The organism is Niveispirillum sp. (genome assembly GCF_052437035.1).
Taxonomy (GTDB): Bacteria; Pseudomonadota; Alphaproteobacteria; order Azospirillales; family Azospirillaceae; genus Niveispirillum.
In genome coordinates this window covers 1,005,929-1,061,903 of record NZ_JBQVOH010000001.1, presented here as the reverse complement: position 1 = coordinate 1,061,903, position 55,975 = coordinate 1,005,929, and the positions used below count along the sequence as shown (strand labels likewise).

The 55,975-nt window shown below is 63.6% G+C and carries 53 protein-coding genes and 2 pseudogenes (1 of these 55 only partly in view); 26 read left to right on the top strand and 29 right to left on the bottom strand.

The window, feature by feature from the left end; all coding sequences use genetic code 11:
• Both pdxA and rsmA read left to right on the top strand, forming a co-directional pair.
• Positions 1-904: the 3' portion of a 4-hydroxythreonine-4-phosphate dehydrogenase PdxA gene (gene pdxA / locus ACT6Q8_RS05075; protein WP_444734503.1), read on the top strand. 110 nt of this gene lie to the left of the window's left edge; 904 of the gene's 1,014 nt are visible here — the last part of the coding sequence; the start codon falls outside the window, past its left edge; its stop codon occupies positions 902-904.
• A 1-nt stretch (position 905) separates the two neighbouring features.
• Positions 906-1,748: a 16S rRNA (adenine(1518)-N(6)/adenine(1519)-N(6))-dimethyltransferase RsmA gene (gene rsmA / locus ACT6Q8_RS05070; RefSeq protein WP_054167486.1), complete on the top strand. Its 843-nt coding sequence runs from the start codon at positions 906-908 to the stop codon at positions 1,746-1,748.
• 34 nt (positions 1,749-1,782) lie between these two features.
• Here the strand turns inward: rsmA and ACT6Q8_RS05065 are convergent, their stop codons facing one another.
• Complete coding sequence (locus tag ACT6Q8_RS05065; protein ID WP_444734504.1) at positions 1,783-4,023, bottom strand: molybdopterin cofactor-binding domain-containing protein; 2,241 nt, start codon at positions 4,021-4,023, stop codon at positions 1,783-1,785.
• A 3-nt stretch (positions 4,024-4,026) separates the two neighbouring features.
• On the bottom strand, positions 4,027-4,485 hold the full coding sequence (locus ACT6Q8_RS05060) for a (2Fe-2S)-binding protein (RefSeq protein ID WP_054167485.1): 459 nt from the start codon (positions 4,483-4,485) through the stop codon (positions 4,027-4,029).
• A gap of 298 nt (positions 4,486-4,783) precedes the next feature.
• On the opposite strand from ACT6Q8_RS05060, the pseudogene ACT6Q8_RS05055 reads away from it, so the two are divergent.
• A pseudogene (locus tag ACT6Q8_RS05055) lies at positions 4,784-5,446 on the top strand (magnesium chelatase domain-containing protein); the annotation flags it as partial.
• 28 nt (positions 5,447-5,474) lie between these two features.
• Here the strand turns inward: ACT6Q8_RS05055 and ACT6Q8_RS05050 are convergent.
• Positions 5,475-7,535, bottom strand: coding sequence for a recombinase family protein (locus ACT6Q8_RS05050; RefSeq protein WP_444734505.1), 2,061 nt, complete (start codon positions 7,533-7,535; stop codon positions 5,475-5,477).
• A gap of 451 nt (positions 7,536-7,986) precedes the next feature.
• On the opposite strand from ACT6Q8_RS05050, the pseudogene ACT6Q8_RS05045 reads away from it, so the two are divergent.
• A pseudogene (locus ACT6Q8_RS05045) lies at positions 7,987-8,871 on the top strand (YifB family Mg chelatase-like AAA ATPase); the annotation flags it as partial.
• Between the two features lie 7 nt (positions 8,872-8,878).
• Here the strand turns inward: ACT6Q8_RS05045 and ACT6Q8_RS05040 are convergent.
• A complete protein-coding gene (locus ACT6Q8_RS05040; protein ID WP_444734506.1) occupies positions 8,879-9,595 on the bottom strand; it encodes a substrate-binding periplasmic protein in 717 nt (238 codons plus the stop codon).
• A gap of 189 nt (positions 9,596-9,784) precedes the next feature.
• Between ACT6Q8_RS05040 and ACT6Q8_RS05035 the strand changes: the two genes are divergently transcribed.
• On the top strand, positions 9,785-10,156 hold the full coding sequence (locus ACT6Q8_RS05035; protein ID WP_054167483.1) for a VOC family protein: 372 nt from the start codon (positions 9,785-9,787) through the stop codon (positions 10,154-10,156).
• Here ACT6Q8_RS05035 and ACT6Q8_RS05030 read toward each other — a convergent pair.
• Positions 10,153-10,461 carry a hypothetical protein gene (locus ACT6Q8_RS05030; protein ID WP_054167482.1) on the bottom strand — a complete coding sequence of 103 codons (309 nt, stop codon included), beginning with the start codon at positions 10,459-10,461 and terminating at the stop codon, positions 10,153-10,155. The genes ACT6Q8_RS05035 and ACT6Q8_RS05030 overlap by 4 nt on opposite strands.
• A 175-nt stretch (positions 10,462-10,636) precedes the next feature.
• On the opposite strand from ACT6Q8_RS05030, the gene ACT6Q8_RS05025 reads away from it, so the two are divergent.
• Together ACT6Q8_RS05025 and ACT6Q8_RS05020 are read left to right on the top strand one after the other, a co-directional pair.
• Positions 10,637-11,512 carry a dienelactone hydrolase family protein gene (locus tag ACT6Q8_RS05025; protein WP_444734507.1) on the top strand — a complete coding sequence of 292 codons (876 nt, stop codon included), beginning with the start codon at positions 10,637-10,639 and terminating at the stop codon, positions 11,510-11,512.
• Positions 11,513-11,620: 108 nt separating this feature from the next.
• Positions 11,621-12,589, top strand: coding sequence for an aspartate carbamoyltransferase catalytic subunit (locus tag ACT6Q8_RS05020; protein WP_054167480.1), 969 nt, complete (start codon positions 11,621-11,623; stop codon positions 12,587-12,589).
• 6 nt (positions 12,590-12,595) lie between these two features.
• On the opposite strand, the gene ACT6Q8_RS05015 is transcribed toward ACT6Q8_RS05020, so the two are convergent.
• Entirely contained in the window at positions 12,596-12,796 is a 201-nt protein-coding gene (locus ACT6Q8_RS05015) for a hypothetical protein (protein ID WP_444734508.1), read from the bottom strand.
• A gap of 186 nt (positions 12,797-12,982) precedes the next feature.
• Between ACT6Q8_RS05015 and ACT6Q8_RS05010 the strand changes: the two genes are divergently transcribed.
• Positions 12,983-13,681 (top strand): 2OG-Fe(II) oxygenase, encoded by a 699-nt coding sequence (locus ACT6Q8_RS05010; RefSeq protein ID WP_444734509.1) that lies wholly within the window; start codon positions 12,983-12,985, stop codon positions 13,679-13,681.
• Between the two features lie 78 nt (positions 13,682-13,759).
• Positions 13,760-14,872: a hypothetical protein gene (locus ACT6Q8_RS05005; RefSeq protein WP_444734510.1), complete on the top strand. Its 1,113-nt coding sequence runs from the start codon at positions 13,760-13,762 to the stop codon at positions 14,870-14,872.
• A gap of 16 nt (positions 14,873-14,888) precedes the next feature.
• Here ACT6Q8_RS05005 and mnmA read toward each other — a convergent pair whose 3' ends face one another.
• On the bottom strand, positions 14,889-16,022 hold the full coding sequence (gene mnmA / locus ACT6Q8_RS05000; protein ID WP_444734511.1) for a tRNA 2-thiouridine(34) synthase MnmA: 1,134 nt from the start codon (positions 16,020-16,022) through the stop codon (positions 14,889-14,891).
• 131 nt (positions 16,023-16,153) lie between these two features.
• Between mnmA and ACT6Q8_RS04995 the strand changes: the two genes are divergently transcribed.
• From ACT6Q8_RS04995 to ACT6Q8_RS04980, 4 genes are read left to right on the top strand one after another with little or no spacing between them, the layout of a single operon-like run.
• A complete protein-coding gene (locus tag ACT6Q8_RS04995) occupies positions 16,154-17,110 on the top strand; it encodes an alpha/beta fold hydrolase (RefSeq protein ID WP_444734512.1) in 957 nt (318 codons plus the stop codon).
• Positions 17,076-17,522, top strand: coding sequence for a GFA family protein (locus tag ACT6Q8_RS04990; protein WP_444734513.1), 447 nt, complete (start codon positions 17,076-17,078; stop codon positions 17,520-17,522). Before ACT6Q8_RS04995 ends, ACT6Q8_RS04990 begins: the two co-directional genes overlap by 35 nt.
• 60 nt (positions 17,523-17,582) lie before the next feature.
• Positions 17,583-18,251 carry a MarR family winged helix-turn-helix transcriptional regulator gene (locus ACT6Q8_RS04985; protein WP_054167472.1) on the top strand — a complete coding sequence of 223 codons (669 nt, stop codon included), beginning with the start codon at positions 17,583-17,585 and terminating at the stop codon, positions 18,249-18,251.
• A complete protein-coding gene (locus ACT6Q8_RS04980; RefSeq protein WP_444734514.1) occupies positions 18,248-18,937 on the top strand; it encodes an MOSC domain-containing protein in 690 nt (229 codons plus the stop codon). Before ACT6Q8_RS04985 ends, ACT6Q8_RS04980 begins: the two co-directional genes overlap by 4 nt.
• Here ACT6Q8_RS04980 and ACT6Q8_RS04975 read toward each other — a convergent pair.
• The gene (locus ACT6Q8_RS04975) at positions 18,934-19,338 is read right to left on the bottom strand and encodes an acyl-CoA thioesterase (protein WP_444734515.1); all 405 of its coding nucleotides are present in this window, start codon (positions 19,336-19,338) and stop codon (positions 18,934-18,936) included. The genes ACT6Q8_RS04980 and ACT6Q8_RS04975 overlap by 4 nt on opposite strands.
• A gap of 99 nt (positions 19,339-19,437) precedes the next feature.
• Between ACT6Q8_RS04975 and parE the strand changes: the two genes are divergently transcribed.
• Positions 19,438-21,429: a DNA topoisomerase IV subunit B gene (parE, locus tag ACT6Q8_RS04970; protein ID WP_444734516.1), complete on the top strand. Its 1,992-nt coding sequence runs from the start codon at positions 19,438-19,440 to the stop codon at positions 21,427-21,429.
• Between the two features lie 38 nt (positions 21,430-21,467).
• Here the strand turns inward: parE and ACT6Q8_RS04965 are convergent, their stop codons facing one another.
• Positions 21,468-21,743, bottom strand: a complete 276-nt coding sequence (locus ACT6Q8_RS04965) for a succinate dehydrogenase assembly factor 2 (protein ID WP_054167469.1) — start codon at positions 21,741-21,743, stop codon at positions 21,468-21,470.
• Between the two features lie 94 nt (positions 21,744-21,837).
• Between ACT6Q8_RS04965 and recG the strand changes: the two genes are divergently transcribed.
• Positions 21,838-23,919, top strand: coding sequence for an ATP-dependent DNA helicase RecG (gene recG, locus ACT6Q8_RS04960; RefSeq protein ID WP_444734517.1), 2,082 nt, complete (start codon positions 21,838-21,840; stop codon positions 23,917-23,919).
• Positions 23,920-23,924: 5 nt separating this feature from the next.
• On the opposite strand, the gene ACT6Q8_RS04955 is transcribed toward recG, so the two are convergent.
• From ACT6Q8_RS04955 to ACT6Q8_RS04945, 3 genes are all read right to left on the bottom strand, one after another.
• Complete coding sequence (locus ACT6Q8_RS04955) at positions 23,925-25,535, bottom strand: methyl-accepting chemotaxis protein (RefSeq protein WP_444734518.1); 1,611 nt, start codon at positions 25,533-25,535, stop codon at positions 23,925-23,927.
• 112 nt (positions 25,536-25,647) lie between these two features.
• The gene (locus ACT6Q8_RS04950) at positions 25,648-26,340 is read right to left on the bottom strand and encodes an ATP12 family chaperone protein (RefSeq protein ID WP_054167466.1); all 693 of its coding nucleotides are present in this window, start codon (positions 26,338-26,340) and stop codon (positions 25,648-25,650) included.
• A gap of 5 nt (positions 26,341-26,345) precedes the next feature.
• On the bottom strand, positions 26,346-27,017 hold the full coding sequence (locus ACT6Q8_RS04945) for an HAD-IA family hydrolase (protein ID WP_054167465.1): 672 nt from the start codon (positions 27,015-27,017) through the stop codon (positions 26,346-26,348).
• Between the two features lie 190 nt (positions 27,018-27,207).
• Here ACT6Q8_RS04945 and ACT6Q8_RS04940 point away from each other — a divergent pair, with 190 nt between their 5' ends.
• Positions 27,208-28,239, top strand: a complete 1,032-nt coding sequence (locus tag ACT6Q8_RS04940; RefSeq protein ID WP_444734519.1) for a BMP family ABC transporter substrate-binding protein — start codon at positions 27,208-27,210, stop codon at positions 28,237-28,239.
• 3 nt (positions 28,240-28,242) lie between these two features.
• On the opposite strand, the gene ACT6Q8_RS04935 is transcribed toward ACT6Q8_RS04940, so the two are convergent.
• Genes ACT6Q8_RS04935 through ACT6Q8_RS04925 form a run of 3 tightly spaced genes read right to left on the bottom strand, consistent with a single transcriptional unit; the run spans position 28,243 to position 30,529 of the window.
• Entirely contained in the window at positions 28,243-29,277 is a 1,035-nt protein-coding gene (locus ACT6Q8_RS04935; protein WP_054167463.1) for an RluA family pseudouridine synthase, read from the bottom strand.
• A complete protein-coding gene (crcB, locus tag ACT6Q8_RS04930) occupies positions 29,274-29,654 on the bottom strand; it encodes a fluoride efflux transporter CrcB (protein WP_444734520.1) in 381 nt (126 codons plus the stop codon). Before crcB ends, ACT6Q8_RS04935 begins: the two co-directional genes overlap by 4 nt.
• Positions 29,651-30,529: a hypothetical protein gene (locus tag ACT6Q8_RS04925; protein ID WP_444734521.1), complete on the bottom strand. Its 879-nt coding sequence runs from the start codon at positions 30,527-30,529 to the stop codon at positions 29,651-29,653. Before ACT6Q8_RS04925 ends, crcB begins: the two co-directional genes overlap by 4 nt.
• Before the next feature lie 69 nt (positions 30,530-30,598).
• Here ACT6Q8_RS04925 and ACT6Q8_RS04920 point away from each other — a divergent pair, with 69 nt between their 5' ends.
• Complete coding sequence (locus ACT6Q8_RS04920) at positions 30,599-31,078, top strand: glutathione peroxidase (protein WP_444734522.1); 480 nt, start codon at positions 30,599-30,601, stop codon at positions 31,076-31,078.
• Between the two features lie 4 nt (positions 31,079-31,082).
• Here the strand turns inward: ACT6Q8_RS04920 and dgt are convergent, their stop codons facing one another.
• Positions 31,083-32,408, bottom strand: coding sequence for a dGTP triphosphohydrolase (dgt, locus tag ACT6Q8_RS04915; RefSeq protein WP_444734523.1), 1,326 nt, complete (start codon positions 32,406-32,408; stop codon positions 31,083-31,085).
• 102 nt (positions 32,409-32,510) lie between these two features.
• On the opposite strand from dgt, the gene erpA reads away from it, so the two are divergent.
• The 4 genes from erpA (at position 32,511) to ACT6Q8_RS04895 (ending at position 36,845) form a co-directional block, all read left to right on the top strand.
• Positions 32,511-32,891 carry an iron-sulfur cluster insertion protein ErpA gene (gene erpA, locus ACT6Q8_RS04910; protein ID WP_444734524.1) on the top strand — a complete coding sequence of 127 codons (381 nt, stop codon included), beginning with the start codon at positions 32,511-32,513 and terminating at the stop codon, positions 32,889-32,891.
• A 12-nt stretch (positions 32,892-32,903) separates the two neighbouring features.
• The gene (gene xth / locus ACT6Q8_RS04905; protein WP_054167458.1) at positions 32,904-33,674 is read left to right on the top strand and encodes an exodeoxyribonuclease III; all 771 of its coding nucleotides are present in this window, start codon (positions 32,904-32,906) and stop codon (positions 33,672-33,674) included.
• Positions 33,675-33,758: 84 nt separating this feature from the next.
• A complete protein-coding gene (locus ACT6Q8_RS04900) occupies positions 33,759-35,711 on the top strand; it encodes a multicopper oxidase family protein (RefSeq protein WP_444734525.1) in 1,953 nt (650 codons plus the stop codon).
• A gap of 51 nt (positions 35,712-35,762) precedes the next feature.
• The gene (locus ACT6Q8_RS04895; RefSeq protein WP_444734526.1) at positions 35,763-36,845 is read left to right on the top strand and encodes an isoaspartyl peptidase/L-asparaginase family protein; all 1,083 of its coding nucleotides are present in this window, start codon (positions 35,763-35,765) and stop codon (positions 36,843-36,845) included.
• 9 nt (positions 36,846-36,854) lie between these two features.
• On the opposite strand, the gene ACT6Q8_RS04890 is transcribed toward ACT6Q8_RS04895, so the two are convergent.
• A complete protein-coding gene (locus tag ACT6Q8_RS04890; protein ID WP_054167456.1) occupies positions 36,855-37,700 on the bottom strand; it encodes a cell envelope integrity EipB family protein in 846 nt (281 codons plus the stop codon).
• A gap of 261 nt (positions 37,701-37,961) precedes the next feature.
• On the opposite strand from ACT6Q8_RS04890, the gene ACT6Q8_RS04885 reads away from it, so the two are divergent.
• Complete coding sequence (locus ACT6Q8_RS04885; RefSeq protein ID WP_444734527.1) at positions 37,962-38,726, top strand: GGDEF domain-containing protein; 765 nt, start codon at positions 37,962-37,964, stop codon at positions 38,724-38,726.
• A 3-nt stretch (positions 38,727-38,729) separates the two neighbouring features.
• Here ACT6Q8_RS04885 and ACT6Q8_RS04880 read toward each other — a convergent pair whose 3' ends face one another.
• The gene (locus ACT6Q8_RS04880) at positions 38,730-41,231 is read right to left on the bottom strand and encodes a ligase-associated DNA damage response DEXH box helicase (RefSeq protein WP_054167455.1); all 2,502 of its coding nucleotides are present in this window, start codon (positions 41,229-41,231) and stop codon (positions 38,730-38,732) included.
• A gap of 105 nt (positions 41,232-41,336) precedes the next feature.
• Between ACT6Q8_RS04880 and ACT6Q8_RS04875 the strand changes: the two genes are divergently transcribed.
• The gene (locus ACT6Q8_RS04875; protein ID WP_444734528.1) at positions 41,337-41,750 is read left to right on the top strand and encodes a GNAT family N-acetyltransferase; all 414 of its coding nucleotides are present in this window, start codon (positions 41,337-41,339) and stop codon (positions 41,748-41,750) included.
• Here ACT6Q8_RS04875 and ACT6Q8_RS04870 read toward each other — a convergent pair.
• Positions 41,734-42,708, bottom strand: a complete 975-nt coding sequence (locus ACT6Q8_RS04870; RefSeq protein WP_444734529.1) for a hypothetical protein — start codon at positions 42,706-42,708, stop codon at positions 41,734-41,736. The genes ACT6Q8_RS04875 and ACT6Q8_RS04870 overlap by 17 nt on opposite strands.
• Before the next feature lie 177 nt (positions 42,709-42,885).
• Between ACT6Q8_RS04870 and mazG the strand changes: the two genes are divergently transcribed.
• Together mazG and ACT6Q8_RS04860 are read left to right on the top strand one after the other, a co-directional pair.
• On the top strand, positions 42,886-43,695 hold the full coding sequence (mazG, locus tag ACT6Q8_RS04865; RefSeq protein ID WP_444734530.1) for a nucleoside triphosphate pyrophosphohydrolase: 810 nt from the start codon (positions 42,886-42,888) through the stop codon (positions 43,693-43,695).
• A gap of 19 nt (positions 43,696-43,714) precedes the next feature.
• Entirely contained in the window at positions 43,715-44,491 is a 777-nt protein-coding gene (locus ACT6Q8_RS04860; protein WP_444734531.1) for an SDR family NAD(P)-dependent oxidoreductase, read from the top strand.
• Between the two features lies 1 nt (position 44,492).
• Here ACT6Q8_RS04860 and ACT6Q8_RS04855 read toward each other — a convergent pair whose 3' ends face one another.
• The 10 genes from ACT6Q8_RS04855 to ACT6Q8_RS04810 all read right to left on the bottom strand — a co-directional run bounded on the left by ACT6Q8_RS04855 (position 44,493) and on the right by ACT6Q8_RS04810 (position 55,245).
• The gene (locus ACT6Q8_RS04855) at positions 44,493-45,299 is read right to left on the bottom strand and encodes an inositol monophosphatase family protein (RefSeq protein WP_444734532.1); all 807 of its coding nucleotides are present in this window, start codon (positions 45,297-45,299) and stop codon (positions 44,493-44,495) included.
• Entirely contained in the window at positions 45,296-46,615 is a 1,320-nt protein-coding gene (hflX, locus tag ACT6Q8_RS04850; RefSeq protein WP_054167449.1) for a GTPase HflX, read from the bottom strand. Before hflX ends, ACT6Q8_RS04855 begins: the two co-directional genes overlap by 4 nt.
• A gap of 1 nt (position 46,616) precedes the next feature.
• Positions 46,617-46,868, bottom strand: a complete 252-nt coding sequence (gene hfq / locus ACT6Q8_RS04845; protein WP_054167448.1) for an RNA chaperone Hfq — start codon at positions 46,866-46,868, stop codon at positions 46,617-46,619.
• Between the two features lie 86 nt (positions 46,869-46,954).
• Positions 46,955-47,668: an HAD family hydrolase gene (locus tag ACT6Q8_RS04840; protein ID WP_054167447.1), complete on the bottom strand. Its 714-nt coding sequence runs from the start codon at positions 47,666-47,668 to the stop codon at positions 46,955-46,957.
• Positions 47,665-48,534, bottom strand: a complete 870-nt coding sequence (locus tag ACT6Q8_RS04835) for a D-amino-acid transaminase (RefSeq protein WP_054167446.1) — start codon at positions 48,532-48,534, stop codon at positions 47,665-47,667. Before ACT6Q8_RS04835 ends, ACT6Q8_RS04840 begins: the two co-directional genes overlap by 4 nt.
• A gap of 140 nt (positions 48,535-48,674) precedes the next feature.
• On the bottom strand, positions 48,675-49,574 hold the full coding sequence (locus ACT6Q8_RS04830; RefSeq protein ID WP_444734533.1) for an acyl-CoA desaturase: 900 nt from the start codon (positions 49,572-49,574) through the stop codon (positions 48,675-48,677).
• A 114-nt stretch (positions 49,575-49,688) separates the two neighbouring features.
• A complete protein-coding gene (locus ACT6Q8_RS04825; RefSeq protein ID WP_444734534.1) occupies positions 49,689-50,012 on the bottom strand; it encodes a metalloregulator ArsR/SmtB family transcription factor in 324 nt (107 codons plus the stop codon).
• A gap of 102 nt (positions 50,013-50,114) precedes the next feature.
• Positions 50,115-51,491 carry a Trk system potassium transporter TrkA gene (gene trkA, locus ACT6Q8_RS04820; protein WP_054167444.1) on the bottom strand — a complete coding sequence of 459 codons (1,377 nt, stop codon included), beginning with the start codon at positions 51,489-51,491 and terminating at the stop codon, positions 50,115-50,117.
• A gap of 55 nt (positions 51,492-51,546) precedes the next feature.
• Positions 51,547-52,950, bottom strand: coding sequence for a nitrogen assimilation response regulator NtrX (gene ntrX, locus ACT6Q8_RS04815; RefSeq protein WP_444734535.1), 1,404 nt, complete (start codon positions 52,948-52,950; stop codon positions 51,547-51,549).
• Positions 52,951-52,956: 6 nt separating this feature from the next.
• Complete coding sequence (locus tag ACT6Q8_RS04810; protein WP_444734536.1) at positions 52,957-55,245, bottom strand: ATP-binding protein; 2,289 nt, start codon at positions 55,243-55,245, stop codon at positions 52,957-52,959.
• Positions 55,246-55,489: 244 nt separating this feature from the next.
• Here ACT6Q8_RS04810 and ACT6Q8_RS04805 point away from each other — a divergent pair.
• Positions 55,490-55,975: hypothetical protein (locus tag ACT6Q8_RS04805; RefSeq protein WP_444739349.1), on the top strand; the 486-nt coding region annotated here is incomplete at its 3' end.

Here is a 55,975-nt window from a genome sequence, read left to right as displayed (position 1 = left end):
GCTGGATGACCCCGACCGCATCACGGCGCTGGCATCAACGCTGGGCCTGGATGTGCCGGTCGCCATCGTCGATGAGGCGGGGCTGGATCGCGTCGCCGATCTGTTTGCCACGTCCCTTCCCGTGCTGCCCGTCCCCCTGCCCGCCCCCGTCACCTATGGCAATCCCGATCCGGCCAATGGATCGGCGGTGATTGCAGCGATTGACCGGGCCGTCGGGCTGGCGACAGAAGGACGGCTTTCAGGGGTTGTTACGAACCCGATCCAGAAAAGTGCGCTCTATGCCTGCGGCTTTCGCTGGCCGGGCCATACCGAATATCTGGCGCATCTGGCGGGGCTGCCCGATGACGGGACCGTCATGCTGCTGGAAGGCGGTGGCTTGCGCGTCGTGCTGGCCACCATTCATGTCGCGGTGAAGGATGTGGCCAAACATCTGACGTCGGATGCCATCCTGCACGTGGCCCGCGTCACAAATGCCGCCCTGAAAAGTGATTTCGGTATCGAAACACCCCGCCTGGCCGTTGCCGCCTTGAACCCGCATGCGGGCGAAGGTGGGGCCATGGGGCGGGAGGAGATCGAGGTGATCGCGCCCGCCGTCGCCACCTTGAAGGCTGACGGCATCAATGCCGCCGGTCCCTTCCCCGCCGACACCCTGTTCCATGCCGGCGCCCGTGCGCGGTATGACGCGGTTGTCTGCATGTATCACGACCAGGGTCTGATCCCGCTGAAGACGCTGGATTTCGACACGGGCGTGAATATCACGCTGGGCCTGCCCTTTGTCCGCACTTCGCCCGATCATGGCACGGCCCTGTCGCTGGCGGGCACGGGCCAAGCCAATGCCAGCAGCCTGATTGCGGCCTTGCATGCCGCCTCCCGCATCGCCGCCCGCCGGCAGAAGAGTGCTTGATATGAGTGATGGCCGCGACCTGTCCCACCTGCCGCCCCTGCGCGATGTCATCGCCACCCATGAACTGGCCGCCAAGAAGGCGTTTGGGCAGCATTTCCTGCTGGACCTCAACGTCACCCGCCGCATTGTGCGCGAGGCAGGCGATTTCACGGGCGTGAACATCGTGGAGGTCGGCCCTGGTCCCGGCGGCCTGACCCGCGCGCTGGTGGAAAGCCCCGCTGCCAGCATCACTGCCGTTGAACGCGACCCGCGCTTTGCCGTCGCCCTGGCCGACATCGTGGCCGCGTCGGCGGGGCGCATGCGGTTGATTGAGGCGGATGCCCTGACCGTGGACCCCGTCGATCTGGTCCCGGCCCCGCGCGCCGTCGTCTCCAACCTGCCCTATAATGTCGGCACACCGCTGCTGATCGGCTGGTTGAAGCAGATCGGGGAATATCGGTCCCTGACCTTGATGTTCCAGAAGGAAGTGGCCGACCGCATCGTGGCGGGCACGCGGACCCCGGCCTATGGCCGTCTGGCCGTGATGGCGCAGTGGGTGGCGCATTGCCGCAATCTCTATGATTTGCCGGCCCGCGCCTTCACCCCACCGCCCAAGGTGGACAGCGCCGTGGTCCACCTGACCCCGCGCGAACGGCCCGCCGATGATCCCGACTTCGCCACGATGGAGACGCTGGTGGCGGCGGCGTTCGGGCAACGGCGCAAGATGCTGCGCGCCAGCCTGAAATCCTTGATGAAGGAGCCGGAGCCGCTGTTGCTCTCCGTCGGCATTCCACCGACCGCGCGGGCGGAGGAGATCGACGTGGCCGGGTTCGTCGCCCTGGCCAAAGCCTGGAAGCCGAAATGAAAAGGGCCCCACGGTAGCGTGGGGCCCTTTCCTTTTAGACCACGCCCGCCTTGCTGAAAGGCAGGTCGTGCAGCTTCTGACCCGTGGCGCGGAAGACCGCGTTGGCAACCGCCGGGGCCGCCGTGGGCACGCCGGGCTCACCCACACCCGTGGGGCGGGCCGTGGATGCCACGATATGCACCTCAACCTCGGGCATGTCCGACAGGCGCATCGGCTCGTACCCGTCGAAATTGCTCTGATCGACCAGACCGTCCGTCAGGGTGATCTGGTCGCGCAGGGCATGACCGATGCCGAAGCCGGTGCCGCCTTCGATCTGGGCCTTGATAACGTTGGGATTCACGGGCACGCCGCAATCCACCGCCACGACGACACGATCAACCTTGATCTTGCCATCCTTGGACACCGTCACCTCGGCCACATGCGCGACAAAGCTGCTGAAGCTTTCATGGACGGCGACACCACGCGCCCGCTTCGACCCGTCCGCCGCCGGGGCCAGGGGCTTGGACCAGCCGGCCTTTTCCGCCGCCAGTTTCAGCACACCCGTCAGACGCGGATGGGCATCACCCAGCAGTTCCAGGCGGAAGGCCACCCCGTCCTTGCCGGCCGCCGCCGCCAGTTCCTCGATAAAAGCTTCCTTGGCATAGGCCGTGTGGGTGTGGCCCACGGACCGCCACCACAAGGTGGTAACCGGCGAAGCCATCTGATGGTAGTCGACGGACAGGTTCGGCACGGCATAGGCCATGTCCGAAGCACCTTCGACCGCTGTCGCATCGACGCCATCCTTGATCATCACCTGCGCAAAGGGCGTGTCGGCAATGAAGGACTGGGTCACGATGGCCTGTTCCCAGGCAATCAGCTTGCCGGCCTTGTCCAGCCCGCCCTTGACGCGATGGACGACCATGGGGCGATAACGGCCCCCCTGGATATCATCCTCACGCGTCCAGACCAGATGCACAGGCACCTTCTTGCCCTTTGCCGCCAGGGCCTTGGCGATCAGGGCAACCTCGGCGATATAGTCGGCAGTGGTGGTGGCGCGGCGGCCAAAGCTGCCGCCGGCCCAAAGCGTGTTGATCTTCACCTTGTCGGGCGTGGTGCCCAGGATGCCGGCCACGACCGGCTGTTCAATGCCCTGGAACTGCGACCCGGCCCAAATCTCCGCCCCGCCATCCGCCTTGATCTCCAGCGTGGCGTTCAGCGGCTCCATCGGGGCGTGAGCCAGATAGGGGAAGCTGTATTCCGCCTCGACCACCTTGGCGGCGGTCTTGAAGGCGGCACCTGTATCACCCTTGCGGGCGGCCTTCGTCCCCGGCTTCTTGGCCTGGGCGCGGTATTCGGCCAGCATCTGGTCAGTGCCACGCTTTTCGGCCTTGGCATCATCCCACTGGATAGACAGGGCTTCGCGGCCCTTGATGGCGGCCCAGGTATTCTTCGCCACCACCGCCACACCGACCGGCAGGGTCAGCACGTCGATGACGCCGGGAATCGCACGGGCAGCCTTGTCATCCACCGACTTGACCGTGCCCCCGAAACGCGGGCTGCGCGCCAGAACCGCCGTCACCTGATTGGGACGCCGGATATCCATGGCGAAGATGGCAGTGCCATTGGTCTTCGACACATGGTCCAGACGGTGCAGCGTCTCATTCCCGATCAGGCTGTACTGGCCGGGTTCCTTCAAGGTCACCTTGGCCGGGATCGGCTGCTTCGAGGCGGCTTCGGCCAGCTGACCAAAGGTGGCGGACTTACCCGATGCCTTGTGGCTGACGACACCCTTGACGACCGTGATCTGGTCAGCCGGCACCTTCCATTCAGCGGCGGCGGCGTTCACCAGCATGATGCGGGCGGCAGCACCGGCCATCCGCAGCTCATCCCAGCTGTTGGCAACGGCGGTGGAACCGCCCGTACCCTGGATACCGAAGAAATGGTTGCCATACAGCTTGCTGTCGGCGGGCGCATGCTCACCACGCATCTGCGACCAGTCGGCGTCCAGTTCCTCCGCCACAATGGTGGTGAGGCCGGTCATGATGCCCTGGCCCTTGTCCAGATGCTTGACCAGGACGGTGACGGTATTGTCCTTGGCCACGCGAACGAACAGGTTCGGGCGCGGGTCGGCGGGGCCGACAATGCCGGGGGCAGCGGACTCGGCCGCAAATGATCCCAGCGGGACGACCGCGCTGATGACCAGGGCGCCACCCGTGCCCTTCAGAAAGGCGCGGCGGCTGGGGGTGGGTTCGGCCACGTTGGACGCGGCCTGGCGCAGCAATTGACGCAGCATCATGGCTCAGGTCCTCGCCAGTTTGGCAGCCTGCTTCACGGCTGCCTTGATCCGCACATAGGTGGCGCAACGGCAGACATTGCCGTCCAGCGCCGCCTCAATATCGGCATCGGTGGGGTTCTGGTTCTCGGCGATCAGGGCCGTGGCGGCCATGACCTGACCCGATTGGCAGTAGCCGCACTGCACCACGTCCAGATCGGCCCAGGCCTTCTGCACGGCGGCAGCGGCCTTGCCGGACAGCCCCTCGATCGTGGTGATCTTGGCCCCCACGGCGGCAGAGGCCGGCAGCTGGCAGGAACGGGTCGGCTGACCATCCACATGCACGGTACAGGCGCCACACTGCGCAACGCCGCAGCCGAATTTGGTGCCCGTCATATTCAATTCATCACGAAGGACCCACAGAAGCGGCATGTCCTCCGGCACGTCCACTTCGCGGACCTTGCCGTTGATATCGAGGCTAATCATCGCTGACCCCAATCAAGAATGAAATCATCAGGCTCTCGCCAAGCCTGACATCGTGGGAGAGGATGATGGGCAAGGGCTTGGAAGTCTTCCAGATTTCGATCATTTCACGCCGATGGAAGCCTGTTTTGACCTGTATATCCAGTTACTTGGCACTAATCGTAATATCACAACAGATATAGCGATATGACTTTGCCGGCAACAACCGGGCCGGATCGGCGCGAAAGTCGGCAACCGGCTGCTTCCGCCTGCAAGTCTCATCATCTATACTAACCTGAACTTGTGTGCGGTGGGGGTGTGGGTGGCAGCGCGTGTATCGACGGTGGCCTTTCAAGGCATTGATGTGCTGGATATCGATGTTCAGGTGCAGATGACGGGCGGCCCCATCACGTTTCTGGTAGTGGGATTGCCGGATAAGGCCGTGGCGGAAAGCCGGGAACGCGTGCGCGGCGCGCTTCATGCCCTGGGCATTGCGTTGCCGGCACAGCGCCTGATGGTCAATCTGGCACCCGCAGATGTCATGAAGGAAGGATCGCATTTCGATCTGCCCATCGCGCTGGCCCTGCTGGTGATGATGGGTATCCTGCCGGATGACGCCATGGCGGGGTATCAGTCGCTGGGTGAACTGGGGCTGGACGGGTCCATCGCGCCGGTCGCCGGTGTCCTTCCTGCCGCCATCAATGCCCTGGCATCGGCCAAGGGCCTGATCTGTCCGGCGGCCAGCGGGGGGGAGGCGGCCTGGGCCGGCGATGGGCTGGACATTCTGGCGCCGCCATCGCTGCTGGCTTTGATCAATCATTTCAAGGGCACCCAGGTCCTGACCCGGCCCGAACCGAAGCTGCAGCAGGAACTGCCCGGCAGCGTGCGGGATCTTCGCGATGTGAAGGGACAGGAAACGGCCAAGCGCGTGCTGGAGGTGGCGGCCAGCGGCGGTCACAACATGCTGATGCTGGGGCCACCTGGTCGGGTCTCATGATGCCCACCTTTCTACGTCATTGAAGTTCCAAGGAAAACTGATCGGGGTCTGATGTTACCGGACGGCTTTGGGGGCGGAACGGGGACGGCAGTGTGGAGAGTTGATGTGCTGGGATCGCCCAAGGCCCCCCTTTGCAGGCCTGATAGCCCTGGATGGTCCCAGCGCTGATCAGGCGCAGGACTGTCATCTTGCTGACATTCAACCTGTCGGCGGCCTCCTCCAGCGTCAGCTCACCGCGCTCGGCCATTTCCCCCGGCCTGAATACTGCGATCCCATGATCGTTGCGATATCCACGGACACGAACCTCTGTCCATGTATTCCCTCTGCCGGTCCGTTTGCCGATCCGGTTCAAGATCGACGCAATGGCGGCATCGGGTTGCTGACGCGCCAGACGATGGATCAGGTCGCCCGTTTCAGGGTCGCCGATCCAGCGATGATGACCGGGCCGGTTCTTCGGCACGGTTAAACGGGTGTGATCACCGCCCGCCCAGTGAATGACCAGATTGATGCGTTCATTCTCAAGCTTGACGATGATTTCATGGATGGCGGTGCGCAAGATGCGCTTGCGGGTTTCCGCAGTCGCGGCTGGATGGTTCCAAGCGGCGTCCAGATCCCGGCCCAGAGCCATGAGATGTGCTTTCTCTTGCTCGGTGAGCGCACCAGCATCCTCGCCTGGCTGGCCAGTCAATTGATCTTCAAGTCGAGCGACATCGACGAGACGGTCATTCCAGCGCCGCTCCAGTTCCCCAGCGACGAGACGATTGCCGGGATCGACGGCATCATACTGACGCCGCGCAAGGTCAGCCTCGTAGCGCGCCTGGGCAAGGGCCAGTTCCAAATGCCGGTAGCGGTCGCTGACCTCAGTGCAAGAGCGCGCAACTGCTTCCAGGGCTGCCTCGATCCCAAGGGGTGCCAGGTGCCGGAGGACCTCCGCCGCCACCGCCGCATCCACCCGCAGCCCCCCGAATGAGATGCAGCGCTCGGTCCCATGGTTAAGATGGGCGCCACGACAGTTGTATCGGACGCAGAACCCCTCCGTGCCGCTATAGGAGACATGCAGCCGACGGCCGCAGTGGCCACAGCGCAGCAAACCTGGCAGCAGGGCGTCCCCACGGCGGACAGAACCGCGGGCCATCAGGCCCTTGCTATTGGCGTTGTCGGCGATCAGGCGCTGGTTCCTCTCGTATTCGGCCCACGAGATGTAACCCTCGTGATGATCCAGGATCAATACCTCCCAATCCGCCTGGTCCCGTCTAAACCCACGGACAACATGCTTGCGGCCCTGCGCCACCGTCACACGGCTACCAGTCCGGCCGAACGTGTAAGCCCCGCTATAGACGGGGTTAGCCAGCATTTTGCGCACCGTGTTGTAGACCGGCAGCTTCCAGATCGTTCGGCTGCCGAACTCGCTGTATTCCGTCGCCGGCAGCCGGATGTCCTCCTGCCGCAGCCAGAGGTGTAGTTGACGGACGCTCTGAAACTCGGCGAACTTCCGGAATACTAGGCCGATTGCCTCGCGCACGCGGAGGTCCGGATCCATGGCGATGCGATCGTGCCGGACCTTCACGTAACCTACAGCGACGTTTAGGAATAGTTCACCGCGCCGGGCCTTCTGGCGCAACGCCTCCAGCGAACGCTGGCGCAGGATGGAGAGTTCCATCTCGCTCATCGTGCCCTTCATGCCCAGTAATAGGCGGTCATTGGGATGGCGCGGATCGTAGATGCCGTCTTCGTCGGCAAGCAGGCAGCCAACCAGCCCGCAGAACTCCAACAGCGTGTGCCAGTCCCGGCCGTTGCGGGCGAGGCGTGAGGCCTCGACCGCCAGCACGATGCCGACACGCCCCTCACAGATGGCCACAAGTAGACGCTCGAACCCAGGGCGGGCAATGCCACCGCCCGATCGACCGAGATCGTCATCGATGACCTCTGCATCCTCCCAACCCAATTGGCGGGCCCGGCTGGTAAGGCCGTACTGCCGCCGACGGCTCTCATGATTGTGTAGCATCTGGTCCTGGGTCGACTGCCGAACGTAGATGTAGGCGCGCCGGGACAGATGATCAGGCGTGATCTTATTCATCGCCAACCTCTTGCGGAACCGGCGGCCGTACCACCTCCAATAGAAGCGTCGCCAGAAGCATGATCAGTTCCCGGCTCTCCTCCGGCGCCATTCGGCGCGCGGGCGCCGGTGGGGCCCCGAACAGGTCGTGTTGAACAGGACGTCTGTCTCTGGTCATGTCGCTCTCCGTCGCTCGTTTCCATGAGCGACGATAAGACGGCATCGATCTCCAGACGCAGGGTCCGTAACGCGACAAGGCTTAGGCGAGGCTGTTGTGCCATATCCAGGGCGGCTGCAGGCGGCGAACACATCCATTCCGGAATGTGCGTCATCGTCCCATCCGGCTGCTGAACCACCAGCATGACTACGCCGCGGAAACGATGGCGGCGCAAAACGCCGAGCCGCTCACCGTGCCGGGGGTGAAATCGGTAATAGACGGTAACCACATCGCCCTGTGAATGGGCAGTATGCGGTTGGATCACCGGGATCGGGCAAGTCCATGCTGGCCGCGCGCCTGCCGGGCCTGCTGCCGGGGCTGGACGCGGCAGAGGCGTTGGAAGTGTCGATGGTGCATTCCATCGCGGGCGGGCTGGAAGAGGGACGGTTGATCCGTACGCGGCCGTTTCGGGAGGTCCATCATTCCGCCACCCTGGCGGCCATGGTCGGCGGGGGCACGCGCGCCAAGCCGGGGGAGATCAGTCTGGCGCATCAAGGTGTGCTGTTCCTGGACGAATTGCCGGAATTCGCACGCGGCACGCTGGAGGCGCTGCGTCAGCCATTGGAAACGGGCCGCGCCACCATCAGCCGCGCCAACCACCATGTCACCTATCCGGCCCGGTTCCAACTGGTGGCGGCCATGAACCCCTGCCGCTGCGGACATCTGGATGACGCGTCCCTGGCCTGTGGCCGGGCACCGAAATGCGCGCTGGATTATCAGAGCAAGATCAGCGGGCCGCTGTTCGACCGTATCGACCTGCATATCGACGTACCGGCGGTCAGCGCATCCGACCTGTCACTGCCGCCCCCGCGTGAGGGCACGGCGGAGGTGGCGGCCCGCGTCGCCGCCGCGCGGGAGCGGCAGCGGGAACGGTACAAGGCCCTGCTCCAGCCCGGCCACCCGCCCGTCCGCACCAATGCCGAGGCGGATGGCGAACTGCTGGAAAAGGCAGCGGCACCCGATCCGCAGGGACGCAGCCTGCTGACTGAGGCGGCGGAGCGGCTGAAACTGTCGGCGCGTGGGTATCACCGCGTGCTGCGCGTGGCCCGCACCCTGGCCGACATGGATAATGCCGATCAGGTGCGCCGCATCCATGTGGCGGAAGCCCTGTCCTATCGCCGGGTGGCGCCGGGCCGGTAGGTTCAGATCAACGGGGCCGTGCAGGCGCGCCCAGATAGGCGCGATATTCAGGGGCCACATCCTGGGGTAGACGGATGGAGGCGGATGCGATCTTCAATTCCGCCTCACTGATGCTGCCGCTACGCGATACCCCGACAGTAATGTTGAAGCGCGCCACACTGCCCTTGATGGCAACCTCGCGCATGCCTTTCGCGAAATAGCGGAACGTGTATTCGGAGATGATGCCATAGGAGACGCGGCCATGCTGGACCAGACGGAAGACGTTCTCCTCCGACCGGACATCGCGCCGTGACACAGCCCCGCTGTCGAAACCCTGGCGCATCCGGTCGCCATATTCATAGCCGATGACGGTCGCCACCTCCGCCGGCAGGGAACATTGATCACAGATGCTGGGTGCCCCCTGTGCCGCGATGAAGACATTGTCAGCGGTGTAGAGGCGGCGACCGAACCAGAGATCGTCTGGATAAGCGTACCAGCCAGGGGCGACATGGCAGACCATATCCACCTCCCCCGCCCGCACCAGTTCAGGCAACCGTTTGGGCGGGGCCAGCCGCACCGTCGCAGCATGGCCCAGCCGTTCGGCCACCTTGCGGCACAGATCAATGGCCAGCCCCTTCGCCTCTCCCCCATCCTCATCCAAGATCAGGTAGGGGGGCGGCAGACTGTCGGAAACAACGAGGCGCAGGGGTGCAGCAGCCACTGCGGCGGCAGGAAGCGCAATCATAAGAAGAATGATAAATTCACAAACAAGCCAAAAGCGTGTAGCGCTCCCCATTGCCATGCGCTTATTCATCCATCTTCTTCGATCAGCCCGCTTAGGATGTATGATTGTTCGTGCCTGATGCCAAGGCTTGTTGAGGGGCCACCCCCTGTGCGACCCTCGAAAGAGACGACCCCGGCAATGGAGAGCGCAATGGCGACGGTTTTGGGGATTGGTGGTCTGTTTATCAAGGCATCCGACCCGGCAGCCATGGGCGATTGGTACCGAAGGGTGCTGGGAATCGACTGGGGTGATTTTGGGGCCATGTTTCCCCATCCCGACCGGGGCTTCACCTTGCTCAGCGGGTTCAAGGCGACCAGCAGCTATTTCGATCCCAGCCCCCTGCCCTTCATGGTGAACCTGATCGTCGATGATCTGGACGGGGTGCTGGAAAAGGCGTTGGCGGCGGGGGTAGAACCACTGGGCCGCGACGATAGCGACCCCAATGGCCGCTTCGCCTGGCTGATTGATCCCTGGGGATTGAAGATCGAGTTGTGGGAAGCGCCGGCGAAGGCGGGGGATTAAACCCGCTTGCCGCCCGGTCTGCCTATATGGCGCGGGTCGGTATAGGCCTTGGCGGCGGCTTCGGGCTTTTTCAGGTTTTCCATGAGGGCCATGGCGAAACGCCCGCCATCATTGCGCGATTGCAGGAAACTGGCCACGACATCGCGCGCCGCATCCTTGTCATAGGGCACTTGATCGGGCGGCAGGGTGCGCGCCGCGTCCGCCGCTTCGGCGGCCTTCTGGGCGCGGGCCAGAACATCGGGATCGATGCGCCGCCGGATGGTGCGGATCTGGCGCAGCAGTTCGGCTTTCGCGTCGCTGGACATTGCTGTTGGCCCCGGATTGATCATGGGGCACAGGATGCGCGCAAGGGCCTGTGGCTGCAAGGGGCATTGAAAACACGCGCGAAATCGTCAGGACCGGCCCGCAAAGGGTTGCGCCCCCGCCACCTTGCCCTATCTTGGGCTGCCAGTGCCGGGATAGATACGGGAGAGAAACCCCATGGACCGCGTTGACGCCGAAGCCCAGTGCCTGTTGTCCCCCATTAACCCCACCTTGTCGCGACGGATGTTCGCCATGACGACGCTGGCGGGCGGTTTCGCCCTGTCCACCCTGCCCGTTTCAGCGCAGACCATCACCACCCCGACAGATGGGCTGGTCGCGGGTGAGGTGTCGATCCCCGTGGAGGGCGGCAGCCTTCCCGCCTATCGCGCCAAACCGGCGGGCAAGGGCCCGTTCCCCATCGTGATGGTGGTGCAGGAAATCTTCGGCGTGCATGAGCATATCAAGGATGTCTGCCGCCGCTTTGCCAAGGAAGGCTATCTGGCGGTCGCGACCGAACTGTTCGCACGCCAGGGCAACGCCGCCTCCTTCACCGATACCGGCGCCCTGATCCGCGAACTGGTCAACAAGGTGCCGGATGCGCAGGTGATGGCCGACCTGGATGCGACATCCGCCTGGGCGGCCCAAGATGGCGGCGATATTTCCCGGCTGGGCATTACCGGCTTCTGCTGGGGTGGGCGCACCACCTGGCTTTATGCTGCACATAACCCGAAGCTGAAGGCCGGTGTCGCCTGGTATGGTCGGCTGACCAGTGCGCCGACGGCGCTGCAGCCCATGGTGCCGGTCAATCTGGTCCAGAAGATGAATGCACCGGTCCTGGGCCTTTATGGCGGCAAGGATGGCGGCATCCCGATGGCGGATGTTGAACGGATGCAGAAGGCGCTGGCCGCGGTCAGTTCGCGCAGCACCTTCCATGTCTATCCGGAGGCGCCCCACGCCTTCCACGCCGATTATCGGCCCAGCTACCGCCCCGACGATGCCAAGGACGGGTGGAAGCGCTGTCTGGAATGGTTCCGCGCAAACGGCGTTGCATGAACCCCGCCGGGATCATGCCCGACCGGTTTTTCTGACGCTTGCAGCATCGGGGGCGGGGCAGCATAGTCCCGCCCCGCCGATCCACGACGTCAGCAGAAAGCCCGCTCCATGGCCGTCCATCCGCATGATATCGACGCCCGCGCCGAGACGTTCGCCCATCGCCACCTGCTTGGGATCGAGGGGTTGACGGCGCCGGAGATCAATCTGCTGCTGGATACCGCCGACCGCTACGTGGAGCAGAATCGCGGTGAGAACCGGGTAACGAACAAGCTGGCCGGCAAGACCATCGTCAACCTGTTTTTCGAAAACTCCACCCGCACCCGCACCAGCTTCGAACTGGCGGCCCGCCGCCTGGGTGCCGATGCCATCAACATGTCGGTCGATGGCAGTTCGGTGAAGAAGGGCGAGACCCTGATCGATACCGCCCTGACGCTCAATGCCATGCATCTGGACGCGCTGGTGGTGCGGCATCAGGAATCGGGTGCGCCGAAGCTGCTGGCCAGCAAGGTCAACTGCGCCGTCATCAATGCCGGCGACGGGCAGCATGAGCATCCGACCCAGGCGCTGCTGGACGCGCTGACCATTCGCCGCCGCCTTGGCACGCTGAAGGGCCTGACGGTCGCCATATGTGGCGACATCCTGCATAGCCGCGTGGCCCGGTCCAACATCCACCTGCTGAACATCATGGGCGCTAATGTCCGCGTGGTGGCCCCGCCCACCCTGCTGCCCGGTGCCGTGGACCGGATGGGGGTGGAGGTGCATCACTCCATGGCCACCGGGTTGAGGGATGCCGACATCGTCATGATGCTGCGGTTGCAGCTGGAGCGCATGCAGGGCCAGTTCCTGCCCAGCCAGCGGGAATATTTCCGCTTCTTCGGCCTGGATTACGAAAAGCTGTCGGTGGCCAAGCCCGGCGCCCTGATCATGCATCCAGGCCCCATGAACCGCGGCGTGGAGATCGACAGCCTGGTGGCCGACGATATCCACCGGTCGGTAATCCTGCAGCAGGTGGAATTGGGGGTGGCCGTGCGTATGGCCTGCCTGGACCTGCTGACCGCGGCACCAAAGGCCGCGTAAGCGGAATCAGCCCCAGTCCCAGACACCGGGTTGACGCCGACGCAGGCTTTCCATCTTTGCCGGCGGCTGCGGGTTGGTGCCGACGCCATCCACAGGCCGCGATGGCCGATACATCTTGTCCCCAATGCGGGGCAGCATACGGAACGGGCTTCCCGTGAAATCGGACGGCTTCGGCAGCGGCCGTTCCGCGATGTCGCATTGATCCATGGCATCCTCCCGTGAACAGGCGGCACATTAGAACATTTCAAGAACATTTACAAGTCGGCTTCGGGATCAAATCGCAGACATGGGTATGTTCCCGGCACGCAGCCATTCCACCGCAAGGATCAGAATGCGTCCTGAACGGACGTGATCCATGCTGTCCCAATTACTTTGGTAAGGGATGGGGAAGCGATGTCACGCCTGGATGCATATGACTGGCCGTTGCTCAGCAATGACCTGAACAGCCAGGGCAGTACCGTCCTGCAAGGGTTGCTGACAGCAGACGAATGCGCACGGATTTCCGGGATGTACCCGGATGAAAGCCATTTCCGCAGTCACGTCGTCATGGCCCGGCACGGATTCGGGCGGGGGGAATATCGGTATTTCCGCTATCCGCTGCCCGATCTGGTGCAGGCCATGCGGACGGCGCTGTATCCGCGTCTGGCCCCCATTGCCAATGACTGGAACGCCCGCCTGGGCCGGGAGCGTTGTTATCCGGCGATGCATGCCGACTATCTGGCGCAATGCCATGCGGCGGAACAGAAGCGCCCCACGCCGCTCCTGCTGCAATATGGTCCCGGCGACTATAACTGCCTGCATCAGGACCTGTATGGCGATCTGGTCTTCCCGTTGCAGGTGGCGGTTCTGCTGTCCGAGCCGGGGCGGGATTTCACGGGCGGCGAATTCGTCCTGACTGAACAGCGGCCGCGCATGCAAAGCCGGGTGGAGGTTGTCCCCCTGCGCCAGGGGGATGCCGTGATCTTCGCCGTGAATGAGCGGCCCGTGCAAGGCACGCGCGGCCCCTATCGGGTTGCCCTGCGCCACGGGGTCAGCCGTATTCGCAGCGGTCACCGCCACACGCTGGGCATCATCTTTCACGACGCGCGATAAGACCTCCCCCTCTCCACCTCTTCCAATGAAGCGTTGATATGATACAAACATCACTCAACCCTTTATTGAGGTGGTTATATGTCCAACCAGCGAATTCCCACCAGCACGCTTCTCGCCGCCGCGCAGTCAGATGGGGCTGTACAGGTCCCCTTGATCTACATCCCCCTCGGTGACAGCGCCAAGATCGGTATCAATGTGGCCGTATCGGTCCCTGGCTGGAACAATGATCAGCCGGTCGTCCAGGTTTATGAATTCGACACGGGTGGTAAGGGCTTCTGGGTGGACTCCACCAACCTTCCGCTTTTGGAGGTGGAGCCGCTGGGATCAGTGGAAACACTTTATACCAGCGGTAATTTTTATGAGGGTACAGCGGCTCTGGCGACTGTGTCCTTTCCCGACGCCACAGTGCCGTCCGGGACCTCTGTACCCGCCATCACCGCCACTGTCGGGCTGGTCACCACCTTCAACCGCTATCCGCAGGGCTGTATGATCCAGTCCACAGATCCGCTGGTGGTGGTGAAACGGTCAAATGGCGAAACACAGACAGCCGTGCCGGACAAATTCCCGATTTTCACCAAGTGCTATGGCGATTTTGGCGCCTCACTGGATGCTACGGCCGGGTCGCCGTCACTGCTGTCCGTTCTGGCACAGTACGTGCCGGCATTGACGGGTAGCCAGGCGCTGCAAAGCGGGTTCATCGTATCGGTACCGACCAGCGCAAGTGATACGGGATATCTGATCCTGGGCATCGGCAGCGCGCTGTCCGCCCTATTCAAAACCGAAGTCGCCATGAACCCCAGCGGTAGCCCCGCTTACCCCTTAAACGGCGGCGGAAGCGTGCCGACCTTTTCGGAGCAGATCATCAATGCCGACGTTGCGGTCGGGACCTTGCCCCCACTGACAAGCCTGGGCATCTGCCTGGATACGGGCTGTCCGCAGGTGGTGATGCATGGCGGCACCACACTCACCATCGGACCAAATTATCCAGACAACTATGGCTCAGGTTCCCTGACGATCACCGTCGATGGCGGGACCGTACTTATGGATCCGGGAACTGATTACAATACCATGCCGAGCCCGACCACCAACCAGGGGCCGGGTTACATCAATACCGGCGTACAGAACTTCATGGCCTATCAGGTGATGTATAATCTCAGCACCGGGAAGCTCTACCTGTCCAGTGGTGGCTAAGACATCCGGGCGGCGGCTACTTCACGCCCGTACCGCTGATCCAGCCGCCGCCCAGCATGCGTTCGCCATCATAGAACACAGCCGCCTGTCCGGGCGAAATCCCGTACTGCGCGCCTTCCAGTTCGACAACCGCGTTGCCATCGCCATGCAGGACCAGAACCGCAGGTGCCGGGTTCTGCGCCGACCGCAGCTTCACCGAGACGGGCATGGGCACCCCGACCGCGTTGGGGCCCAGCCAGTTCAACTCGCGTACCATCACCTTGTCACGGGCCAGCGACGCGCGCGGACCCACTACCACCTGATTGGCCACAGGATCGACGCGCACGACATAAAGCGGATCGACATCGTCGCCCGCTTCGGTCTTGCGGCCACCGATGCCCAGGCCCTTGCGCTGACCCACCGTGTAATTGATCACGCCGTCATGCCGGCCCATAACGGTACCATCGACATGCACGATCTCCCCCGGCCGTACGGCACCGGGCCGCAGCTTTTCCACCACCTTGGCGTATCCGCCGGTGGGCACGAAGCAGATATCCTGGCTGTCGGGCTTGTCCGCCACGGCCAGACCCAGCGCATCGGCAATGGCGCGGGTTTCCGTCTTCGGTTTATCACCCAGCGGGAAGCGCAGGAAATCCAGCTGCTCCTGGGTGGTGGCGAACAGGAAATAGGACTGGTCGCGGTTATGGTCGGCCCCGCGCAGCATGGCGGCCCGGCCATCGACCAGTTCGCGCCTAGCATAATGGCCAGTGGCCATGCAATCGGCCCCCAGTTCGCGGGCCTGATCCAGCAGGTCCTTGAACTTGACCGCCTGGTTGCAGCGGACACAGGGGATGGGCGTCTCACCCTTCAAATAGGTATCGACGAAATCATCCATCACCGACTGCTTGAACCGGCTTTCGTAGTCCAGCACGTAATGGGGAATGTCGATCTGGTCGGCCACGCGGCGGGCATCATAGATGTCCTGGCCGGCGCAGCAAGCGCCCTTCTTGCCGACCGTCATTCCGTAATCATAGAGCTGCAGCGTGATGCCGACGACGTCGTAGCCTTCACGGCGCAGCATAGCCGCAGCCACAGAGCTATCGACGCCGCCGGACATGGCGACGACGACGCGGGTATCGGCCGGGGCCTTATCAATGCCAAGCGAGTTCATGCCCCCTATATAGCGGCAAACCGGGCCGGGACAATTGCGCATCCCTTGCGGGGCCGCCATACGCCAAGCGGCTGGTTATGTGCCGCCCCCTCATGTAAAACGCTTGTTTGAATAACCAAGGGGAAACGCGCATGCCCAGCATCAAGGCCAATGGCATCACCATCGCCTATCAGGATGAAGGACAGGGGCCGGCCCTTCTGCTCTGTCATGGCTGGCCGGAACTGGGGCATAGCTGGCGACATCAGGTGCCGGCACTGGTAGCCGCTGGCTACAGGGTAATCGTGCCGGACATGCGCGGCTTTGGCGGGACCGATGTACCGGACGCGGTGGAGGATTACACGATCCTGCATCTGGTGGGCGACATGGTCGGCCTGCTGGATGCGCTGAAGATCGAGAGCTGCACCATCATCGGCCATGATTGGGGCGCCCCCGTCGCCTGGCATGCCGCCCTGATGCGACCGGATCGGTTCCGGGCCGTGGCCGGTCTGGCCGTGCCCTGGTCGCCGCGCGGCCCCCATGGCAGCCTTGTCGGCATGGCCCGTGCCCAGGGCCTGAACCGGTTCTACATGGTCTGGTTTCAGGAACCGGGCGTGGCGGAGGCGGATCTGGAGCGGGATCCCTATGAAACCCACCGCCGCCTGCTGGTCGGTGCCTCGGGCGCGTCGGCAGCGGCAGGCAAGGGCTGGCCGCTGGTCATCCCGGATGGCAAGGGGCTGGTGGAAGCCTGCCCGCCGGTCGAGAGCCTGCCCGACTGGTTGAGCGAAGACGATTTGCAGACCTATGCCACAGAATATCGCCGAACCGGCCATCGCGGCGGCCTGAACTGGTACCGCAACCTGGACCGCAACTGGGCGCTGACGGCCCCCTGGCATGGCGCGCCGATCCGCGTGCCAGCCTGCTTCATTGCGGGTGCGTTGGACGGGGTGCTGCGCATGCCGGGGATGGACAAGGCGCTGCGCGCCATGGAGGGTATCACCTGCAGCGATTATCGCGGGACCACCCTGATCGACGGGGCCGGGCACTGGGTGCAGCAGGAAGCGCCAGAGGCGGTGAATGAGGCGCTTCGGCAATTCCTTGCCGGCCTATGATGGGAATAATATGACGGAAAATCAAATTCTTGCCGGCCAATGTTACTGTGGCGGTGTACGATACAGGGTGGCCGATCTGTTTGAGTACGCGTTGAATTGCCACTGTTCCGGTTGTCGGCGCGCCACCGGCTCCGCTTTCAAGCCGTTCGCCGGGATCGCGGCGCGTCATCTCACCGTAACCCAGGGAGAGGTGAGGGTTTATGGCGATGCTCTGTGTCATGACGCGCATTGTCCTACCTGCGGCTCGCTGCTCTATTCCCTGGTCAGGGACGCTACCTTTGTGCATGTCGCCTTGGGAACCTTGACGGACACACCCAGTATCCGGCCCTCGGCCCATATCTTCGTCGCTTCCAAGGCGCCTTGGTACGATATCACGGACGATTTGCCTCAATATGAGGGACACATCCCCTGACCCCTTGCAGTAACGTCGGAGTCCGAATATACCCTGAGTGCAACCTTTGCGCGGGGCATCATGATCAATGACATGTTCGACCGGTTGAGCGAGCCGGCGGCGAACCGTCTGGCCGACGGGTTCGTTCGGGTGGCGGCGGCGTTGAAGGCCAATGACTGGCGCGATGCCACGCCCCACGGCCTGACGGCGACGCAGGCCCGCATCCTGACCCTGCTGCGTGACAATCCCGACGGTCTGCGCCCCGTCACCATTGCGGCCCGCATCGGGGTGAAGGCCCCAACGGCCAGCGAGGCGACGACCACCCTGATCCAGAAAGGTCTGGCAGCCCGTGTGGCCGCCCCCGATGACGGGCGCGGCAATCTGGTGCTGGCCACCCGCGCCGGTCTGGCCCTGGCCGACCGGTTCGGCGGGGGGCCAGTGTTCCTCATCGATGCGCTGGGCGATATGCCGGCGTCGGACCAACTGTCATTGCTGCGTCTGATGCTGCGCCTGATCCGCACGCTGCAACGGGCCGGCCATATCGCGCCCAGCAAAATGTGCTTGGATTGCAAATACTTCCAGCCGAATGTGAATCCGGGATCCGATCAACCGCACCATTGCCATTTCGTGGGCGCGCCGCTGGGTGACCGGCATCTGCGCCTGGATTGCCCCGAACAATCTCCCGCCCCCATTCCCGTCGCGAACGAGGTCTGGGCCGGCTTCCTGAATGATCGTGGAGAGGTGCGATGAGCATCATTCTGTCCCACCTGCTGACCGGCACGCCGCAGCCGCTGGGCGACAAGGCCGTGCCCAGTTCCATTGCCAGCCGTCGCCCCGTCACCGGTCCTGTGCGCGTCACCATGCTGGGGCTGACCGGCGATGCCGTGGGCGATACCAAGGTGCATGGCGGCCCGGACAAGGCCATCCATCTTTACCCGCACGATCACTATGCCGTCTGGGCCGCAGAGCAGCCGGCGATGGCGACACACCTGTCGCAAGCCGGGGCGTTTGGCGAAAACCTGTCGGTCGCGGGCCTGATGGAGGCGGATGTCTGCCTGGGCGATGTGGTGGCGCTGGGCACCGCCCGGTTGCAGATTGCGCAGTCGCGGCAGCCCTGCTGGAAACTGGGCGTGCGGTTCGGCCTGCCCACCCTGCCGCGTCTGGTGCAGAAGACGGGGCGTACCGGCTGGTACTACCGCGTGCTGGAGGAAGGCGAGGTCCAGGCCGGCGACGAATTGCGCCTGATCGACCGGCCAAACCCCGCCTGGACGCTGGCCCGCGCGCTCCGCACCCTTTATGTGGACACGTTGAACCGCGACGCCTTGGCCGAACTGTCCACCCTGCCCGGCGCCAGCGCGGGCCTGCAGCGTCTGGCCGCCAACCGGCTGGCCAATGCCGCCGTGGAGGATTGGGAGCGCCGGTTGGGGGGCAGTTAAACCGATACCGACCCTGGCACCACCGGACGCGGACGGCCATCCTTGCCCAGGGCGACATAGGTGAACACACCCTCCGTCACCTTATAGGCGGTGCCGTCATAGCGGCGGACCCAGACATCGACGCGCACCCGGATGGAGGTGTTGCCGATCCGCTCCACCTCTGTGTAGCAGTTCACCTCGTCGCCCACGGCGACGGGGCGGTGGAACTTCATGGCCTCCACGCCGATCGTCGCCACCGGCCCGCGCGCCACGCGCACGGCGGGCGCGGCCCCGGCCAAGTCCATCTGCGACATCACCCAGCCGCCGAACACCTGCCCGTTGCCGTTCAGATCGGCGGGCATGGCGAAGGTGCGCATGGAGGGCGCATCGCGGTCAAAATCCGGCATCCGTTCCTGGCTCATGCCCTGAAACTCCCTCTTTCATCAAAATGTAGGGGTCTATGTCATCGGGAGATACCGCATCTCCTTGAACAAGACCCCGACCCATTCCTATAATGGCGCATGAGCGACCTCTTCCAGAACTCCGCCGCCAAGCAAGACAGCTATTCCGCCCAGGACATCGAGGTCCTGGAGGGGCTGGAACCCGTTCGCCGCCGTCCCGGCATGTATATCGGCGGGACCGACGACCGTGCCCTACACCATCTGGTGGCCGAGATCTTGGACAACGCCATGGATGAGGCGGTGGCCGGCCATGCCAGCCGCATCGATCTGGACCTGTCCGCCGACGGAACGGTCACGGTGCGCGACAATGGCCGTGGCATCCCGACCGACGAGCATCCCAAATATCCCGGCAAGTCGGCGCTGGAAGTGATTTTCACCACACTGCATTCCGGCGGCAAGTTTTCCGGCAAGGTCTACGCGACCTCGGGCGGTTTGCATGGCGTCGGCTCGGCGGTGGTGAATGCCCTGTCCGACCGCCTGCATGTGGAGGTGGCGCGCGACCGGCAGCTGTTCACGCAGACATTCTCGCGCGGTTTGCCGCTGGGGCCGCTGACCCATGCGGGCGCGGTGCAGAATCGGCGCGGCACCACCGTCAGCTTCCATCCCGATGCCGAGATTTTTGGACCCGACGCGCATTTCAAGCCGGAACGGCTGTACCGGCTGTGCCGGTCCAAGGCCTATCTCTATCGCGGCGTGGAAATCCGCTGGTCCTGCGACACCGCCCTGATCAGCGCCGACAGCGGGGTGCCGGCGGCGGAGGTGCTGCATTTCCCCAATGGCCTGCTGGATTATCTGAACGGTACCCTGAAAAGCCGGACCACCGTCACCCCCTTGCCCTTTGCCGGACAGGCCGATTTCCCTGGCGATGCGGGCCGTGTGGAATGGGCCATTGCCTGGCCGGAGGATGATGAGGGCTTCAGCCACACCTATTGCAACACTATCCCCACCCCGTTGGGCGGCACGCATGAGGTAGGGCTGCGCGGTGCCCTGACCCGCGCCATCAAATCCTATGGCGAGATGTCGGGCAACAAGCGGGCCGCCACCATCACGGCGGATGATGTGATGGAAGGTGCCACAATCCTGCTTTCCGTCTTCATCCGCGACCCGCATTTCCAGGGCCAGACCAAGGAACGGCTGGTCAGCGCCGATGCGCAGAAGCTGACCGAAAGCGCCATCAAGGACCGGTTCGATCATTGGCTGTCCGGCTCACCCGACGCCGCCAAGACCCTGATTGAGCGGTTAATCGAGAAGGCGGAAGAGCGGGCGCGTAAAAAGGCGCAGAAGGAGATGGCGCGCAAGACGCCGACCCGCCGCCTGCGCCTGCCCGGCAAGCTGGCCGATTGTTCGCGCCAGAGTGCCGAGGATACCGAGATTTTCATCGTGGAGGGCGATTCGGCCGGCGGCTCCGCCAAGCAGGCCCGCCGCCGCGACACCCAGGCCATCCTGCCCCTGCGCGGCAAGATCCTGAACGTGGCCTCGGCCAGCGTCGACAAGCTGCGCGGCAATCAGGAACTGGCCGATCTGGCCCAGGCGCTGGGTTGCGGCACCGGCAAGGAATTCAGCGCCGACAAGCTGCGGTACGAGCGCGTCATCATCATGACCGACGCCGATGTCGACGGTGCCCACATCGCCTCGCTGCTGATGACCTTCTTCTATCGGGAGATGCCGGGCCTGATCCAGCAGGGCCACCTGTATCTGGCCCTGCCGCCGCTCTACCGTCTGGCCGGCGGCGGCAACACGCGTTATGCCCGCGACGATGCGCATAAGGACGAGTTGATGAAGACCGTCTTCAAGTCGGTCAAGGGCAAGGTGGAAATCAGCCGCTTCAAAGGCCTGGGCGAAATGCCGCCCGCGCAGTTGAAGGAAACCACCATGGACCCCTCCAAGCGCACCCTGCTGCGCGTCGTGGTCCCGGATCAGCGCGACCCGGACCAGAAGGACGATGTCGAAGAGACCAAGGCCCTGGTGGAAAGCCTGATGGGCCGCAAGCCGGAGCTGCGGTTCAAGTTCATCACTGAGAATGCGAAATTTGCGCAGGATTTGGATGTGTGACGGATGGGCTAAAGGTAGCCGCCACACACCCAAGCGCCTCACCCGTACCGGTGCGCCTTCAGCATGTCCATCAGCGCGTCGTCCCATTCCGGTGGCGTCGGTTCCTGGCCGGTGATCCAGTTATAGAGGTCGGGGTCGGACATTTCCAACAGCACCTCGAACCGGTCGACCATCGCCTCGTCCATCGTGGCGATATGTTTGCGGGCGAAGCTGCCCAGCAGCAGGTCCATTTCCTTGGTGCCGCGATGGTCGCTGCGGAAGATCAGGCGCTTGCGGCGGGGGGACAGGTCGGCGTCGGGAAGATCGATCATCATCTTGGTTCCGGTTTGATGCTGGGCTTTGATATAGAACCTGTGGGGCCGGCTGTCAGCCGTCCCCTGCCCCGTTCGTGTCAGATAGGGTCAGCCCTTGCGTCCCGCCATCCTGTTTCCCCTGTTCGCACCCGTGACTAGCCTGCCCGGCCTGGGTCCGCGCCTTGGCAAGCTGGCGGAAAAGCTGGCGGGCCCGCATGTGGTCGACCTGCTGTGGCATAAGCCCACGGGCGTGGTGGACCGTATCCAGGTGCCAAGCATTGCCGAAGCGCCCGACGGGCGGCATGTGGTGCTGACGGTGCGGGTGGATGGACACCTGCCCTCCCTGTCGCCCAGCCGCCCCTATCGCATCCGCTGCACCGACCATACGGGTGCGATGGATCTGGTCTATTTCCATATCAAGGGCGACTGGCTGGAGAACAAGCTGCCGGTGGGAACGAAGATCACCGTCTCCGGCAAGGCGGAGTATTATAATAATCACCTTCAGATCGCCCATCCCGACCATGCCGCCCCGGCGGATGAAGGCGCACCGCCATCGGCGACGGAACCGACATATCCGCTGACCGGCGGGCTGAACCCCAAGCCGCTGCGCACCGCCATCCAGGCAGCTCTGACCCGCGCGCCGGAACTGCCGGAATGGCAGGATGCGGCCTGGCTGAAGGCGCGGAACTGGCCCGATTGGCACGCCGCCCTGACCCGCCTGCACAACCCGGTGGATGAGGCGGATATCAACCCGCTGGGCCCGGTTCGCCAACGGTTGGCCTTTGATGAGCTGCTGGCCAACCAGTTGGCCCTGGTGCTGGTCCGCGCGCAGCAACGCAAGCTGACGGGACGGGTGACCAAGGGCGATGGGCGGCTGCGCGCCGCCGTCACGGCGGCACTGCCCTACCGCCTGACAGGGGCACAGGAACGGTCGCTGGCGGAGATTTTCGCCGACATGGAAGACCCGTCGCGCATGCTGCGCCTGTTGCAGGGCGATGTGGGCAGCGGCAAGACCATCGTCGCCCTGATGTGCATGCTGAACGCGGTGGAAACCGGCGCGCAGGCGGCCCTGATGGCGCCCACCGAAATCCTGGCGCGACAACATGTCGAAACCCTCACCCCCCTGTGCGCTGCCGCCGGCGTGCGCCTTGCCGTCCTGACAGGCCGCGACAAGGGCAAAGCGCGGGCCGCCCTTCTGGAACGGCTGGCGGCGGGGGAGATTGATATCCTGGTCGGGACCCACGCCCTGTTCCAGGAGGAGGTGGCCTTTGCCGATCTGGCGGTCGCCGTCATTGATGAACAGCATAAGTTCGGCGTGCATCAGCGCCTGCAACTGGCGGCCAAGGGGCGCGGGGTCGATACGCTGGTCATGACGGCCACCCCCATCCCCCGCACTCTGACCCTGACGGTCTATGGCGACATGGATGTGTCACGCCTGGATGAGAAGCCGCCGGGGCGGCAGCCGGTGAAGACGGTGGTCATGCATGCCGACCGTCTGGACGAGGTTGCGGGCGGCCTTGCCCGCGCCATCGCGTCGGGCCAGCGCATCTATTGGGTCTGCCCCTTGGTGGAGGAAAGCGAACAGGTTGACCTTGCCGCCGCCACGCACCGCCATGCCACCCTGGTGGAACGGCTGGGCGACCGTGTCGGCCTGATCCATGGCAAGATGAAGGGGCCGGACAAGGATGCCGTCATGGCAGCGTTTGCCGAAGGGCGCCTGGACGTTCTGGTCGCCACGACCGTGATCGAGGTGGGCGTGAATGTGCCCGAAGCGACCATCATGGTGATCGAACATGCCGAGCGTTTCGGTCTGGCGCAGCTGCACCAGCTGCGTGGCCGCGTCGGGCGTGGCACGGGGGCCAGCACCTGCCTGCTGCTCTACTACCAGCCGCTGGGTGACGTGGCGCGGCAGCGTCTGCAGGTGATGAAGGATACCGAGGACGGTTTCATCATCGCGGAGAAGGACCTGGAACTGCGTGGTGCCGGCGAAATGCTGGGCACCAAACAGTCGGGCATTCCCGAGTTCCGGCTGGCCGATGTCGCGGTGCATGGCGAATTGCTGGCCGTGGCCCGCGACGATGCTCGCCTGATCGTCAACCGCGACCCAGAACTGGAGTCCGACCGAGGCAAAGCCCTGCGCACCCTGCTCTACCTGTTCGAGCGGGATGCGGCCGTGAAATACCTGCGGTCGGGGTGAGCGCCTTAGAAGCCAGCCGCTTGCTGTGTTGCCGTCCCCGGCTCGTTCTGCAAGCGGTCCAGTTGTGCGACGACGCGTTCGGACGCTTCCTCCACCAGGGCGATTTCCTTCATGGCCCCGTCCAGGTCGCCGGCATTGAACAGTTCGACGGCGCGGATGCCATGTTCATGCACCGACTTGTGCGGCGCCTCCAGGCCCGCAAAGGCCGGGTGCCCGCGAAGGGGCAGTGAGCCGGCGCCATAGTACCATTTACCCAGACGGCAAGCGTCGTGGCGTGCCAGTTCGGCGGCGTTCAGCGTCTGCAAACCCACAACCATGTCGGCCAGCCGCTTCTTCCACATGATGTGGTCGACCTTGGCGATCTTCACGATCTTGTTGGGGATGTCCTGCTTCATCAGGTCGGATAGCTGCTTGCCCAGCAGCGATTCCACACCCTTGGTGGCATCGACATTGCGCATGATGGCCTGGCTGTTGCGCGCGGCCCGGCTGGCAATGTCGGTCACGCCCTGGGCCACTTCTTGCGCCGCCGCCGTCTGCTGGTGCAGGATGGCGGCGATTTCGGCCATGCGTTCGGTCGTGGTATCGACGCGGGTCGTCACATCATCGATCCGGGCCGAAACCTCGCGCATCTGGTCCTGCCCCGCGGCGACGGCGCGGGTGCCATCCTGCATCGACCCGACAATGGTGGCCATTTCCGCGCGCAGATGCGCCAGACGGGAACGGATATCCTCCGTCGCGCGACCTGTCTGGTTGGCAAGGCTTTTCACCTCCGACGCGACCACGGCAAAGCCCTTGCCGGCCTCGCCTGCGCGCGCCGCCTCGATGGTGGCGTTGAGCGCCAGGAGGTTGGTCTGGGCGGCAATCGCCTCGATGCTGGCCAGGATGTCCTGGATACGGTCGGACGCTTCGGACAGTTCGGACACACGCGACGCGCTCTGCGCCACCGCATCGGCAATGGCATCCATACCGCGCACGGCATTGGCAACCGCCTGACGCCCGCCTTCGGCCACGTCATGCGCCTCCGACGCCAGCCGGGCCACATCCTGGCTGCGGGCGGAGATTTCGTTGACGCCGGCGACGGTTTCTTCCGTCGCGGCGGCAATGGCCTGCGCCTGGCTGTCCACGGCCCGCAACTGCCCCACCATTTCTGCATTCGCAATAGAGGCATCATTGATGGCCGTGGCGACATCGACGGTGCGGTCCATCAGGCTGGCGATGAAGCCCGCCGTATCGGGCACTGAATGCCCGGCAGCGGTCTTGGCGGTGGCAACCGGTGACAGCAGCACCGACAGTGCCTCGGCCACAACCACGCCCAGCACCCGGACACCATCGACAGCCGCCGCCTGTTTCCAGCGGGAGGACGCGATCAGCGCTGCCGACAGATCGGCCTGTACCGCCGCAAAACCCGCCGCCAGCATGGCGGGAGACTTGCCCGAAGCCCGGAATGCGGCGGCCAGTTCCGCCTGTTTGTCCGCCGGCAAGCTGCCATCAATCAGGGAACGCAGGCTGGAAGCAGTTAATCCATCGATATCCAGGCGGCGCTGCAAAGCATTTACGGCGCCATCCACAGCATTGCCAATACGTGCGAATACTGCACGGACTTCATCATTCCGCATCCCAACCAGTCCCCCCAAGAACATACGTATCTTTGTTGGCGACAGCTTGTATCAGGTTTGGCGACAACTGGAAATGCCACCTGAAATTTTGCGCAATGCGGAATGAAATGCTTCAGCGCAGCAAATCAAGGAACCGGACAGTATGGGCCAGATCGGCGCGCTGCACCGCGCGGCGGTCGGCGGCTTCCCAATCCTCGCCCCATTTCTCGATCTGGTAATTCTCATCCAGCTGGGCCAGATCGAAGGCCTGTTCCGCATTGATATGGCGGTCGATCAGGGCCAGGGACACCAGCAGCGAACCTGTGATGCCGATGGTGTTCTGCAACGCCGTCAGGTGCCATTCATCCAACTGGTCCACGGCGGCGCGCAGGGCCTTCAACGCACCTTGTGGCTGCGGCCTGTGGATGATGCCGGTGGCGATCAGCAGGTGCGCGTCATAGCGGCGGGCCGCCCAGTCCAGCAGTGGGTTCCACAAGGTTGCCTGCCGTTCCACCAGTTCCGCTGGCTCGTCAGCGCGGTAACAGACCAGTTCGCTTTCGCCATAGACAGCGGATGCTTCGGCCACCGCCTCCAGACGGCCGCGCACGCCGTCGATGCTGGTGCTGGCCAACTGCGTCAGCGGCATGGTGGCGGGCTTCACCTCATCCCCCTGGGCGGCCCATTCGGCGGCAATCGCCTCGGCCAGGGCCTGGGTCGGCACCACCAACGGCAGCTTGGCAGGCGTGCGCACCGGCTTGCCATCCAGGGTCAGGGTGAAGCCACCTTCAGCGGCGATGGTTTCCACTTGGCGGTAAAAGCGCTTCATGATCCTCAATCCTTGACCAACAGGCCCGTCACCGCACCGGGGAGGGCCGAATATTCATGCACCAGAAGGTCCGCACCCGCCGCCAGCAGTTCCGCCCCCGCGTGATAGCCCCAGGACACGCCGATGGACCGGACGCGGGCGTTGCGGGCCATCAGGATGTCAAAGCTGGTATCCCCAATGACGACCGTATCCGCCGCCTCCGCCCCGCTTTCGGCCAGGGCCGCGAACACCATGTCGGGGCTGGGCTTTCCCGCCACCCGGTCGCTGGTCTGCAACGTAACGAAACGCGGCGCCAAGCCATGATGGGCCAGCGTGGCATCCAGACCGCGCCGGCTTTTGCCCGTGGCGATACCCAGAACGAACCCGGCCGCCTCCAGCGCGTCCAGCGCCGCCACCACACCATCGAACAACGGTTCCGGGTGGGTGCCGGCCAGGCGGTTGCGGTAGAAGGCGGCCTTGTACGCCTCTGATATGGCCTCATGCGCTTCGGCTGTCAGATCGGGTGATAGGGTGGCGACCGCCTGTACCAGCGGCAGGCCGACCACGCGCCGTACGTCGCGGGCCGGCGGCGGTACCAGGCCATGGTCTGCAAACCCCGCCTCCATGGCGGCGACGATGGCGTGCTGGCTGTCCACCAGGGTGCCGTCGCAATCGAACAGGGCAAGTCTCAGGGGCATAACATCTCAAGGCATCAGGTCGGGCCAACCCCTTGCTACCCCGCACCACCGCCGCTGTCGAGTGGGGGCGCGGCATGCATGGCATGCCGCAGGAATGAACCAAAGGGATAGGTGGTGCCGGCTGTCCATCGATATCAAACCCTGGATATAGATGGCATGATTACGCTCTAACCGGGAACCATACGTTCGAATGCGGCTGTTCTATGCATTGATGATTGTCCTTAGTTTCTTGCCCGCACCATTGGCGTGCGCTTCGGACGATTATGGCGTCATCTACAGCGGTCAGAAGGACGATCAGGTCTATAATTCGCTTGTCGTTTCCGCCACCGAACGGCTCGAGGCAGAAAAAGGCATCCGGTTTCGTCAGCGCGTGATCAACAGTGAACAGGACAGTGCAGAGGCCATCCGCGCCTTTGTGGATCGGGGCATCACCACCTTGCTGCTGGTCGGATATGTCCATGACAAGGCCCTGGTCCATCTGGCGCCCATCTATCCGCACGCACGCTTCACCATCATCGACAGTGCTGTTAAGGCGCCCAATGTCCGGTCCATCCGATTCCGGGAGCAGGAGGCGGGGTTCCTGGCCGGCATGGCGGCGGGCTTTGCCAGCAAGTCGGCGAAGCTGGCCTTCATCGGTGCCGTCGCGACGCCGCCGGTACAACGTTTTGGATGCGGCTTCGTGCAAGGCGCGCGGGAGACAGGTCGGCCGCTGTCGGTGATCACCCGCTACATGACCAAGGATATGGATGGGTTCCGCGACCGGCGTCTGGCACGGGTGGTTGCTGAAGAACTGATCAATGAGGGGGCGGATGTAGTGTTCCCTGCCGCCGGCGTAGCCAGCCGGGATGCGCTGCTGACGGCGGCACAGGCGGGACATATGGGCATCGGCGTGGATAGCGACCAGGAAACGCTGGCCCCTGGCCATATCGTCACCACCGCCCTGAAACGTGTCGATGTGGCCGTCTATGGTGCGCTGCGTGATCTTGTGGACGGACACTGGTCAGCCGGCAGCCAGGAACTGGGCATTGCCGATGGTGGCGTTGACTGGGTGCGTCAGGGAGCTGACCGCTTTCTGACCCCTGACCAGATACGTGCCATCGAAAACGCCAAGCATCGCATCAGAACCGGTCACCTGACCGTGCGTCAGACCGATGCTGTCTGCGAACAGCCGGAATTGCGGCTGGCGGCGCAGGACGCACCGCCAGCACATCACCTGCAATAAGGATCAGTCCAGCGCCGCGAACGGGTCTTCCTTCAGATTGGCGCTGAAACCGAAATAATCCCACGCCCCCCGCATATGGTCCGGCAAGGGCGCGGTCACGTCGATGGTGCCACCGCGCGGATGCGGGATGATGATACGGCGGGCATGCAGATGCATCTGCCGCTTCATGTCGGCCCCATCGATGAAGGCCTTCTGGCCTGCATATTTGCCATCGCCCAGGATGGGTGTGCCGATGGCGTTCATATGCACGCGCAGCTGATGCGTGCGGCCCGTGCGCGGCCACAGGGCCACGAAGGCCGCCTTGCGGTGGGCATGTTCCAGAACGGTGTAGTAGGATTGCGCACGCTGGCCGTTGCGTTCATCGATCATCATCCGCTCGCCCCCCGCCGACATTTCCTTGGCGATGGACAGGTCGATGCGGCCCTGATGCGGTTCCGGCACGCCGACCGTGATCGCCCAATAGATCTTGCGCGCATCGCGGCCCCGGAAACTTTCGGTCAGGCGCGTGGCGGCAAAGGCGTTGCGGGCCAGGACCAGACAGCCGCTGGTATCCTTGTCCAGACGGTGAACCAGCTTGGGCCGACCGGCCGCGTCGAATTTCAACAGGTCCAGCATGGCGTCCAGATGCTTGGCCTGTCCCGTCCCGCCCTGCACGGCCATGCCGGCAGGCTTGTCCAGTACGATGACGTCGGCATCGCGGTAAAGGACGCAGGCGCGCAGAGCCGCGACTTCCTTATCGCTGAACAGCGGCTTGGCCGACTTGGCCGCAGTCTCCTGCCCCTCTGCCGGGGCGGGTGCCGCATCTGGAAGGGGCGGGATGCGCACGGACTGGCCCGCCATCAGGCGGGTATTGGCGTCGGCGCGCTTGCCATCCACCCGCACCTGACCGGTGCGCAGCAGCTTTTGCAGCACGCCATGCCCCACTTGCGGGTAATGCCGTTTGAACCAGCGGTCCAGGCGGATATCGGCCTCATCCTCGGCCACCAGCTTTGTTTCGACGATCTTTGCGGGACCGCGCGCTTCACCGGCATCGCTCATGCCGTCACCATCCGTACCAGATAAAGCCCGGCGAACAACCCGCCGATGCCAACAATTAACGACGACAGCACATAGGCCGCCGCCACACCAATATCCCCCCGTTCCAGCATTACCGCCACATCCAGGGAGAAGGTGGAAAAGGTCGTGAACCCGCCCAGAATGCCGACCGTCAGAAAGGCGCGAACCTCCGCCGGTGGCGACCAGGCCTGGGCCATCAGGGCGACCAGCAATCCCATGACGAAGGAGCCAACGATATTCACCGTCAGCGTCGCCCAGGGAAAGCCCGTGCCGAACAGCCGACCGAACCACAGCCCTGTCAGATACCGCGCCACGGAGCCGAACGCACCACCGATTGCGACATAGAACACCATCTTCATGCGCCGACCCCGAATATCCAGCCCTCACGCCGGGCAATGTCGAGCGTCAGGCCGGCGGGGTTCCAGGCCGAAGCCTTGCCCGCCAGCCGCGACAGCCCGGCCGCCGTGATGATGGCATCCCCGATGTGATCGTCAAACTGTTCCGGCAGGTCGGACGACAGGGTGCATCCAAAATGCGCCACCGCATCGGCCATGGCCGCCCGCCCCGTGATCTTGCGCACGCCCCCCAGCGCCTGCTTGCGGAACAGGGTGGGGTAGATTTCCATCACCACGCTTTGCCCAGCGGCTGGCTGTTCCGCCGGCCAAACCGCCAGCCTGTCACCCGCCAATTCCCGCAGCCGCTTAAGGGTGCGCATGCCGGCCAGCGAGGCTTTGCCCACCTGCTTGGCCGCCGCCGCCAGCTTGAACAGCGACACGGGCGTGCCCGCCCCCGTCTCTGCCGCCACAACCTCCACCACCCGCCGCTTGGTGGAGCCATCGCCCCAATGCGTGGGCGTGGGGCCGGTGATCCAGAAGCTGGGGTGAAGGCGCGGGTCATGAACGGCGGCACCGGCGAAATCATCCTCGGCCCCATTACTGGCCTGATCGATTAGGTCCCAAAGGGCGAACATGTCGGCCACATCCGGCACACGGCCATCCAGATAGCCGACACCATCGACCCAGGGCATGGCGAATCCGAAATCAAACCCGGCCAGGATGCGGCGGCCCAACGCGATCTGTTCTGCGATCCAGTCGGCCACCTCCTGTCGTCGCCAATGGCGATCACGGGGCCAGACGGGGCGGACCACGCTGGACGGATCACAGGCGGCCACGGCCACCGCGCGGGCCGGCTGTGCGCCTGTCCAGTCGATGCCCACGAAAAGATCGAATTCCATCCCTGCCCCGCATTGCCAATTGCCCCCCGCCCGTCGCATCATCGCGCACAATCAACGGGGAGTGTGTCCATGACCAGCATCTATGACTTCAGCGCCAAGACACTCGATGCCAAGGATGTGTCACTGGGTGACTGGCGCGGCAAGGTCATGCTGATCGTGAACACCGCGTCGAAATGCGGTTTCACCTATCAGTATCAGGGTCTGGAGGCTCTGCACCGCGATTATGCGGCGCGCGGTCTGGCCGTCCTGGGCTTCCCCTGCAATCAGTTCGGCAAGCAGGAACCGGGCGACGCAGCGGAAATCGCCAATTTCTGCTCGCTCACCTATGACGTCACCTTCCCCATGTTCTCCAAGATCAACGTGAATGGCGACAATGCCCATCCGCTGTACAAATGGATAACCAAGGAAAAGCGAGGTTTTCTGGGCAGCAGCCGGATCAAATGGAACTTCACGAAGTTCCTGGTGGATCGGTCGGGCAAGGTGGTGGACCGGTTCGGGCCGACAACCAAGCCGGAAGCATTGAAGACGGCGATTGAGGGGTTGTTATAAGCCCTCACCCCGCGATCAACTGCGCCTGCCGGATGGCGAAGCGGTCGGTCATGCCGGCGATGTAATCCATCAGCGACCGGGTCCAGCCGGCCCGGTCATAGGGGATTTGCCGGATGCCCGGCACGGTTTCCAGCAATGAGGCGAAGCGGCGGGGCAGGTCGGCACCCGGCCCCGCCTTTTCACGCGCCAGCAGCGCCTCGGCATAGGCATCTAGCAAGGTGGTGACGGTGCGGGCGGCAATGATGTCGGTTTCGCAGCGCTGATGCCCGCGATAGATCTGGGTGTAGGAAACGTCGGAGATGTCCTTCAGCGCGTCGGTGCGTTCAATCATCTTCAGCAGCGGGCCGACCGGCTTGCCCTCCATGATGTCGGGCAGCTTGTCCAGGAAGGCGGCGGCCGCGTCGGTGACCAGCCGGTCGATGGCGCGGGCGCGCAGATAGATCAGGCGGCGATCCTCATCCTCGATCCCCTCATACTCCGCCCGGTCCCAATCGATCAGCGGTTCCAGCAGTTCCTCCGCATCGGCGAAGGACAGCATGCGCATCTTCACCGCATCCTCGATATCCACGATGGAGTAGCAGGCATCGTCCGCCGCCTCCACCAGATAGGCCAGCGGATGCCGGCACCACGCATCGCGCCCGATGGAGATCAGGCCCAGCTCACCCGCCACCTCTGCCATCAGGTCGGTTTCGCTGCCCAGGAAGCCATATTTACGCTTATGCGGGCGTTCCTCCCCGGCGAAGGCCGGGGCTGCCCAGGGATATTTGCCATAGGTACCCAGCGTGGCCGCCGTCAGTTGCAACCCGCCCTGCGCGCGCCAGCCCTGCAGGCGGGTCAGCACCCGGAAGCCCTGGGCGTTGCCTTCGAAGTTGGACAGTTCGGCGGCCTGCTGCCCATCCACGCCCGACAGGATTTCACGCCCCAGGGTGGTGCCTGCGAACCAGTCGGAAATCACATCCTCCCCCGTATGGGCAAAACACGGCGTGCCCAGGTCGTGAGCCAGCGCGCCCGCACCCACCACGTCGCCGATATCGGCGGCGCTGGCCGGCACGGCATCCTGGCCATAGCGGGCAATGATCTCCGCCCCCGCCCAACTGCCCAGCGACCGGCCCACCCGCGCCGCCTCCATCGAATGGGTCAGACGGGAACGCACATAATCCGACCCGCCGATGCCATGCACCTGCTGCTTGTCCGACAGGCGCCGGAAGCTGGTGGAAAAGGTGATGCGGTCGATATCGATCTCAAACGCGCTGCGATAGGGCAGTTCCGGGGCCAAACCGTCCTTGGCCAGACGCTTGCGGGACAACAGGGACTGCCAACGCATCATCATGCTATCTCCAGCGCATGCCATGCCCACCTTTGACGGACACGCCTTCGCCGCTTACATAGGGTGTAAGCGTTTGTCCAGTCGTTAGCAGACAGGAACCATTCAATGACGATCACATCGGCCAGTACCGGCGACGCCGGCACCCCGCCGCCCGGCCCCAAGGCCATGACCCTGTCCGACAGTGCCGCCCGCCGCATCACCAAGCTGGCGATGCTGGAGGGCAATCCCGACCAGATGCTGCGCCTGACCGTTTCGGGTGGCGGCTGCTCCGGCTTTCAGTACGGCTTCTCCTTCGACACGGTCACCAACGAGGATGACCATGTGTTCGCCAAGGACGCCGCCAAGCTGGTGGTGGATGATGTCTCGCTCGACCTGCTGGCCGGTGCCGAGCTGGATTTTGTCGAAGACCTGATGGGCAGCTATTTCAAGGTCGTCAATCCCAACGCCGCATCCTCCTGCGGCTGCGGCACGTCGTTTTCGGTTTGAGGGTAGCCCATCGTGAAGATCGCCACCTGGAACGTAAACTCCGCCAAGGCCCGTCTGGCCAATATCACCGAATGGCTGATTGAGGCGGCACCTGATGTGGTGCTGTTCCAGGAGATCAAATGCGAGACGGCGTCGTTCCCGGCGGCCTCGTTCGAGGAGTTGGGCTATCACGTCCATGCCGTGGGTCAGAAGGCCTATAACGGCGTAGCGATCCTGTCGAAATCGCCCGTCACCGACATCATCACCCGCCTGCCGGGAGAACCGGAGGATGAGCAGGCGCGCTATGTCGAGGGCACCATCGACGGGGTTCGCATCGCCAGCCTTTACCTGCCCAACGGCAATCCGGTGGGAACGGAGAAATACCCCTACAAGCTGCGCTGGATGGAACGTCTGCGCCTGCATGCGGCGGAGTTGCTGAAAAGCGGACAGCCCGTGGTGCTGGGCGGTGACTATAACGTCATCCCCGCCGCCGAAGATGTCTATGACCCCGTCGGCTGGCGCGAAGATGCGCTGTTCCGGCAGGAAACGCGGCTGAAGTTCCAGGAAATCCTGGCGCTGGGCTATACGGAGGCGTTTCGTACCCTGCATCCGGGCCTGGTTCCTGCCTACAGCTTCTGGGATTATCAGGCCGGCGCCTGGCCCCGGAACAATGGCCTGCGCATCGATCATTTCCTGCTGTCGCCGCAGGCCGCCGACCGCATCGTGGCGTGCGAGATCGACAAGGGGCCCCGCGCCAAGGAGAAGGCGTCGGATCACACGCCCGTGATCCTGACACTGGCTTAAGACCCGTATCGGTTGTATATAGCATACATCTGAAATCCTGTTATCCTGCCCTATGTGCGTCAAGAATCGGGGGGATAAAGGGTTATGCGGACAGTGTTGAAAGCGGGCGTTGCGGCCCTGTGCCTTGCCATGGCGGGGCCGGTCATGGCGGCGGAACTGGTCAATCCGCCTGACATGCGGCGCAACGCTGCCGGGCAATATGATCTGGAGGCTGTGACGGCCGAATACCGGCTGCCGCCCTTTACCCAGCGCATCACCAGCCGCAGCTTCATTTCCAAAGGTACCGGCAAGTGGGACGAGACGCGCAAGCTGCTGGTCGGCCCCACGCTGCGCGCCTCGCCGGGGGAAACAGTGCGCATCCGCATGACGAACCGCATGAAGGCATCGGCGGGTGACGGCGATTACTACCCGTTCAGCAACAGCCATGACAGCGACAAGCCGGCCCCCGACAGCACCAATGTCGATACGCTGCCTCATGGCTTTGACATTCTGAACCTGCACACGCACGGCCTGCATGTCACGCCGCTGGGCAACAGCGACAATGTGCTACTGAATATCCTGCCGGAAGGGGCGACCGCTGCCGATCTTCGCAAGGCCTGCCATTCGGAAACCGACAAGAACGTGGCGCACCGCCATGTCTGTGTCGAAGGCGCCTTCGATTATGAATACAAAATCCCGGAGCAGCATCCGGCGGGCACCTTTTGGTATCACCCGCACAAGCATGGCGCCGTCGCCATGCATCTGGGCAGCGGCATGGCCGGTGCCTTGATCATCGAGGATAAGAAGAACGGCATCGACAGTCTGGAGGCCGTGAAACAGGCCAAGGCCCTGAATGGCGAACGTGTCCTGGTGTTTCAGCAGATCGAATTCACGCGCAGCAACCCGCTGACGGACCCGGAGCCGCTTTATGCTGTAAACTGTCAGGCGGCCTATGGCCCACAGGTCTGCGGCCAGTTGGGCAATAAATCGCTGGAGAATTCGGCGGTGAATGCCAAGCTGTCGGTGAACGGGCAGATGGATGCCACCATCACCATGGCGCCGGGTGAGGCGATGCTGTGGCGCGTGATCAACACCACCATCCGCAACAACCTTCCGCTCTGCGTCCTGCCCCTGCCGGGCACCGGCGCGCCCGCCCCCGCACTTTATGCCCTGGCCGCCGATGGCGTGCCGATCAAGCGCCCCCTGCCGGCGGGCGCGCAGGACCTGCCTTTCAGGCTGGGTGCCCCCGTCTATGACCTGACCACGCCGACGGCAGGCACGGATGTCATCAATAACGAACTGAGCATCATGGCGCCGGGCCAGCGTCTGGACGTGATGGTTCAGGCGCCGGAGGCCGAGGGGCGTTACGCCCTGTTCCAGCCGAACCCCAACAATGCGCCGACGGCCACCACCGGCCTGTGCCAGGTGCCGCAACTGGACAGCAATAACCGCCTGCCATCGGATCAGGTGGTTCTCTATATCGACGTGAAGAAGCATAAGCGGAAGGTCAACACCGCCCTGCCCACCCAGACACAGTTGAACGCCCTCTACACGCCCGACGATGTGGCTAGCCGCACGGATGTGCCGGTGGGGCCGACGCAGGGGGTGGTGTTCGGCTTCACCAATTATGAATTCGCCCCCACGGCCATACAGGGCGCGTCCGTCGTGAATGGCCGGCCCTTCAACCTGGAGCGGGTGCAGCGTCGGCTGAAACTGGAGCAGACGGACCTGTGGGCGGTGCAGAGCGCCAGCGACACGCATATCTTCCACATCCATATCAACTCGTTCCAGATCACCCAGCGCGGGTCGGTCAAGTATGACTTCCCCATCTGGCGCGATACGGCCCTGATTAATTGCGCCACAGGTCCTGGCGGCTGCACCTTCCCCGCCGGCAACACGATCCAGCAATCGGGCGTTGCGGCGGGCGGAAGCGGCAATGGTGAGGTGCTGCAATTCGTCAGCCGCGCGCTGGATTTCACCGGCCCTATGGTCATGCACTGCCACAATGTGAACCACGAGGATAATGGCATGATGGAACTGATCGAACTGGTGAAGTGACCGGTGCGGCTGCTATCTCTCTACCCGCAAACCATTCCGGGGAGAGTGACCGTGCGCCGCAATCCGATCCGCCTTGCCACCCTGCTGCTGGGTTCCGCCTTGGCCCTGTCCGCCTGCGCCACGCAGAAGCAGGCGGCCGCCCCTGCCCGCCCCGCCTGGGCCCTGGCCATCCATGGCGGGGCCGGGGTGATGGACCGGGAAACCATGGGGCCGGAAACGGAGGCATCCTATCGCGCCGCCATGCATGCAGCATTGGACCGGGGGCGCGCGGTCCTGGAAAAGGGCGGAACGGCAATGGACGCCGTCGTCGCGGTGGTGCGCAGGCTGGAGGATGATCCGCAATTCAATGCCGGCAAGGGGGCGGTCTTCACCGCCGATGGCCGCAACGAACTGGATGCCGCCATCATGGACGGTGCCACGCTGAAGGCCGGTGCTGTCGCGGGCATCACTGGCACCAAAAATCCGATCACCCTGGCTCGCGCCGTCATGGAGAAATCACCCCATGTCATGCTGATTGGCGCCGGGGCAGAGAAGTTCGGGCAGCAGGCAGGCGTGGAACAGGCCGATGCTGCCTGGTTCTTCACCGAACGGCGCTGGCAGTCCCTGAAGAAGACGTTGAAGGAACGCGGCCTGCCCATCCCCGCCCGTCCGGCGGGAGTGGGCCCGGAACCTGTGCCGCTGGCCGCCGCTGATATGGCGTTTGAGGATCGTAAATACGGTACCGTGGGCGTGGTGGCGCTGGACACTGCCGGCCATGTCGCCGCCGGCACCTCCACCGGTGGCACCACCGCCAAGCTGTGGGGCCGGGTCGGCGACGTACCGATCATCGGGGCCGGAACCTATGCCAATGACAAATCCTGCGCCGTGTCAGCCACCGGCACGGGGGAATATTTCATCCGCCTGGGTGTGGCGCGCGCCATCTGTGATCTGGTTGAATTGAAGGGAATGAGCCTGCAAAAGGCTGCGGATGAGGTGATCCAGGCCCGCCTGACGGCATTGGGCGGCGATGGCGGCATCGTCGCCGTGACGCCCGATGGTCAGGTGGCCTGGTCCTTCAACACATCCGGCATGTACCGCGCCCGGCAGGTGGCGGGTGGCGAGCCGGTGGTCGGCATCTTCAAGGGAGAGCCCTGACGGGCAGTATCAGCAGGGCGGCTTGCCAGCCTTTTCCAGGGTCTCCAGCTCCATGGAGACCCGGAAATCGCCGTAATCGACCAGCATGGACCGGACCACGCCGTTTTCCTGCAAGACCATGCTGGTCTCGTAATCCGGCAGCGGTTCACCGGGATTGATGGGGAAGAAGGCCAGCGACACCTGCCACGCCTTCGCGGCCAGCAGATCGGCATCCTTCACCTTCATCACGGCGGGGGATCGCAGCTTGCCCACGATAGTGTTGACGGGGCTTGCCCCCTCCGCCTCCGCCCCGTCGAACACGGGCACGGAGAACAGATTTTCCGGTGATCCGGCCTGTGTCAGCACACGCAGCGTATGGGCCGTGGGGAACATTGTGCCGGGTTTCAGCGGCATCGACCGCGACTCCGGCTTGTCATAACGGACATTGCCGCCACCCTTCCCGTCCAGCGTGGCACCGCCGGACAGTTCCTCATCCACTTCGCCATTCACCAGCTTGCGGACATTGAAGCGATAGGCAGAACCGTCCTTCGCCTCCCACGTCGCGTAGTTGGTGATGAGGTTCATGTCTTCCCCTTCGGCATAGGAGAAGCGGACCTGGAACCGCTGATCGATGGTCCAGCCATCGCAGGCATCATTCCAGGAAAAGCTCATCTGCCCGTTCACATCGGTAATGCCGCTTTGCAGCCGCGCATGGTCCAGCTTCAGACGATATGTCGCCTTGTGCGGTGCGATATCGATGGCAGTGCGGGCAAAAGCCGGAACAGTACCGGCACTGCCCAGCAGCAGGGCCAGGGCAAAGGCGACGGCGGGGCGGGCGGTGCGGCGGGCGCGGGAAAGGGCGGTCACGTTGGGCATGGGCCTGGGTGATGGCTAAGGTGATCATCTTGCGCCCGCGAACGGTCCGCCGCAACGGGCATTCGCACGGCAGGAAGGATGAGGGGGCGACTGGGCAGCATTTGCCACACCGGCACCGGGGCCACCCGGCAAGAACTGCAGCGCGGCAGGAACGTGGCAGCCAAGGTCGAATTTCAACCCATTGTTTTTATGCGATTTTTCGAATGGCACACCCCTTGCTGATACCGGTGCGGAGTATCAGCCCATTCAGGGGAGTAGACTATGAGCCCGTTCGATAGTGTCCAGACCCGTCCGATGACGATGGCTCGTGGCCTGGATCGTGGCCTGTCGGCTTTCCCCGGCGCTGCCCCACAACAGACCAACAGCTTGCATAACCTGGCACGCAGTGTCGTCGGCGGCCTGGGGAACCCCGTGGCCCCGGACCTTGGCCCCGTGTCGATGAATGCGGATACCTATGTCTTCCTTTTGCAGGACACGATCATGCGCCTTCGGGAAGCGGAGGCGAAGATCACGGAGCAGAAGGAACGAATCGAACATCTTGAAACCTTGTCCATGACGGACGAGTTGACCGGCCTTCTGAACCGCCGCGGCTTTGTCGAGGCCTTCCATCGCGAGTTGGCGATGGCCCGGCGGACGGGCATGGGCGGTGTCCTGGTCATCATCGATCTGGATGGTTTCAAGGGCGTCAATGACAGTCACGGCCATCTCTGCGGCGACTGGTATCTGCGTCAGGCGGCCCGCATCCTGAAGGACAATGTCCGCGCCAACGACATCGTTGCCCGGTTCGGCGGCGACGAATTTGCGGTGCTGCTGACCCATACCGATCAGGCCCAGGGCATGGCGCGGGCGGAAATGCTGTCCAGCATCTTCAACGCCCAATCCTGCCAGTGGCAGATGCAGTCCCTGCCCATGCGCGCCAGTTTCGGCATGCAGGCCTTTGGCGTCGGCGACCAGGAAGAAGACCTGATCCGCCGTGCCGACGCCGGCATGTACCGGGCCAAGCGCAAGGCAAAGGCCGCACGGTAAGCGTCAGATCAGACGGCCCTGCCGCTCCCCCGGCGGGGCCATCAGTTCGGGCACCGCCTCTTCCAGCAGCTCATTCACCGCTTCATCCAGCAGGGCGTCGATGGCGCTGCCCTGGATATGCTCCCGCCCGATTTCCAGGATGACGGGCACCGCCAGCGGCGAAATCCGGTCCAGACGGCGGTGCAGGATACGTCCCTGTACACGGCTCAGCATGCCTGCCACACGGCGCACATCGGTCAGACCCGCCGCCGCATCAGCCCGCGTGGCCCGCAGCAATACGTGCCCCGGTTCATGCCGGCGCAGCACGTCATAGATCAGATCGGCGCTGAACATCACCTGCCGCCCCGTCTTTTCCAGGCCGGGATGGCGGCGTTCGATCAGGCCGGAAATGACGGCGACAGAACGGAAAAGGCGCTTCAGCATGGAGCTTTCCTCCATCCACGCCTCCAGATCATCACCCAGCATATCCTGATCAAACAGCGCATCCAGGTTGGTGGCCGGCTTCAACGACCAGATGGCCAGCACATAATCGGTGGCGACAAAGCCCAAGGGATGCAGCCCCGCCCGTTCCATGCGCCGTGTCAGCAGCATGCCCAGCGTCTGATGCGCGTTGCGTCCTTCGAAACAATAGGCGACCAGATATTCCTTGTCGTTGCGGGGGAAACTCTCCACCAGCAGGCCCGACGCGTCCGGCATCACGGATCTATATTGCTGCAACCGCAGCCATTCCTGCACCGCCTCGGGAAACGCATCCCATTGGCGCGGGTCGGACAAAAGTGCCCGCACCCGGTCGGCCAGATGGGTGGATAGCGGCAGGCGGCCACCGGCATAGGCAGGAACCTTGGGCGTGCCCTGCCCGCCCTTGGCCGCGATCACGTCATTGTCGCGGATGCCGACGAATTTCAGCAACTGTCCGGCAAAGATGAAAGTGTCACCCGGCACCAGGCCATTGACGAAATATTCCTCCACCCTTCCCAGCACCTGCCCCCGGTTCAACCGGACATTCAGCATCACCTCTTCCACGATGGTGCCGATATTCAGGCGATATTGGCGCGACACCATGCCGTTGGCCGCCTGCCACAGGCCTGTATCCGGGTCCTGGGTCAGGCGCTTGAACTTCTCATAGGCACCCAGCGCGTAACCGCCCGTGGCCACGAAATCGAAGACATCGTCGAACTCATCGCGCGAAAGATTGGTGTAGGGGCTGGCCCGTACCACCTCCGCATAAAGCATATCCGGGCTGAACGGCCCGGAACAGGCCACGCCAGTGACATGCTGGGCCAGTACGTCCAGCGCGCCGGGGCGCAGCGCCTCGCCATCCAGCGTGCCGGCCTTGATGGCCGCCACCGCCGCCTCGCATTCCAGCACCTCGAACCGGTTGCCGGGCACCAGCAAGGCCTTCGATGCCTCATCCAGGCGGTGGTTGGCGCGTCCGATGCGTTGCAACAGGCGGGACACGCCCTTGGGCGCGCCCACCTGCACCACCAGATCAATCTCCGCCCAGTCGATACCCAGGTCGAGGGAGGAGGTGGCGACCACAGCCCGCAGCTTGCCGGCGGCCATCGCCGCCTCCACCTTGCGCCGCTGCTCCACGGCCAGACTGCCATGGTGCAGGGCAATGGGCAGATTGTCGGTATTCAGGCGCCACAGTTCCTGAAAGGCCAGTTCGGCCTGGGCGCGGGTATTCACGAAAACCAGCGTAACGCCATGGTCACGGATACGCTGATACACCTCCCCCATGGCATGCAGGGCCATATGGCCAGCCCAGGGCAGATGCTCCTTGGTCGCCAGGATTTCCACTTTGGGCGGGGCACCGGGCCGACCGCGCACGACCCGTACGGGCGCCAATTCACCGTCATCATCGTAAAGCCGCCCCGTGGGCGACAGCCAGGCGGTCAGGGCATCCGGATCGGCCACGGTGGCCGACAGGCCGGCGCGAAGGGCATAGGGGGCAAGGCTGGACAGCCGGGCCAGACACAGGGCCAGCTGGTCCCCACGCTTGGTGCCGGCCAGGGCGTGCAACTCATCAATGACGATACGGCGCAGGGGCCGGAAAATGTCGCCCGCATCGGGGTAGGAGACCATCAGGGCGAGACTTTCCACCGTGGTCATGAGGATATGCGGCGGCTTGGTCCGCTGCCGCGCCCTTTTGGCTTCCGGCGTGTCACCGGTGCGGGTTTCGGCCCGGATAGGCAGGCGCAAGGATGCGATGGGGGCTTCCAAATTGCGCTGGATATCGACCGCCAGCGCCTTTAGCGGCGAGATATAGAGCGTGTGCAGCCCCTCGCGCGGGCGTTCGGACAGGTCGATCAGGCTGGGCAGAAAACCCGCCAGCGTCTTGCCTGCACCTGTCGGCGCGATCAGCAGCGCATGCATCCCGTCACGCGCGGCAGCAACCATGCCCAACTGATGTGGACGCGGGGCCCAGCCCTGTGACCGGAACCAGCCGGCGATACCGGGCGGGATCAGGTCATCATCGTCGCAAAGATCAGGTGCAGGCTGCATGGGCGCATCATGACGGAACGGAGAGCGAACGGAAAGGGGCGTTGCGGCAAGAACCAGCATGGACCTATACCGATCCTACCCCCCCTTTCAACCGCCTGAGCCACGATGATCCGCACCGCCACCGACACCGATATCCCTACCCTGATGCGTATCCGGTCGGCCGTGCAGGAGAACCGGTTGAGTGATCCGTCGCGAGTGCCGGCCTCCGCCTATCAGGAATTCCTGGCTGTCAGCCGAATCTGGCTGTTCGAGGATGCGGGCGGCATCCATGGGTTTGCGGCGGCCGACCCGCGCGATGGCAGCATATGGGCTCTATTCACCGATCCCGCCGCCGAAGGCCGGGGCATTGGAAAGGCATTGCTGCCCTATGCGCTGAACGATTTGCGTGCCGCCGGCTGGCGGACGGCCAGCCTGTCCACGGGTCCCGGCACCCGCGCCGACGAATTCTACCGCCGCCAGGGCTGGACCCCGGACGGAATGACGGACGGTGGGGAACAGGGCTTCACGAAGGCGCTGTAGCACCCGTGGACCGGCGTGGTTTCAGGATCAGGCGTTTGCCCGGATAGTCGATGGTGACGTTCCAGCGGCGCAGGGCGGCGGCCCCGATGGTGCCGATGCTGCTACCCATTTCCAGGCTGCCCGGCGGGCTGTAGAGACTGGGCACGTCGGGCATGGCGGCACCACCCGCGCGCAGCGTCACCGGCGCCCCTTCCCGCTGTTCCTCCAGCCCATTGATATAACAGGCCTTGCGTACCTTGCCGCCCGGTGGCGGCAGGATCAGGGCCGGATCGGTGCCGGCGCGCAGCAGCAGGGGCGTGTTCTTGCCAGTGTCGATATGGAACAGGCCATCAACCGACATGCCATCCGGCAGGGTCACGCCGGCCCGTACATAGATATGCCCTTCCTTGAATTCCAACGGAAGGATGGTGCCGCCATCAGGCGTCCAGACCTTGGGATCGTGCAGACGCAGGCGGTTCGCATCGAAATCCAGTTCCGCCACGTAATGGCGCAGCAGGTCGGCCCCGACGATACCGCGTATGCCCAACTGATCCAGCTTTTCACGGCAGGGCATGGTGTCGATGGGTACCGCCACCATGGGCAGGTCGCGCAGGGATACGGGCCCAAAATCAAGCGCGAAGCCAAAACGGAAGGAACCGACGGGGCTGGCCGGGCTGTCGCCCAGCTTCTGCGCGTCAGACAAATCCAGCCCCAGGGGCGCCGTTTCCGTCCCCGCCAGCAGCACGGAGACCGGGGCACCCGTATCCAGCGCGAACAGCAGATCGGCCTTGCCGTTCACCGATCCGTGAAAGGTGATCAGGCCATTGCCGTCCTGGATGGACAGGTCGAGCGGCAGGGGGCCGGCCGGCACGGCCACAGCTGCTTCCCGCGCCTGCTGGAACCGCATCGTATCCACCAGAAGGCAGCCCGGCAAAAGCGCCAGGGCCGCCACCATCATCCATCCGACATGCCGTCTCATGAATATCACCGCTCATTTTGAACAACGTTCTTTTCAGTTAACCATGATCGCGCCGCCGGACAATGTCGCTTCGCCTCATGCGCATGGGGCCAATTCGGTTGCCTGGGGTCCCCGCCCCTGGCTTCACAGCGCCCTGTCCGATAAGGTCGCGGCAGACCCGATAACGGATGCGGTGCGATGACGGACAATACCACCCGCCTTCTGGACATCATGGCGAAGCTGCGCGACCCGGATGGCGGCTGCCCCTGGGATCTGGAGCAGGATTTCGCCACCATCGCCCCGCACACCATTGAAGAAGCCTATGAGGTGGCGGACGCCATCCAGTCGGGCGACATGATGGCCGTGAAGGATGAACTGGGCGATCTGCTGTTTCAGACCGTGTTCTATGCCCAGATGGGCAAGGAACGCGGCCTGTTCGATTTCGACGCCATTGCCGGCCATATCGCCGACAAGATGATCCGCCGCCATCCCCATGTTTTCGGTGAAGTGTCGGTCAATACCGCCGACGATCAAGTGAAACACTGGGAAGAACTGAAGGCGCGGGAGCGGGCGGAGAAGGCGGCGGCCAGCGGCATTCCGCCCTCTGCCCTGGACGGCATCACGCCCGGCCTGCCGGCCCTGACGCGCGCCGTGAAGTTGCAAAAGCGGGCGGCCCGCGTCGGCTTCGACTGGACCCAGGCCGAAGAGATCCTGGACAAGATCGAGGAAGAGATCGGGGAACTGCGGGCCGAGATCAAGGCGCGCCAGCAGGAGAAGGCACGGGTGCAGGACGAACTGGGCGACCTGCTGTTCGCGCTTGTCAATCTTGCCCGCCGGCTGGAGATCGACCCGGAAACGGCCCTGCGCGGAACCAATTACAAGTTCGACCGGCGGTTCCGCTTCGTCGAACAGGCCCTTGGCAAACAAGGCAAAAAGCCGGAAACCTCGACCCTGGACGAGATGGAAACACTGTGGGTTGAGGCAAAGCAAACTGAACGCAAGTCGTGATCCAAGTACCGGAGAGCAGATGATGACCAACGTTCCCTACGCGCCCAAGGTGGTGATGATCACCGGTGCGACCGGTGCCTTCGGTGCCGCCTTCGCCCGCCGCTTTGCGGCACTGGGTTCCAAACTGATCCTGACGGGTCGTGATCTCTGCAAGTTCAATGGCTTGCTGGAGGAGATCAAGACGCCGGTTCACCTGATGAAATTTGATGTGCGTGACCGTAAGGCGGTGGAGGCGGAACTGGCCGCCCTGCCGGCAGAGTTCCGCGATATCGACCTGCTGATCAACAATGCCGGTCTGGCGCTGGGGGCGGACCCCGCCTACAAGGCCGATCTGGATGATTGGGAGGTGATGATCGATACCAACGACAAGGCGTTGGCCATCATTACGGGCCTGATCCTGCCCGGCATGGTGGAACGCCGCCACGGCCACATCATCAATATCAGCTCTACCGCCGGGTCCTACCCCTATCCAGGTGGCCATGTCTATTGCGCGTCAAAGGCCTTCGTGACGCAGTTCAGCCTGTCGCTGCGTGCCGACCTGATCGGCACCGGCGTGCGCGTCACCTGCGTTGAACCGGGCATGGTGCAGACGGATTTCAGCCTCGTACGCTTCAAGGGCGATGCGGAGCGGGCATCCAAGGTCTATGCCGACACGGTGCCGTTGACGGCAGAAGATGTCGCTGAAACAGTGACTTGGACCGCGACGCTGCCGCTGCATTTCAACGTGAACCGCGTGGAAATCATGCCGACGACGCAGGGGCCGGGGGCCCTGGCCGTTCATCGGACGCCCAAGTAACCTATCCCGGAAACACCAACCCGTGGATCGCAGCCCAGGTCGGTTGATCGGCGGCAAGCAGGATGCCGCCGGTCACATCGCCGGGATTGTATGGTTTGCGGTCCCATTTCGCGACATGGCCGCCCGCCTCCGCGTAGGCCAGGGCTCCGGCAGCATGGTCCCAAGGCATAGTGCGGTTATAAAGCGCGAACTGCCCCTTGCCGGTCAGTAGGTTCAGATATTCGTGCGCGGCGCAGAACAGGCGGTAGGTGGAGGCGAAATGCGGACGCAGCGCCTCGATCCGCTTCTTTTCCTCGGTAGGGAAAAACTTGGTGGAGAGCGAGCCGCGCAGGCTGGGCACCGGGCCGCCGGGCAAGGCCCGCAGCTTTTCCCCCGCCATCCAGGCACCCTGCCCGATCTCGGCGATCACCATACGGTCGCCCATAGGATCATAGATCCAGCCGCCGACGGTGCGCCCGCCGACAGACAAGGCCAGAAGCACGCCAAACACCGGTCGGCCATTGGCGAAATTGCTGGTCCCGTCCACAGGGTCGATGATCCAGACCGGATCATCGCCGGCATCAATCCGCGACAGGACGGCGGGATCGGCGGCGCACGCTTCCTCCCCCACCACCAGCGATCCCGGCAGCAGGTCGGGCAGGCGGGCGGTCAAGGCCCGCTCCGCCGCCTCATCCGCCACGGTCACCAGATCGCCCGGCCCCTTTTCCCGGATGTCAGCCTTGGACAGGCTGCGGAAGCGGGGAACGATTTCGGTGGCCGCCACGTCACGGATGATGGCGGCCACCTTTTCAGGATCGGGACGTTTCATGATGCCAGCGCCTGTTCACGCGCACGATACGGGAAGCGGTCCAGGAACCGGGCCAGATCGGCAGGGTCCAGGCCGACACGCAAGCGGGCGAGCGTCTCGTCATCCTGACGGTCCAGCACCTCGCCCTTGCCATAGAGCCAGGCGATGGCGGCACCATCGCTGACGTCGATGTCGAACTCCACCACTTCGCGTCCCGCCACCATGCGGCGGTCGATGGCATCGAACAGCGTGTCCAGACCATCGCCGGTCAGGGCCGAAATGGCGATGCCGCCATTGCGCCGCGCCTGACGCAGCAGGGTCTGCTGGTCCTCTTCCGCCAACCGGTCCAGCTTGTTCAGGACCTCCATCACCCGCTCATCCGTATCGACCTCGATCCCCAGGCCCTTCAGAACAGACTCGACGTCGGCCTTCTGCGCCTCTGTATCGGGGTGCGAGACATCGCGGACATGCAGGATGATGTCGGCGGCCATCACCTCTTCCAGCGTGGCGCGGAACGCCTCAACCAGACCATGCGGCAGGTCGGAGATGAAGCCCACCGTGTCGGACAGGATAATCTTGCGGTTCGACGGCAGCATGATCGACCGCATGGTCGGGTCCAGCGTCGCGAACAGCAGATCCTTGGCGAAAACATCCGCCCCGGCCATGCGGTTGAATAAGGTCGACTTGCCGGCATTGGTGTAGCCAACCAGCGCCACCACCGGATAAGGCACCTTTTCGCGCGCCTTGCGGTGCAGGCCACGGGTGCGGCGCACCTCCTCCAACTCGCCTTTCAGCTTCACGATCCGGTCACTGATCAGGCGGCGGTCCATTTCGATCTGGCTTTCGCCGGGACCGCCAAGGAAGCCGAAGCCGCCGCGTTGGCGTTCCAGGTGGGTCCAGGAACGGACAAGGCGGGAGCGCTGATAGGTCAGGGCCGCCAGTTCCACCTGCAACTGACCTTCACGCGTGCGAGCGCGCTTCCCGAAAATCTCCAGGATCAGGCCGGTCCGGTCGATGACCTTGGCCTTCCAGTCGCGTTCCAGGTTGCGCTGCTGAATGGGGGTCAGCGACTGGTCAACAATGACCAGACCGATCTCCGCCTCCTTGATCAGGGTAGCCACCTCCTCCACCGCACCGGTGCCCAGCAGGGTAGCAGGGCGTGGACGGGTAACGCGGATGGCGCGGGCGTAGGCAACCTCAAGGTCGATGGCGGCGGCCAGACCCACCGCCTCGTCCAGGCGGGATTCGGGGCCGCGGGCGTCGTTCCGGTCCTCGGGCAGGACCGGATGCAGGACGAGGGCGCGGGTGGATGACCCGCGCCCCTCGTGATTACTCAACTCAGTCGTGGTCGGTCTCCTTGGCCGGCGGATCGAACAGTTGGATCGGATGCGCCGGCATCACGGTCGAGATGGCGTGCTTATAGACCAGCTGCGAATGGGCGTCACGGCGCAGCAGCACGGAGAAATTGTCGAACCAGGTGATGATGCCCTGCAGCTTGACACCATTGACCAGGAACACGGTCACGGGGGTCTTGCTCTTGCGGACATGGTTCAGGAACACGTCCTGCACGTTTTGAGATTTTTCTGACATTGGAGCAGCCTCGCTTATGCTCGGGTTATTGGGGCACCCATCAGACGGGGGCCCAAGTTTGCACAGGATATCCGACAATCGCCCTTTCAGCCAACAGTGCGGACATCCGTCGATATGGTAGCAGCAATCCGCTTAACCAAGGATGAAATCGCCGCACACCCCTCAAGACTTATGGCTGGGGGAAAACGGTTCAACCCGTCGCCCACATGCGGCGTATCGCCCACCAGGACAGGCGTCAGGCCCGTCCGGTGCGCGATCTCCATATCGACATCGGCGTCGCCCACGAACCAAATATCAGGACCGGGTTCAAAGCCTGTGGGTTTGAGCGCCATGTAAACGGGCGCCGGGTCCGGCTTGTCCGCCGCCGCATCGGTCGCCCCAATCAGCGCATCGAAAAGGGGCGCCCAGCCCAGCATCTCCGCCTCTGCGCGCAGAAACCGGCCCGTCTTGTTGGAGACGACACCCAGACGGATACCCATGCAATGCAGGGTGTGCAGCATGTCCTCGGCACCGGCAAGCACATCGGTATGGGTCAGGTGGTTGGCCTCGAAATGCGCGTAGAAAATGTCGCGGGCGCGCGGCCATTCGTCCCCGAAAATCTCCGGAAAACTGTCGCGCAGGGATTTGCGGATGCGCCCATAACTTTCCTCCAGCGTCCATTCCGGCTTGCCAAAGGCGCGCAGGGCGGCATTCACGGAAGCATGGACGCAGCGCCAGTTGGTGATCAGCGTATTGTCCCAATCAAACAGGATCGCGCGGGGCAAACGGTCAAACGGCGGAGACAGGGTGTCGATGGTCACTTGGCACTCACAGGGTCGGTGGAACCGATATGGTCCATATAGGCCTGACGCAGACGCAGGCAGAGGGGACCTGGCTTGCCATCGCCGATCACCTCGCCGTCAATGCGGGTCACCGGCAGGGCAAAGGTGCTGGCGCTGGAAACAAACGCCTCGCGCGCGGCGTAAGCCTCTGCCACGCTGAAGGCCCGTTCCTCGAACCGGATGCCCAGGTCACGGGCGCAGTCGAGGATGGACAGGCGTGTAATGCCGTTCAAGATCTCATTGCTGGGCTGGCGCGTCACCAGGGTGCCGTCGGCGGTGACGATCCAGGCGTTGGACGAACAGCCCTCCGTCACCAATCCGTCGCCATCCACCATCCAGCCTTCAAAAGCGCCCGCCTCCGCCGCCTTCTGCTTGCCCAGCACCTGCGGCAGCAGGCTGGTCGATTTGATGTCGCGACGCAGCCAGCGGATATCAGGCATGGTGATGACGGAAACCCCCTTTTCCAGGGTCGAAGCCGGCTGAAACGCGGTACGGCGGCAGGTCAGGACCAGGGTGGGGGCCGGGTTCTTCGGGAATTTGAAATCACGCGGGGCGGCACCGCGCGTGATCTGAATATAAAGCAGCGCATGGCGGGCACAGTTACGCCGGACCATTTCGCCCATGATGAAGCGCAAGGTCGCGGGCTTCACCGGCCAGGGGATCGACAGTTCCTTCAGCGACCGCGCCAACCGCGTCAGGTGCCCATCAGCATCGGCCAGCCTGCCATCAACAATGGTCACCACTTCATAGACGCCGTCGGCGAACTGGAATCCGCGATCCTCAATATGGACGGCGGCGTCGCCGTGCGGCAGATAGCGGCCATTGACATAGGCGATACGGGGCATGGGGCGGGGTCCATCGGTAAAGCTTCCCCCAGATGTCGCGCGTCCGGCCCCACATGGTCAAGGGACGGAATTGCCATTGTGGAACTTGCACCTGAGGTGCAGGTCGGTTCTGCTGATTTGCAGATGTGGGAATGGCATGCTCAGTTGTTGCAGAGATTGCAACCGTAGGCCTTCAACACGGCGATCACACTTCGCCCCGTCCTACCCAGCCTTCTGGCAATGGGGCAACCATGGGGTTTGATACGCGTGACCCTGCGCAAGGCAGGCCGGTGGGGCATGCTGTCCGGGGTCACGATGTTCCAGGCCAGCCCCAGCCGCTCAAACCCAAGGATCAGCCACCAGCCCAGGTCAACCTCTCCCTCATGCAGGCCCAACCGCGCGGAGCCGGGATAGGCGTGATGGTTGTTATGCCAGCTTTCACCCATGCTGATCAGGCCCGCAACCCGGACATTGTAGCCTTGGACCGACGCGCCATCGATCAGGAAGCTCTGATCCCCGTCGCGGTGCGCATAATGGCCGACCAGCCAATGGCCCGTGACACAGACGGCCACGCGGGCACAGACGCCCCACACAAGCCAGGGCAACCCGCCAATCATGAAGAAAAGCACAGCCCAAGGCAGTTGCTGCACCATCCAGGTCCGCTCCATCCAAGCATAAACCCTGTCATCGGCCAATCGCGGCTCCAACTGAAAGCGGGGCGGATGGTCCAGTTCCAGCACGCAATGCAATTGCTGCCAGCCATCGCGCCAGAACCCCGCACGGTGCCCGAAATAGGGGTGGCAGACGGGCTGGCGCTGCGCCCAATCCCGCATGTCATGGACGCGGATCATGCCGATGGGACCGGCCATCCCGACAAGGACGCCGAGATAGACACACAGATACTCAAGCCAAAGCGGGCATTGAAAGCTGCCATGGATCAGCCGCCGATGCATGCCGACCGAATGGCCAAAGCAAAGTGTGACAGCAGAAGTGACCAGGAACAGAGCGAAGGCGCCCCAGGTGAAGAACAGTCCGCCCAACAACAGGGTCGCGATGGTCATCGACCCGATCCAGATGGATTTACCCGGCGACCAGCGCACCCTGCCCCGCCTGGGATCGCAGCCCGGTCTTGCGATAATTCTTTCTGAACCCGCAACCAGCTGCATCGCTACCCCCTATTCGTTGGGTTCTGTTCGCCGCGCCCGTGCGATATCGGCACTTTCGCGCTTCAATGGCAGGGAGACCGGGCAGATGTTCTGTACGAAGCCGTTCAGCGTATTGACCAGATTTTCACGCACCAGGGCGTAGTGAACGAACTGCCCGCGTTTCTCGCTCCGAACCAGACCGGCATTTTCCAGCACGCCCAGATGCTTGGAGATGGCAGGCTTGCTCATCTCAAAACGCGCGGCGACCTCCCCGGCGGTCAGTTCGGTTTCCGCCAGATACGCCAGTATCTTGCGTCTCGCGGTGGAGGCCAGGGCCTCGAAAATCTTGTCCATGACGCTTTAATATTTAACTTATTAGTTAAATATCTACCCACCGATATACGCTCGTCAAGCGCTGGTTTAGCGCCTGCTGGTGAAGTCAGATTGTTCAGGTGATCAGAAAAACTCCAGCCGTACAGCGAACATCTTCTCCACCTTCTTCACCTGCCCTACCTCGGCCAGGATGATCACCCGGTCATTGGGTTTGATGACGGTGGACGGGCGCGGGATGATCACCTTGCCGGCGCGCACGATGGCGCCGACGATAATGCCGGCGGGCAGGCGGATATCCTTCAGGGGCGTGTTGATCAGGGTGGAGGTTTCCAGCGCCTCCGCTTCAATCACCTCGGCAAAATTCTCGCGCAGGCTATGCACCGCCTTGATACGACCCCTGCGGACATGCTGAAGGATCGACGAGACGGTGATCGACCGGGGGCTGACGACGGCATCGATGCCCAGCGGCAGAACAAGCGGCTGATAGGTTGTCTTGTTGATCAGGGTGATGGCGCGTTTGCAGCCATTGCGCTTGGCCAGAAGGCTGGCGAGGATATTGCCCTCGTCGCTGTTGGACACCGCCACCACCGTCTCCGACGCGCCAACATTGGCCTCCTCCAGGATGGCGGGGTCCAACGCATCGCCATGCAACACCATGGTACGCTTCAGCTTCTGCGCAACAAGGGTGGCGCGGCGGCGGTCCACCTCAATGATGCGGGCTGACACGCCGGGCTGGTTCTGCTCGATCTCTTCGGCCAGACACAGGCCGATATTGCCGCCGCCGACGATGATGACGCGCCGCGCCTGCCGCTCCTCATGGCCGAAGGCGGCCATGGCGCGGGCGACGTGGTTCGTATCGGCAACGAAATAAACCTCGTCACCGGCCAGCATCTGATCATTGCCGCCGGGGATGAACTGGCGATCACCCCGGATGATGGCCACCACTTCGATGGCCAGATCCGGGAACAGGCCCGTCAACTGCCGCAGGGGCGTGTTGATGATGGGGCAATTGTCGGTGCAGACGACGCCGATCACCTTCACCAGCCCATCGGCCAGGGGGATCATATCGAACGCGCCCGGCACCTGCAGCCGCCGCGACACGGCCCGCGCCACCTCAATCTCGGGCGAGATGATGAAGTCGATGGGCAGATGTTCGCGGGAGAACAAGTCAGCCCAGATCGGCTGTAGATAGGATTGATGGCGCACGCGCGCGATTTTGGTCGGCACGTTGAACAGGCTGGCCGCTACCTGACAGGCGACCATGTTCACCTCGTCCGCCAGGGTCACGGCGATCAGCATGTCGGCATCCGCCGCCCCCGCCGCCTCCAACACATTGGGGTGGGAGGCGAAGCCCACCATGGCCTGGACGTCCAGTGTATCGCTGATCTTCTGGATCAGTTCCGGCGACTGGTCGATGACGGTGACATGGTTGCCCTCCGACGCCAGATATCTGGCGATGTTGGACCCGACCTGACCGGCGCCGCAAACGATGACTTTCATGAAGGATACCCTGTCAGGAATTGACGGGAAAGGAAGCGAAGCAACCGATCACCCCTCACTCCACCAGCTTCAACCCATTCTTGTCAGAGCCATGCACGCCCAGCGATTTCAGCTTGCGGTGCAGGGCCGAGCGTTCCATGCCCACGAAGCTGGCGGTGCGGGAGATGTTGCCGCCGAAGCGGGTGACCTGGGCCAGCAGATATTCACGTTCGAACACCTCACGCGCCTCCCGCAGGGGCAGGCCCATGATCTCCCCGCCCTTTTCCCATTTTAGAACCGTGGGCGTGATGGCCCCGATCTCGGGCGGCAGCATGTCGGCGCGGATGGCCTCTGACGGGTCGGCGGCCACCATGATCAGCAGCCATTCCACCGTATTGCGCAGCTGACGCACATTGCCGGGCCAGTCATAGGCCTGCAGCGCCGCCATCGCATCCTCACCGAACACCCGTACCGGCAGACCCGCCGTCTCCGCCGTGCGCTGCATGAAATGCCGGGCCAGCAGGGGGATATCCTCCCGACGCTCTCGCAGTGGCGGCATTTTCAGGGGCACGACGGACAGGCGATAAAACAGGTCCTGGCGGAAGCGACCGATCTCGATCTCCGCCGTCAGGTCGCGGTTGGTCGACGCGATGACGCGGACATCCACCTCCACCCGCGAGGTACCGCCCACCCGCTCGAACGTCTGTTCCTGCAGCACGCGGACAATCTTGCCCTGGGTTTCCAGCGGCATGTCCGCCACCTCATCCAGGAACAGGGTGCCGCCATGGGCCTGTTCAAAGGTGCCGACCTTGCGGCCACCGCCCTCAAACCCATGTTCGGTGCCAAACAGTTCCACCTCCAGCCGGTCAGGCCGCATGGTGGCGCAGTTCAGGGCCACGAACGGCCCGTCATTGCGCCGCGACTTGGCGTGCAGCATGCGGGCGACGACTTCCTTGCCGCTGCCCGGCGGGCCCGAGATCAGGACACGGCTGCCGGTCGGTGCCACCTTTTCCACCGAATGGCGCAGCTGGTTCACGGGCAGCGACCGGCCGATCAGGTCGAAATCGGCACCGACCTTGACCCGCAGCTCCCGGTTTTCCCGGCGCAGGCGTGCGGCCTCAATGGCGCGTTCGACCAGCAGCAGCAGGCGGTCGGCCTTGAACGGCTTTTCGATAAAATCATACGCACCGGATTTGATGGCCGCGACCGCCGTTTCGATATTGCCATGGCCGGAGATCATGACGACGGGCACATCCGGATGGTCGCGCTTCAGTTCGGCCAGAACCTGCAACCCGTCCAGGCGGCTGCCCTGCAACCAGATATCCTGGATGACCAGACTGGGCCGGCGGGCGGCGACGGCGGCCAGCGCCTGGTCCGCGTCCGCCGCCTCGCGCGTCTTCATGCCTTCATCCTCCAGGATGCCGGCGATCAGCATGCGGATATCGGCCTCGTCATCGACGATCAGAATGTCGTGCGCCATGTCTTCTCAACCCCTCCGCGCGTCGGCGGTGTTCATTTCCGGGACGACCGTGGCCGTGGGTGCGATGTTGCGCGGCAGGACCAGTGTGACACGGGCGCCACCGCCCGGCCGATCCTCCAGCAATATCGCACCGCCATGGTCTTCCATGATCTTCTTCACAATGGCGAGGCCAAGGCCTGTGCCCTTGGCCCGCGTGGTGACATAAGGCTCGGTCAGCCTGTCCCGTTCCTCGGTGTGCGGCAGACCCTTGCCATTATCCTCAACCGCCAGCAGGACCCGTTCATCATCCACCCGGATGCGGGCCGTGATTTCGCCCGGCACCTTTTCGGCGCCGTTGGGTGTTTCCTCCAACCGGCCTTCGATGGCTTCGCCGGCATTTTTCAACAAATTGGTCAGTGCTTGGCCCAATTGCCGGCTGTCACAGGTGACGACCAGCGGTGCCTCGGGCATGTCGCACTGGAACTTGATCGACGGGTAGGCAGAGGCCTGCAACAGCACGGATTGCCGCGTCAGGTCCTGCATGGCCGTCGGCTTCATCACCGGTTGCGGCATACGGGCAAAGGCGGAGAATTCATCCACCATGCGCCCGATATCATCGACATGGCGCACGATCGTGTCGGTCATGGCCTTGAACGTGTCGGGATCGCTGGTGATTTCCTTAAGGTATTTGCGCCGCAGCCGTTCCGCCGACAGCTGAATGGGCGTCAGCGGGTTCTTGATCTCATGCGCGATGCGCCGCGCCACATCGGCCCAGGCCGCCTTGCGCTGTGCCGACATCAGTTCGGAAACATCGTCGAAGGTGACGACGAAGCCCTTCACCTCCCCCGCCACCAGTTCGGCGGCTACGCGGACCAGCAGGGTTTTCTGCTGTCCGCCGCGCCGGATCTGCACCTGTCCCTCCACCTGTCGCCCCCCGCGACGGCGGATATTGCCCATCAGCTCGTCCAGCTCCGGCACCACCTCCAACAGGTCGCGCCCGATCAGGGACGCCGGGTCACCCACAGACAGGAGATTGGCCGCCGACAGGTTGGGCAGGTTGATGCGGCCATTCTGGTCCAGGCCCAGCACGCCCGCCGACACGCCGGCCAGCACGGCCTCTGTGAAGCGGCGGCGCAGGTCCAACTGCCGGTTCGCCTCCACCAGTTCCGACCGCTGGCTTTCCAACTGGCTGGTCATGCGGTTGAAGGCGCGGGACAGGTTGACCAACTCATCCTCCGGCTCCAGCCCGCTATCGGGCACACGCGCCGTCAGGTCACCGGCGCGGATACGTTCCGCCGCCGCAATCAGGGCGGAGATGGGAGCCACCAGATATGTCGCGAAATTCAGTCCTACCCAGATGGCGGCCAGCAGCAGCAGCACCGCCACGCCCACAAAGATCACCGCCATGCGGGTCTGCAGGGCGAACCGCTGCTCCTCCATATGGCGGTATTCCTGCACGGCACTCTGCGTCACATCCATATGTTCCAGCACCCGGCTTTCCACCGGGCGGCCAATGAACAGGAACCGGTCAAAATCCTGATCCAGCAGGACGATGGCATTCACGCGGTTGCCACCCTCACTGACGATCAGCACCACCTCGCCCTTACGCGCCCGCTCCAGATCCTCGGCATGGACGGTGGTGAAATCAAAGGCGAAGCCCAGGCCGAATACCGCCGTCACCTGCCCCGTGCCGTCGAAAATCACCGCCTCCGTCACATTGCGCATCAGGGCCTGTGACTGGAAATACTGGCGGAAGCGCGGCGGGTCCCAATAGATGTTGAGCGGCAGCCGCGCCAGATCGTTGCGCATCACCTCCGCATCACGCGACAAGGTCTGCTGATGTTCCTTCAGATAGCCTTCGGCCACCGCCAGGCTTTCATCCACCACCAGCCGCACCCGGTCGGAAAACCAGCTTTGCAGTCCGACATAGAAGAACAGGGCGGAAAAGATGGCCATGATGATGGCCGGGGCCACGGCCAGGATGGAGAACACGGCCACCAGCCGCATATGCAGCCGCGACGCCGCCAACCCCTGTCGCCGCTCCACCCACAACGCCACAATCCGCCGCGCCACCACGGCCCCCAGCAGCAGCAGCAGCACGCCATCCAGCGTCAGCAGCAGCATCAGGGTATTTTGATCAATGGCGACCGGCAGCGTCTCCGTCAGCGCCGCATAGGTGGCGGCCCCGGCGGCAATGGCCGCAATGATCAGCAGGACCCCGGCCAGCGTGGAGACATGCCGCCCCCGCGACCAGCGCACCAACCGCCGCCAAAGCCCATCCGACCGGGGCGCAAGGCCGGGTGCTGTTGCCGTCATGCGGGGACACCGGGGATAGGCAAGCGGGCGTGTGACGATCCGGAACGGGGCAAAGCATCTGCCTTGGGCTATCGGAACCAGGGAGACACTGTTACCAGAAAGCTACACCGGACGCCAGCCCGCAACGTGATAAAGCTGCAACAGGGTGTGGTGGGTTGGGAGACTATGGTAGATGCCCTTGCACATTTGCTTAAGCTAAGCAAATCTATATGCCCATTGTTGTGCATCTGCCAACGAGATCGACATGAATGACAATGACAATCAAAATGAAGTAAATCACGTGGATGAAGAGCAGCTGGGCAAAAAGCAGAACATTACACTTGATATTAATGATTTAAAATTTCCGCATACCGACACCCCATCAAACACCAAAAAAGGGCAGAATTCGCCGAAATATGGAAGCCAAAAAAATAATATTGCTTCTATAGCTTCCCTGCGACAATTCACGTCGCCGTTACTCGAAGAACTCGAGGCGCAAAGAGGTATGTTTGAGAACATTAATAGCATCAATGTTGGAGGCACACTCTCGTCAATGACCGAACAGTACGATAAACAGAGGAAGAACCTGGAGCGCTTAGGGGGCAACATTATCAGCAGCACACTACAGTCATTAACTGAACGCTTTGACGAACAGAGTAAAACTCTGGAGCGCCTCGGAGGCAACAATATCGGCAGCACGTTACAGTCATTAACTGAGCGCCTTGATGAACAGAGAAAAGCTCTGGAGCGC

Excerpts from the sequence above, each read along its gene's own strand:
- hfq (WP_054167448.1), bottom strand. The coding sequence starts at position 46,868 with ATGTCAGAAAAATCTCAAAACGTGCAGGACGTGTTCCTGAACCATGTC.
- ACT6Q8_RS05060 (WP_054167485.1), bottom strand. The coding sequence starts at position 4,485 with ATGATTAGCCTCGATATCAACGGCAAGGTCCGCGAAGTGGACGTGCCG.
- ACT6Q8_RS04990 (WP_444734513.1), top strand. The coding sequence starts at position 17,076 with ATGAGGCGCTTCGGCAATTCCTTGCCGGCCTATGATGGGAATAATATG.
- ACT6Q8_RS05005 (WP_444734510.1), top strand. The coding sequence starts at position 13,760 with ATGTCCAACCAGCGAATTCCCACCAGCACGCTTCTCGCCGCCGCGCAG.
- ACT6Q8_RS04920 (WP_444734522.1), top strand. The coding sequence starts at position 30,599 with ATGACCAGCATCTATGACTTCAGCGCCAAGACACTCGATGCCAAGGAT.
- ACT6Q8_RS04935 (WP_054167463.1), bottom strand. The coding sequence starts at position 29,277 with ATGAGCGATGCCGGTGAAGCGCGCGGTCCCGCAAAGATCGTCGAAACA.
- crcB (WP_444734520.1), bottom strand. The coding sequence starts at position 29,654 with ATGAAGATGGTGTTCTATGTCGCAATCGGTGGTGCGTTCGGCTCCGTG.
- ntrX (WP_444734535.1), bottom strand. The coding sequence starts at position 52,950 with ATGGCGCACGACATTCTGATCGTCGATGACGAGGCCGATATCCGCATG.
- dgt (WP_444734523.1), bottom strand. The coding sequence starts at position 32,408 with ATGATGATGCGTTGGCAGTCCCTGTTGTCCCGCAAGCGTCTGGCCAAG.
- ACT6Q8_RS04870 (WP_444734529.1), bottom strand. The coding sequence starts at position 42,708 with ATGAGACGGCATGTCGGATGGATGATGGTGGCGGCCCTGGCGCTTTTG.
- ACT6Q8_RS04995 (WP_444734512.1), top strand. The coding sequence starts at position 16,154 with ATGCCCAGCATCAAGGCCAATGGCATCACCATCGCCTATCAGGATGAA.
- ACT6Q8_RS04980 (WP_444734514.1), top strand. The coding sequence starts at position 18,248 with ATGAGCATCATTCTGTCCCACCTGCTGACCGGCACGCCGCAGCCGCTG.
- ACT6Q8_RS04985 (WP_054167472.1), top strand. The coding sequence starts at position 17,583 with ATGATCAATGACATGTTCGACCGGTTGAGCGAGCCGGCGGCGAACCGT.
- ACT6Q8_RS04885 (WP_444734527.1), top strand. The coding sequence starts at position 37,962 with ATGAGCCCGTTCGATAGTGTCCAGACCCGTCCGATGACGATGGCTCGT.
- trkA (WP_054167444.1), bottom strand. The coding sequence starts at position 51,491 with ATGAAAGTCATCGTTTGCGGCGCCGGTCAGGTCGGGTCCAACATCGCC.
- rsmA (WP_054167486.1), top strand. The coding sequence starts at position 906 with ATGAGTGATGGCCGCGACCTGTCCCACCTGCCGCCCCTGCGCGATGTC.
- ACT6Q8_RS05030 (WP_054167482.1), bottom strand. The coding sequence starts at position 10,461 with ATGTCCAGCGACGCGAAAGCCGAACTGCTGCGCCAGATCCGCACCATC.
- ACT6Q8_RS04825 (WP_444734534.1), bottom strand. The coding sequence starts at position 50,012 with ATGGACAAGATTTTCGAGGCCCTGGCCTCCACCGCGAGACGCAAGATA.
- ACT6Q8_RS04880 (WP_054167455.1), bottom strand. The coding sequence starts at position 41,231 with ATGCAGCCTGCACCTGATCTTTGCGACGATGATGACCTGATCCCGCCC.
- parE (WP_444734516.1), top strand. The coding sequence starts at position 19,438 with ATGAGCGACCTCTTCCAGAACTCCGCCGCCAAGCAAGACAGCTATTCC.
- ACT6Q8_RS05010 (WP_444734509.1), top strand. The coding sequence starts at position 12,983 with ATGTCACGCCTGGATGCATATGACTGGCCGTTGCTCAGCAATGACCTG.
- ACT6Q8_RS04940 (WP_444734519.1), top strand. The coding sequence starts at position 27,208 with ATGCGGCTGTTCTATGCATTGATGATTGTCCTTAGTTTCTTGCCCGCA.
- ACT6Q8_RS04855 (WP_444734532.1), bottom strand. The coding sequence starts at position 45,299 with ATGAAACGTCCCGATCCTGAAAAGGTGGCCGCCATCATCCGTGACGTG.
- ACT6Q8_RS04975 (WP_444734515.1), bottom strand. The coding sequence starts at position 19,338 with ATGAGCCAGGAACGGATGCCGGATTTTGACCGCGATGCGCCCTCCATG.
- ACT6Q8_RS05015 (WP_444734508.1), bottom strand. The coding sequence starts at position 12,796 with ATGGATCAATGCGACATCGCGGAACGGCCGCTGCCGAAGCCGTCCGAT.
- ACT6Q8_RS04875 (WP_444734528.1), top strand. The coding sequence starts at position 41,337 with ATGATCCGCACCGCCACCGACACCGATATCCCTACCCTGATGCGTATC.
- ACT6Q8_RS05025 (WP_444734507.1), top strand. The coding sequence starts at position 10,637 with ATGGACCGCGTTGACGCCGAAGCCCAGTGCCTGTTGTCCCCCATTAAC.
- ACT6Q8_RS05035 (WP_054167483.1), top strand. The coding sequence starts at position 9,785 with ATGGCGACGGTTTTGGGGATTGGTGGTCTGTTTATCAAGGCATCCGAC.
- ACT6Q8_RS04955 (WP_444734518.1), bottom strand. The coding sequence starts at position 25,535 with ATGCGGAATGATGAAGTCCGTGCAGTATTCGCACGTATTGGCAATGCT.
- ACT6Q8_RS04925 (WP_444734521.1), bottom strand. The coding sequence starts at position 30,529 with ATGGAATTCGATCTTTTCGTGGGCATCGACTGGACAGGCGCACAGCCG.
- ACT6Q8_RS04900 (WP_444734525.1), top strand. The coding sequence starts at position 33,759 with ATGCGGACAGTGTTGAAAGCGGGCGTTGCGGCCCTGTGCCTTGCCATG.
- ACT6Q8_RS05040 (WP_444734506.1), bottom strand. The coding sequence starts at position 9,595 with ATGATTGCGCTTCCTGCCGCCGCAGTGGCTGCTGCACCCCTGCGCCTC.
- ACT6Q8_RS04950 (WP_054167466.1), bottom strand. The coding sequence starts at position 26,340 with ATGAAGCGCTTTTACCGCCAAGTGGAAACCATCGCCGCTGAAGGTGGC.
- ACT6Q8_RS04830 (WP_444734533.1), bottom strand. The coding sequence starts at position 49,574 with ATGACCATCGCGACCCTGTTGTTGGGCGGACTGTTCTTCACCTGGGGC.
- erpA (WP_444734524.1), top strand. The coding sequence starts at position 32,511 with ATGACGATCACATCGGCCAGTACCGGCGACGCCGGCACCCCGCCGCCC.
- ACT6Q8_RS05050 (WP_444734505.1), bottom strand. The coding sequence starts at position 7,535 with ATGAATAAGATCACGCCTGATCATCTGTCCCGGCGCGCCTACATCTAC.
- ACT6Q8_RS04965 (WP_054167469.1), bottom strand. The coding sequence starts at position 21,743 with ATGATGATCGATCTTCCCGACGCCGACCTGTCCCCCCGCCGCAAGCGC.
- ACT6Q8_RS04945 (WP_054167465.1), bottom strand. The coding sequence starts at position 27,017 with ATGCCCCTGAGACTTGCCCTGTTCGATTGCGACGGCACCCTGGTGGAC.
- ACT6Q8_RS04835 (WP_054167446.1), bottom strand. The coding sequence starts at position 48,534 with ATGCCCCGTATCGCCTATGTCAATGGCCGCTATCTGCCGCACGGCGAC.
- ACT6Q8_RS05065 (WP_444734504.1), bottom strand. The coding sequence starts at position 4,023 with ATGATGCTGCGTCAATTGCTGCGCCAGGCCGCGTCCAACGTGGCCGAA.
- mazG (WP_444734530.1), top strand. The coding sequence starts at position 42,886 with ATGACGGACAATACCACCCGCCTTCTGGACATCATGGCGAAGCTGCGC.
- ACT6Q8_RS04810 (WP_444734536.1), bottom strand. The coding sequence starts at position 55,245 with ATGACGGCAACAGCACCCGGCCTTGCGCCCCGGTCGGATGGGCTTTGG.
- ACT6Q8_RS04860 (WP_444734531.1), top strand. The coding sequence starts at position 43,715 with ATGATGACCAACGTTCCCTACGCGCCCAAGGTGGTGATGATCACCGGT.
- ACT6Q8_RS05020 (WP_054167480.1), top strand. The coding sequence starts at position 11,621 with ATGGCCGTCCATCCGCATGATATCGACGCCCGCGCCGAGACGTTCGCC.
- ACT6Q8_RS04890 (WP_054167456.1), bottom strand. The coding sequence starts at position 37,700 with ATGCCCAACGTGACCGCCCTTTCCCGCGCCCGCCGCACCGCCCGCCCC.
- mnmA (WP_444734511.1), bottom strand. The coding sequence starts at position 16,022 with ATGAACTCGCTTGGCATTGATAAGGCCCCGGCCGATACCCGCGTCGTC.